At 67.8% G+C, this 44,867-nt stretch carries 38 protein-coding genes and 2 pseudogenes; 26 read left to right on the top strand and 14 right to left on the bottom strand.

Annotated features, from left to right (window positions below; genetic code table 11):
- Window positions 1-96 (bottom strand): annotated as a pseudogene (locus ABZ318_RS20140) (transcriptional regulator); the annotation flags it as partial.
- Between the two features lie 518 nt (window positions 97-614).
- On the opposite strand from ABZ318_RS20140, the gene ABZ318_RS20135 reads away from it, so the two are divergent.
- From ABZ318_RS20135 to ABZ318_RS20125, 3 genes and pseudogenes are all read left to right on the top strand, one after another.
- Window positions 615-887 carry a hypothetical protein gene (locus tag ABZ318_RS20135; protein ID WP_356903823.1) on the top strand — a complete coding sequence of 91 codons (273 nt, stop codon included), beginning with the start codon at window positions 615-617 and terminating at the stop codon, window positions 885-887.
- Window positions 888-1,099: 212 nt separating this feature from the next.
- Window positions 1,100-1,819 (top strand): annotated as a pseudogene (locus ABZ318_RS20130) (zinc-ribbon domain-containing protein); the annotation flags it as partial.
- 153 nt (window positions 1,820-1,972) lie between these two features.
- Window positions 1,973-2,968 carry a zinc-ribbon domain-containing protein gene (locus tag ABZ318_RS20125; RefSeq protein ID WP_356903826.1) on the top strand — a complete coding sequence of 332 codons (996 nt, stop codon included), beginning with the start codon at window positions 1,973-1,975 and terminating at the stop codon, window positions 2,966-2,968.
- A gap of 550 nt (window positions 2,969-3,518) precedes the next feature.
- On the opposite strand, the gene ABZ318_RS20120 is transcribed toward ABZ318_RS20125, so the two are convergent.
- Window positions 3,519-3,845 carry a hypothetical protein gene (locus tag ABZ318_RS20120; RefSeq protein ID WP_356903822.1) on the bottom strand — a complete coding sequence of 109 codons (327 nt, stop codon included), beginning with the start codon at window positions 3,843-3,845 and terminating at the stop codon, window positions 3,519-3,521.
- Window positions 3,842-4,186 carry a hypothetical protein gene (locus ABZ318_RS20115; protein WP_356903821.1) on the bottom strand — a complete coding sequence of 115 codons (345 nt, stop codon included), beginning with the start codon at window positions 4,184-4,186 and terminating at the stop codon, window positions 3,842-3,844. The genes ABZ318_RS20120 and ABZ318_RS20115 overlap by 4 nt, the downstream gene beginning before the upstream one ends.
- Before the next feature lie 539 nt (window positions 4,187-4,725).
- Between ABZ318_RS20115 and ABZ318_RS20110 the strand changes: the two genes are divergently transcribed.
- From ABZ318_RS20110 to ABZ318_RS20095, 4 genes are all read left to right on the top strand, one after another.
- Entirely contained in the window at window positions 4,726-5,028 is a 303-nt protein-coding gene (locus ABZ318_RS20110; protein ID WP_356903820.1) for a hypothetical protein, read from the top strand.
- 472 nt (window positions 5,029-5,500) lie between these two features.
- Window positions 5,501-6,487 carry a hypothetical protein gene (locus tag ABZ318_RS20105; RefSeq protein WP_356903819.1) on the top strand — a complete coding sequence of 329 codons (987 nt, stop codon included), beginning with the start codon at window positions 5,501-5,503 and terminating at the stop codon, window positions 6,485-6,487.
- A 247-nt stretch (window positions 6,488-6,734) separates the two neighbouring features.
- Window positions 6,735-7,616 (top strand): hypothetical protein, encoded by an 882-nt coding sequence (locus ABZ318_RS20100; RefSeq protein WP_356903818.1) that lies wholly within the window; start codon window positions 6,735-6,737, stop codon window positions 7,614-7,616.
- Window positions 7,617-8,063: 447 nt separating this feature from the next.
- The gene (locus ABZ318_RS20095) at window positions 8,064-8,597 is read left to right on the top strand and encodes an NUDIX hydrolase (protein ID WP_032764683.1); all 534 of its coding nucleotides are present in this window, start codon (window positions 8,064-8,066) and stop codon (window positions 8,595-8,597) included.
- Here the strand turns inward: ABZ318_RS20095 and ABZ318_RS20090 are convergent.
- Window positions 8,575-9,921 (bottom strand): hypothetical protein, encoded by a 1,347-nt coding sequence (locus ABZ318_RS20090; protein WP_356903817.1) that lies wholly within the window; start codon window positions 9,919-9,921, stop codon window positions 8,575-8,577. The two genes, ABZ318_RS20095 and ABZ318_RS20090, sit on opposite strands and share 23 nt — an antisense overlap.
- A gap of 323 nt (window positions 9,922-10,244) precedes the next feature.
- Between ABZ318_RS20090 and ABZ318_RS20085 the strand changes: the two genes are divergently transcribed.
- The 6 genes from ABZ318_RS20085 to ABZ318_RS20060 all read left to right on the top strand — a co-directional run bounded on the left by ABZ318_RS20085 (window position 10,245) and on the right by ABZ318_RS20060 (window position 14,259).
- Window positions 10,245-10,574, top strand: coding sequence for a hypothetical protein (locus ABZ318_RS20085; RefSeq protein ID WP_356903816.1), 330 nt, complete (start codon window positions 10,245-10,247; stop codon window positions 10,572-10,574).
- Window positions 10,562-10,783, top strand: a complete 222-nt coding sequence (locus tag ABZ318_RS20080; RefSeq protein WP_356903815.1) for a hypothetical protein — start codon at window positions 10,562-10,564, stop codon at window positions 10,781-10,783. Before ABZ318_RS20085 ends, ABZ318_RS20080 begins: the two co-directional genes overlap by 13 nt.
- Complete coding sequence (locus tag ABZ318_RS20075; RefSeq protein ID WP_356903814.1) at window positions 10,768-11,892, top strand: radical SAM protein; 1,125 nt, start codon at window positions 10,768-10,770, stop codon at window positions 11,890-11,892. Before ABZ318_RS20080 ends, ABZ318_RS20075 begins: the two co-directional genes overlap by 16 nt.
- A complete protein-coding gene (locus ABZ318_RS20070) occupies window positions 11,889-12,053 on the top strand; it encodes a hypothetical protein (RefSeq protein WP_162952559.1) in 165 nt (54 codons plus the stop codon). The genes ABZ318_RS20075 and ABZ318_RS20070 overlap by 4 nt, the downstream gene beginning before the upstream one ends.
- 88 nt (window positions 12,054-12,141) lie before the next feature.
- Complete coding sequence (locus ABZ318_RS20065; RefSeq protein ID WP_356903813.1) at window positions 12,142-13,008, top strand: GNAT family N-acetyltransferase; 867 nt, start codon at window positions 12,142-12,144, stop codon at window positions 13,006-13,008.
- A gap of 570 nt (window positions 13,009-13,578) precedes the next feature.
- A complete protein-coding gene (locus ABZ318_RS20060) occupies window positions 13,579-14,259 on the top strand; it encodes a histone-like nucleoid-structuring protein Lsr2 (RefSeq protein ID WP_356903812.1) in 681 nt (226 codons plus the stop codon).
- A gap of 416 nt (window positions 14,260-14,675) precedes the next feature.
- Here ABZ318_RS20060 and ABZ318_RS20055 read toward each other — a convergent pair whose 3' ends face one another.
- Together ABZ318_RS20055 and ABZ318_RS20050 are read right to left on the bottom strand one after the other, a co-directional pair.
- Window positions 14,676-15,113, bottom strand: a complete 438-nt coding sequence (locus tag ABZ318_RS20055; protein ID WP_356903811.1) for an NUDIX domain-containing protein — start codon at window positions 15,111-15,113, stop codon at window positions 14,676-14,678.
- Between the two features lie 31 nt (window positions 15,114-15,144).
- Window positions 15,145-15,498, bottom strand: coding sequence for an SDR family oxidoreductase (locus tag ABZ318_RS20050; RefSeq protein ID WP_356903810.1), 354 nt, complete (start codon window positions 15,496-15,498; stop codon window positions 15,145-15,147).
- A gap of 364 nt (window positions 15,499-15,862) precedes the next feature.
- On the opposite strand from ABZ318_RS20050, the gene ABZ318_RS20045 reads away from it, so the two are divergent.
- From ABZ318_RS20045 to ABZ318_RS20035, 3 genes are all read left to right on the top strand, one after another.
- Window positions 15,863-17,506, top strand: a complete 1,644-nt coding sequence (locus ABZ318_RS20045; protein ID WP_356903809.1) for a protein kinase — start codon at window positions 15,863-15,865, stop codon at window positions 17,504-17,506.
- A gap of 161 nt (window positions 17,507-17,667) precedes the next feature.
- A complete protein-coding gene (locus tag ABZ318_RS20040) occupies window positions 17,668-18,345 on the top strand; it encodes an HNH endonuclease family protein (protein ID WP_356903825.1) in 678 nt (225 codons plus the stop codon).
- A 37-nt stretch (window positions 18,346-18,382) separates the two neighbouring features.
- Window positions 18,383-18,733: a hypothetical protein gene (locus ABZ318_RS20035; RefSeq protein ID WP_356903808.1), complete on the top strand. Its 351-nt coding sequence runs from the start codon at window positions 18,383-18,385 to the stop codon at window positions 18,731-18,733.
- Between the two features lie 232 nt (window positions 18,734-18,965).
- On the opposite strand, the gene ABZ318_RS20030 is transcribed toward ABZ318_RS20035, so the two are convergent.
- The 5 genes from ABZ318_RS20030 to ABZ318_RS20010 are packed head-to-tail and all read right to left on the bottom strand — an operon-like array spanning window position 18,966 to window position 26,130.
- Window positions 18,966-21,275, bottom strand: coding sequence for a Helicase associated domain protein (locus ABZ318_RS20030; protein WP_356903807.1), 2,310 nt, complete (start codon window positions 21,273-21,275; stop codon window positions 18,966-18,968).
- A gap of 16 nt (window positions 21,276-21,291) precedes the next feature.
- The gene (locus tag ABZ318_RS20025) at window positions 21,292-22,620 is read right to left on the bottom strand and encodes an AAA family ATPase (RefSeq protein WP_356903806.1); all 1,329 of its coding nucleotides are present in this window, start codon (window positions 22,618-22,620) and stop codon (window positions 21,292-21,294) included.
- Entirely contained in the window at window positions 22,617-24,107 is a 1,491-nt protein-coding gene (locus ABZ318_RS20020; protein ID WP_356903805.1) for a hypothetical protein, read from the bottom strand. Before ABZ318_RS20020 ends, ABZ318_RS20025 begins: the two co-directional genes overlap by 4 nt.
- Window positions 24,104-25,237 (bottom strand): hypothetical protein, encoded by a 1,134-nt coding sequence (locus tag ABZ318_RS20015; protein WP_356903804.1) that lies wholly within the window; start codon window positions 25,235-25,237, stop codon window positions 24,104-24,106. Before ABZ318_RS20015 ends, ABZ318_RS20020 begins: the two co-directional genes overlap by 4 nt.
- A gap of 32 nt (window positions 25,238-25,269) precedes the next feature.
- Window positions 25,270-26,130 carry a hypothetical protein gene (locus ABZ318_RS20010; protein WP_356903803.1) on the bottom strand — a complete coding sequence of 287 codons (861 nt, stop codon included), beginning with the start codon at window positions 26,128-26,130 and terminating at the stop codon, window positions 25,270-25,272.
- 134 nt (window positions 26,131-26,264) lie between these two features.
- On the opposite strand from ABZ318_RS20010, the gene ABZ318_RS20005 reads away from it, so the two are divergent.
- From ABZ318_RS20005 to ABZ318_RS19965, 9 genes are all read left to right on the top strand, one after another.
- Window positions 26,265-27,548, top strand: coding sequence for an exonuclease SbcCD subunit D (locus tag ABZ318_RS20005; RefSeq protein WP_356903802.1), 1,284 nt, complete (start codon window positions 26,265-26,267; stop codon window positions 27,546-27,548).
- On the top strand, window positions 27,545-30,727 hold the full coding sequence (locus ABZ318_RS20000; RefSeq protein ID WP_356903801.1) for an SMC family ATPase: 3,183 nt from the start codon (window positions 27,545-27,547) through the stop codon (window positions 30,725-30,727). Before ABZ318_RS20005 ends, ABZ318_RS20000 begins: the two co-directional genes overlap by 4 nt.
- A gap of 218 nt (window positions 30,728-30,945) precedes the next feature.
- Complete coding sequence (locus tag ABZ318_RS19995; RefSeq protein ID WP_356903800.1) at window positions 30,946-32,118, top strand: XRE family transcriptional regulator; 1,173 nt, start codon at window positions 30,946-30,948, stop codon at window positions 32,116-32,118.
- Complete coding sequence (locus tag ABZ318_RS19990; protein ID WP_356903799.1) at window positions 32,115-32,654, top strand: hypothetical protein; 540 nt, start codon at window positions 32,115-32,117, stop codon at window positions 32,652-32,654. Before ABZ318_RS19995 ends, ABZ318_RS19990 begins: the two co-directional genes overlap by 4 nt.
- A 138-nt stretch (window positions 32,655-32,792) precedes the next feature.
- Entirely contained in the window at window positions 32,793-34,400 is a 1,608-nt protein-coding gene (locus ABZ318_RS19985; RefSeq protein WP_356903798.1) for a DUF2397 domain-containing protein, read from the top strand.
- Window positions 34,397-35,686: a TIGR02678 family protein gene (locus ABZ318_RS19980; protein ID WP_356903797.1), complete on the top strand. Its 1,290-nt coding sequence runs from the start codon at window positions 34,397-34,399 to the stop codon at window positions 35,684-35,686. Before ABZ318_RS19985 ends, ABZ318_RS19980 begins: the two co-directional genes overlap by 4 nt.
- The gene (locus tag ABZ318_RS19975) at window positions 35,683-39,876 is read left to right on the top strand and encodes a TIGR02680 family protein (RefSeq protein ID WP_356903796.1); all 4,194 of its coding nucleotides are present in this window, start codon (window positions 35,683-35,685) and stop codon (window positions 39,874-39,876) included. The genes ABZ318_RS19980 and ABZ318_RS19975 overlap by 4 nt, the downstream gene beginning before the upstream one ends.
- Window positions 39,876-41,177 (top strand): TIGR02679 family protein, encoded by a 1,302-nt coding sequence (locus ABZ318_RS19970; protein ID WP_356903795.1) that lies wholly within the window; start codon window positions 39,876-39,878, stop codon window positions 41,175-41,177. Before ABZ318_RS19975 ends, ABZ318_RS19970 begins: the two co-directional genes overlap by 1 nt.
- A gap of 416 nt (window positions 41,178-41,593) precedes the next feature.
- Window positions 41,594-42,028, top strand: coding sequence for a transposase (locus tag ABZ318_RS19965; RefSeq protein ID WP_356903794.1), 435 nt, complete (start codon window positions 41,594-41,596; stop codon window positions 42,026-42,028).
- A 142-nt stretch (window positions 42,029-42,170) separates the two neighbouring features.
- Here the strand turns inward: ABZ318_RS19965 and ABZ318_RS19960 are convergent, their stop codons facing one another.
- The gene (locus tag ABZ318_RS19960; protein WP_356903793.1) at window positions 42,171-42,842 is read right to left on the bottom strand and encodes an excalibur calcium-binding domain-containing protein; all 672 of its coding nucleotides are present in this window, start codon (window positions 42,840-42,842) and stop codon (window positions 42,171-42,173) included.
- Window positions 42,843-43,202: 360 nt separating this feature from the next.
- Here ABZ318_RS19960 and ABZ318_RS19955 point away from each other — a divergent pair, with 360 nt between their 5' ends.
- Window positions 43,203-43,616, top strand: coding sequence for a hypothetical protein (locus ABZ318_RS19955; protein ID WP_356903792.1), 414 nt, complete (start codon window positions 43,203-43,205; stop codon window positions 43,614-43,616).
- A 22-nt stretch (window positions 43,617-43,638) separates the two neighbouring features.
- Here the strand turns inward: ABZ318_RS19955 and ABZ318_RS19950 are convergent, their stop codons facing one another.
- Together ABZ318_RS19950 and ABZ318_RS19945 are read right to left on the bottom strand one after the other, a co-directional pair.
- Window positions 43,639-44,166 (bottom strand): transposase, encoded by a 528-nt coding sequence (locus ABZ318_RS19950; protein WP_356903824.1) that lies wholly within the window; start codon window positions 44,164-44,166, stop codon window positions 43,639-43,641.
- Complete coding sequence (locus ABZ318_RS19945; RefSeq protein ID WP_356903791.1) at window positions 44,163-44,702, bottom strand: winged helix-turn-helix domain-containing protein; 540 nt, start codon at window positions 44,700-44,702, stop codon at window positions 44,163-44,165. The genes ABZ318_RS19950 and ABZ318_RS19945 overlap by 4 nt, the downstream gene beginning before the upstream one ends.
- Between the last annotated feature and the right edge of the window lie 165 nt (window positions 44,703-44,867).

Genomic DNA, 44,867 nt, shown 5'->3' with positions numbered 1-44,867 from the left:
GACGCCCCAGCTGATCAGCTGCTCGGTGAGGACCGAGGGGGACTGGTCGTAGATGACGGCGAGCGTGCGCAGGTCGTCCTGACGGATCGACAGCATGTCGGCTCTTAAGTTGGGCCTGGCGGCCCAACTCCCGCCTGACGGCGGGAGACTGGCGCGGCTTCATGCCTGACGGCATGAAGGGGGTTGGGCGTGGCCTTGCTCCCTGGCGGGAGCAAGGGGTTGGTAAGGGTTGGGCCTGGCGGCCCAACATTGAGCTGGCGTCAGCTCCGGCCTGGCGGCCGGAGGGTGGTGGTGTGTCATGCCTGACGGCATGACGGGTTGGTGGGGGCTCCCCCTTCCCTATCGGGAAGGGGTGTTTCTAGGGCGCCTGTCGGCGCCTTGATGTCGTATGGGTTTGTTGGGCAGTCATTTGATTTGGTGCCCTCCCCTGGCGGGGAGGTGGACCGGGCGTCGCTGGGCGCGGGGTGGGAGCTGTGATCCTCGCTCTGTTCATGGGTGGGGCCTAAAAGTGCGCGCTGAGGTTTCCATCGGGCTTGGCTTGAGTAACGAACCCAGGGGCCCCCATTCAGATTCCGGCTTATGGCTGGTGATGCCTGTGACAAGGAGACTGATCGATGCCGACGTGGTTGATCATCGCGGAGGAGAGTGTCACTACCGATGCGGCCTCACCGCAGCGCCGCATCGAGATCATCCGGACCGTGATCGGTGGCAAGAGCCGGGAGGAAGCGCTCGCAGAGCTGTACAAGGCGGCCAAGAGTCACGTGCCTGACTCTCTAAAGGGAACGTCACGCGTGGTGGGGCGGGACGGCGACGGTTCCTTCTGGGTGCTGCCGAAGAACGGTAAGGGCCACGCGTCTTGCCATATCCGCCTCATCGAACAGGTCTAGCCCTGAGCTGGGTGATCTGGTGGCTCGACCAAACGAGGCATGCTCCTCTCCTTGTGCTGAGGTGATCAGCCACGCGGCAGCACCTGACGGTGCTGCCGTCTGCTGGCCGAGGAGCTGTAAAGACTGTCAGGGGATGGCCGGCTTCGGAGTGGGTCGAGGGTGCGTGCCGTGGGTGCCGGAAGGTTGTCAGTGGGGCGCACCATACTGCTTGGATGGTGTCCACACAGGATGTGCCCGGACGGCGTCGGGGCGGGCAGGCACGCAAGCATGTGAGGGACGGTATTGCGCGGCCGCCACGACCCGGCCAGTCCCTTGCCGAGCGGCTCCCTGTAGTGGCGCAGGACTGGGACACAGCCGGTAACGGCGGAATCGGCGCTGGCCAGGTCGCGTGGCGGAGTAGCCTGCTGGCAGCGTGGCGCTGCCATCGTTGTGGTCATCGTGGAGAGAACACGGTCGCTGGACGTGTTCAGATTTTCTTGAAACGCGGTCCCGCGTTCGGATGCCGTCGCTGCTCCATCCAGCGGCGGGATGCTCCAAGGCCTGGCGGGTCTCTGGAGGAGGCACGCCCTGGCTTGGCCGCGGAGTTTCATGCCGAACTAAATGCTCCGTTGACGGCCTCGGAGCTGACCCCTGGGTCGCAGCGCAAGGTGTACTGGCACTGTGTGTCCGATCCAGAGCACCCGCCCTACCTGCAAAGTGTGAGCAATCGCCGCAAGAGTGGCTGTCCTGCCTGCGTGAACAGGGTGGTCACTCCGGCTAACAACCTTCTGGCCGTAGCTCCGCAGATTGCGGCGCAGTGGCACCCGAGCAAGAACGGCTCGTTGACTGCGGATGCGGTCGTTGCCGGCTCCAACCGGCGGGTGTGGTGGAGGTGTGCTCGGGGCCATGAATGGCAGGCCCACATCAGCACGCGCGTGTCGCAGCGAACGAGGTGCGGTCTTTGTTCCCGCGGTCAGCAGTCCGGTGCTGAGGTCGCTCTCTTCTCCGAGCTGCACGAGTTGCTGGCTCCGCTCCTGGGTGGCCGTGCGGTACGCCGGCATGTCAGGCCGGAGGGCGTAGCCACGAGGTTCGCGCGGTGCGACATCGTGATCACCGGCCTCGAGCCGTGCGTGGTCGTGGAGTACGACGGGGCGTACTGGCATCGCGGTCGTTCAGGGCCGGATCGGAAGAAGGCCCTCGCGGTGCGGGGTGCCGGGCACCATATGGTGCGGGTGCGTGAAGCGCCGTTGAAGGCATTGCACCCGGACGATGTGGTCATCAACGGCGGGGCGGACGCTCATGCTGCTGCCGCGGCGGTCCTGGGGCGGATGGTGGAGCGGGAGTGGCTGCCTGCCCGGGTGGCATCGGCGGCGCAGGAGTACGTCGCCGCGGGGCGGCCCCTGGGCACAGAGCTGTGCGCTGTTCTGCTTGAGGACGTTGATCATCGAGATCTGGGTGCTGATTCCCTGGCGGTCACCCACCCGGGCCTGGCAGATGAATGGGACATCGAGGCCAATGGGTTGCTGACGCCCCGGCATGTCGGCGTTACCACCTCTGCTCCCTGTTGGTGGATCTGCCCTTTGGGCGACCGCTACCCTTGCGCGCCTCGTGAGCGTGTCGCGGGGCGTGGATGTTCGGTCTGCAGCGGGAAGCGAGTCAACGCCCGCACCAGCCTGGCTGCTCTCCATCCCGACCTGGCGGCGGAGTACGTGCCCCAGGCGGGGCGCAGCGCCGATGACATCGGGGCGGGGTCCCATCGGCGTGTACTTTGGCGCTGCAGCACCTGTTCCTACGAGTGGCAGGCCATCTTGCGTAGCCGAACCCGTAGCGGAGCGGGATGTCCTGCGTGCGCGGGCAAGGTCGCCACGGAACGTGCCAACCTGGCTGTGGTGTACCCGGCGGTCGCTGCGGCCTGGCACCCGGTGTTGAACGGTGAACTGCACCCCGAGGACGTGCGGCCGAAGTCGAACAAAGCCGTGTGGTGGCTGTGCCCTGACTGTGAAAAGCCTTACCAGGCAAAGATCGTGGACCGGGTGGCAGCCCGGCATTCTTGCTGTGCTGCTTGCGCGCGCCTTCGGGCCTGGAGCGCTCGCAGAGCATAGAGCTGTCTGCAGCCGCGCCTATGAACTGGCTACAGGAAAGAGTGCGGGGACTTGGCGTCCCTCAGCTGGCAAGAGTGGTCTTCACCGGCTCCGCACAGGGGTCATGGGCGTCTGCGAGGGGTTCACCGGGCCTATGTCCGGTCAGCACCAGGTGCCGCAGGAACGTGGTGCAACCGTCTCTGCCCAGGGGATAGGGCGGTAAGGGGCTTGGTGATCCAGTGTCGGCGGCCGAGGTGCAAGGCCAGGACGTAGCGGCTGCTGTGAAGCTTGAGGCTGCCGACGTCGTGCTGCAGAGACGTAAGTGTCCCGTCTCATTAGATGTTGTAGGGGCGAGGTCGTTGACCTGCGGAGTGACAGGTTCAACCGCGACTTAATGGGGGCAGCGGCGAGGCGTCGCGGAGACGCGCGGGCGGTGCGGTTGGCGCGTCTCATGGATCATGGCAAGGGTGATGCCGCCTGAGCAGTACCTTGTCAGGTTGACGAGACGCTTGACGGCCAGTTTCGCATCGAAGATGGCAGTTCCTGGTCGGGAGCCGCAGTAGTGACGTGCTCAGGAAGAGGGACGCCGCTGACGATCCTGGAGCTCACCGCGGGCGGTCGACCAAACGATCTCGAACTCCTCGGCCGACAACGTCTGCGGGTCGTGCCCTTCCCACCCGGAGATGGGTGGCTCCGCGGTCAGACCGTAGACGCTCTCGTATTCAGCGGACCTGCCGGCTCTTTGGGCTTCTTGCCACTCGGCCAGCAAGGCGGCGGTCAGAGCCTTGTTTCCGGGCTCCTGCAACTCGACTTGCCGGATCACATAGCCATCGGCGTCCAGCTCGAAGTAGAACCAGACCTCTTCCTCGTCCCAGAAGCAGCGAACCCAGGTCGTCACGGGTTCACCGCGTCGAAGGGCTCGTCGTGCCAGCGCCAGCCGGCGGTGCCGTCGTCGTGGATGTGCAGTATGAACTCGGCGACCGGGCCGCCATCGGGAAACGTCAGGGTGAGCGCATTGCGGATCTGGGTGTAGCAGGCGCCGGCCCGATCCCAGTCCTCCTCGTCGACAGCCCGCTCTTGCTCAGCGAAGAGAGGGCGGAACTCTTCAAAACCGGGAAGTGTCTCGACTTCGGCGTGCGTCCAGGGCATGTCGACGTCGGTCACGGTCAGCCGGGCAATCTCCTGGCCGCCGTGGTGGAGCCGCCAGATACTGCCGGTGGTCAGGTTCGGGTTGGTCATGTCTCCATGATGACGATCGACACTGACAGCCGGCGAGCGAGATCACCGCCCCTTCTCGATCGTGGTAACGACCATCTCATGCATCGGAAGCTGATGGGGGGCGATGTTGAGTCGCCGTGCCGCTTCGGCCGGCAGTTGGAGATGGTCTTGCCACTATGGCGAGGCCAACAGGCCGCTCTGCAGCTCCCCCTGATCACCCACACCAGGGCGATGTCCACTGCATTGAGACAAGCCACCTGTAGCGAGACAAGAGCCACCCCAAAGCGGGACACCGTCTCACTCAAACCTGTCCCGCCCCTCGTACCGCAGGCTCAACGCCCAGATCAGTGCGACAAGCCGCGGTTCGATGAGACGGGACAGTAAGAATCGGCCAAGTTTGAGTGGGTGACCGTGAGATTCAGTGAGACAGGGTCAGACATGGCGGGACACCTGTGGACAGCCACGGACACGCACGGACGGTAGGGAGGTGCGGCCGAAGTATGTGCGGCCTGAAGGCAGGCGCTGTTTCGCACGGCCCAGAGTGCGTCACACTCCCCCGTATGCCGAGCTTTCAGAGAAGGAAGGCGATCGGTGACGCCCATGAACAGCGCGTCACCCAGGAACTCAACCGACGCGGCTGGCACGTCAGCCCCTGGGGACAGGGAATCATGGGCGAGCCCGTACGGTTCGCCCTGCACCACACCACCAGCTCGCTGCGCTGGACGCCCGACCTCATCGCCGCCCAGGGCCGGCAGGTCGTCCTGATCGACTGCAAGAGCCGCATGACCAGCCAGACCAGTCGGCGGCACGCCATCGAACGGGCCGCGGTCAACGCCCATCTGCAGCTTGTCGCCTGGACTTAGCTTCCCCTCTACTACGTCTTCGACAACCTCGAGCTCCTCACCCCGTATGACGCTCTCGGCCTCGGGCAGGAAGGCCCCCGAACCACAGCTGGCTCCGGGACGCCCTACCTCCTCGTCCCCACCACGCACGCCTTGACGTTCGACCGTGTCTTCGGTCATTCCGGTGGCCTCCGGGCTGCTTGATACGGCGCAGAGGAACAAATTGGCTTTCTGGCCCTGCTTGGGGCTGGCGGCGCACTAGCGCGAGCCAAGGTAGGGGCCAGGCCGCGGGCCTCGCGCCTGCTGTTGCCTGAGATCCAGGCCGATTGCTCTGTAGCGGCATTCCGTGATGCAGCGGCCTGTGTCATGGTGCTGCACCCCTCGCTCCAGTTGGCTTGTCAGTGCCTGGTGTCATCCTGTTCTCAGGCCGCACTGGGCACTGGCGAACACGCTGTGGCGAAGGCGGCCGAGGGTGGAGGACGTTGTGAGGATCATGCTCGACAACAACATCTGGTCCTACCTGGGGGACGAACAGGCCGGCAGTCGGTTCAGGGCCCTTGTCCGTTCCCTGGGGCATCACGTGGTGACTCCGCCTGGTGTGCTGTTGGAGGTGTTGCAGCACCCCCGGTCGGACAAGCGGGAGGCCATCGTCCGGGCCATCCTTGCCGGCACGGACGAGCGGCTGCGCAGCGAGGCCGACTTGGAGGGGGCCGAAGTCATCGCAGAGGTGCGGCGTTTGCACCCCGAATGGGTTCGGCCGGCAGCGGATACCGGCCGTGAGGCGACATGGCGCACCTACTGGACGAAGACGTTCTGGCGGCAGGCGGTGGAGCTCCACGAGCTCTTCCGCGGCACCGGCTTGGCGCAGAACACGGCCCGTTCCGCGCAGTTCATGGTGGACGTCCAAAAGGAGCAGCAGCGGGTCTGGCGTAAGGGAAAGTTCGACGTCAGTGACCTCTCCCGCATCACTGCTTTCCCCTCCGATGAGACCGCACCAGGACCCCAGCTCGGATGGAAGGCCGGCGACAAGATCGCGGCGTGGCGGCCACGCACTCAGGAGGTGTGCTGGTACTCCTTCGCGGTGGGTCGCCGCTCTGTGCTGACGCATGAGGACACCACCGGCGCCGACTGGGTCGGAGCACGGGTCGACCTCGGCGCCATGTGCGCTTCCAGGGAGGAGTTCAACCGCTTCTGGCTGTACCAGGTGGAGGCTGAGAACATGCCCCGCAACTGGCTGCGGTGGGCAGCAGAAACGGTACAGGCGGACATGAAGGTCACCGGCGGCAACCCTCGCGATGTACAGCACGCCTCCCATCTGCCGGACTGCGATGTGTTCCTGACCGCCGACAAGAACTTCCTCAGAGTGCTTAACCGCATCGCAGAGCAAGCGCCCGTCCCGGTGGGCCGTGGCCTGCGCATCGCTCCGGCAGCGCACGACGACATCGTTGAAGCCATTGAGGCGACGCTCAGTACTCTCTGAGCGGTTGGCGCGTGCGCCGGAGCCGGCCTCTGGGGCGCCCTACTCGGCACCAGTTGATCGGCCTCGGTCGTCGGAACTTCTCGGAGAACCCGTTGGCGCGCAAAAACCTACGCTCACGCGATGGCGCCGGCTCACACCTGCCTCATGTGTACACGTCAGGAGACAGGGGACGATCATGGTCTGTCACTTTGCGGCAGTATCTGCCATGGCACTGGCACCTCGGGCTCGGGCCGACAGCATCGGTCCCATGGACCTGGTAGATCTCGGCACTGTCGCCACCGCGTTCCTCACCCCTCCTATCGCGTTCATTGCCGCCTTGTGGGCCAGGCGCAGCAGCAGGCAATCAGCAGACGCAACTGTCGGTTCGAGCGTCAACCAGGTCAATGGCTCCATCGCTGCGGCACGTGTCCAGACGCGTGGTGAGCTCGAGCTGCGCCGGCAGGCCGCGCTAGCCGAAACATCTGCCGCCTTCCTGAGGGCTTCTGACGCACTCGCGCGCACCGTTCAGCAGCTTCCCGATCTTGCTCCTGAGGAGCGCCAAGATCGGATCGCCACTCACGGTATGGCGGTCGAGACGGCCCTCGGTCCTCTGGAGCTCCTGGGGCCGCCGGAACTCCTGCGGCATGCGAAAGCGCTGCGGGACTTTTGTCGGACGCTGGAGAACCTTGCGCTGGACAGAGCGGTGCTCCGTTCGGCTATACGGGCTTTGGAGTCCGGCTGGTGCCCTTTCAATGCAGAAATCTGCGACAACGATCATCACGGCGCAGCGTTCGTCGCGTGGGAGTTCCTCTTGGAGTGGCCCGGACGGGAAGACGAGGAACGGTGGAGAGACCGGGGCCTCCTGGAGTACTGCCTCCATGAGAGCCAGTGCATGACCGAGAGTGATGTGGTCCGTGTTCTTGCAGTCGTCGACCGCGTGCCGGCTGCCTGGTCCCGGATGATCGGTGGCCCTGTCCGCGATCCGCTCATGGAACGGTTCGCTTTCCTGCGCGCGCCCTTCGTCGAAGCTGCCCGCTCGGCACAACCTCTGGTGCCATCGACCGAACCTGAGGGATTGAGGGCATGGGCGAGCAACGCTGTCAGTGTGGCAACCCCCTCGGCAGTTTCCGGCTCCTCCTTATCGGCCTGATCTCCCGGACCAACGTCCTGTCGTCGGGGTCCGTTGTTTCCTCAGCCCCGACTCCCCAAGATCGCCGCCACCTCCCTCAGTGGGACAGGGAGCCGGAGTCATTGCCTGAAATTCCGTAGCAGAAACCCTTTTCTGCCTTCGATTTCAAGGCGTAGGGGCGCGGTGACGGCTTCGATTAGATGAGGTGCTGTCTATGGACTCACGGGAAGCACTGGCGGTGGTCGCCTTGAGGCGTGCGGAACGCCCCGCGTCCGGCTGGCCTGCTGCTCGTCCGCCATCAGGAGATCCACCGCGAAGGCGAGGGGCACGGCGCATGGACCTGAGCGCTGGGCAATGTCATGGGGCCGCTGCCCGAATATTCGTCACTCTGACATAAATTTCTCCAGCCCCGGTGGAACTCAGGGCTCGCTCTGCGATGCTGGAGGCCGATCGAGAGGGGCCGCAGTAATGCAGTGGAAGATCCACGGGGAACGTCCGATCTACGAGAACAGCTGGGTGAACCTGTGGCTCACCGACGTCGAGACGCCGGACGGGAACCGCTGGGAGCACCACGTCGTCAAGCTCCGGCACCTGGCCGTGGCCGCCGTCGTCAACGAGCGGCGCGAGGTGCTCATGATGTGGCGGCACCGCTTCATCACGGATGCCTGGGCGTGGGAGCTGCCCATGGGGCTGGTCGAGGAGGGAGAGACGCCTGCTGATGCAGCGGCCCGTGAGGTGCTGGAGGAGACCGGCTGGCGGCCCGGCCCGATCAAGCCGCTGATCTACGCCGAGCCGGCCAACGGCATCACCGACTCCCAGCACCACGTCTTCCGGGCCGACGGGGCGACGTACGAGGGTCCGCCGACCGAGAAGAACGAGTCGGACCGGATCGAGTGGATCCCGCTGGCCGACGTCCGGGGCATGATCGACCGCCGCGAGATCGTCAGCAGCGGCTCCCTGGTCGGACTGCTCTACGTCCTCATGGACGAAGCGATCCGCTGACCTGACGGGGCAGCACTTCCCGTAGCCGGGACTCGAACGCCACCGCGGCCGGTTCCCGGCGGAAGGGCTCCAGCTGCTCGTAGAACTCCCGAAGGTGGCCGGCGACTCGTTGCGAGCTGACGGCCGCCGCCGGGGCCAGGGCGTCCATGGCGGTGTGGCATGCCTCATCGAGTTTGCCGCGCTGGAGCTGGGTGCGGGCGAGCCAGAAGGCGTGGAAGGCGCGGCCCCGGTGATTCGATGCGTGCTCGCGGCGTAGCGCGTCCGCGATGAGGGGTTCGGCGAGGGCGGCCTCGCCCAGGCGGCCGTGCGCGATGCCGGTGTCCACGATCAGCTTCGTCTCGTCGAAGTAGGCGACCCAGGCCGGGTCCGGATCACCGGTGCCGATCCGCCCGAACTGGGTGTGGGCTTCCGAGATCGCGGTGTGGGTCGCGCCGTGGTTGCCGAGGGTGGCGTGGGCGAAGGCTTCGCGCATCGCGAGCATGGCCAGCACGCGCGGTGTCGTCCCCGCCGCCGCTCGGGCCTGGTCCTGGGCGGCCGTGACGAGCGCGAGGGCGTCGCCCGGCTTGTCCTGGTAGGTGGCCTGGAGGCTCATGCAGGCGAGGACGTTGGCCATGAACTGGCGGTCGTCGATGGCCTTGGCCAGACCGAGGGACTCGGTGAAGTAGGCGCGTGCCTGGTGGTACTGGCGCGCGTCGAAATAGGTCCACCCGGTGAGCCGGGCCAACTCGGCCGCGACGCTGTGCAGGCCGTCCCGCAGAGGAGCCGGGCGCTGTTGCTTGAGGAGGTCGACGACGTAGCGGAGCTGCCCGACGACCGCCGGCCGTAAGGTCTCGCCACCGTGCTCGTCGTCCCGGCGCCAGTAGTCCGCGATCGACGAATGCAGCGCCTCCAGTGTCGAGGCGCTGAGATCCCGCTCGGCCGCCAGGGCGAGGATGCTGTCGACGTCCGCCCCCGATAGTCCGGCGACCAGCGGTTCGACGGTTGAGGCCGGTACTTCGGCCGGTTGGCGGGGCATGACCGTCAAGCTGGGCGGCGTCTCCCAGGAACGGCGGGCAAGACCGAGCATGTGCCCGGGGATGCGCAGTCCGTCCGAGATCCGTTCGATCACGTCCATGTGCAGCAGCTGCCGCCGTCCGGCGATCACCTCGCCCACGCGGCTCGGGGTCAGGTCGCAGCGGCGCGCGACCATCGACGGATAGATGCCTGCCCGTGTCTTGACCAGCTGAAAGATGCGGCCGAAGTCTCTGGCCTGGCATGCCTCGATCATCACTGGGTCCGTGAGCAGGCTGACCGGGAGTTCCTTCGAGCGAGATGGCTCGGGCATCGGGCACGCTCCGGCATGAGGACTACGGATCGCTGCACTTGGTCAACCGAGGGCGATGTTACCCAAGTTGGGTAATCCGCCTGACCTTTCTGGCCGTGCCCGCGGATCGCGATGCTCCTGGCCATGGCGAACGGACAGGACGACGTACGGATGACGTTGCGGGTCTCCCGCGACTCCGGCCAGACGTGGGGGCCTCTCACGGAGGTACGCGTGGGCGAGGACCCCGTGGTTCCGGAGAATCCGGGTCGCTACCCGCCCTGCGTCTGCCCCCGCTGCTCGCAGCAGGCCCGGAATGCCGTCGGGTCCTTCCGGATGGTGTCGTGATGCGGTGCGTGCACTGGCGTCGGGTGCCCCTCGACCTGGCACGGGAAGCACGGGAGAAGTCGGCCGCGAAGCACATCGACAGGGCGGTGCAGTGTCAGCTGTCCGCGCACGACGATGGTGAGCACTTCGGTCTCCTCACCGACGCCGGGGCGTACGGGACCGCGCTGTGGCTCCGCTGGCACGGGACGGACGAGGCGGAACTTGTCGTACTCCCTGACTGCCCGGTGGCCGCCCCGGGACCCGACGGTGAGGGCTGCTGTCTGTTCGCCGACCACGCCAAGCAGCACACCTGGGAAGACGACCTGGAGGAGGTCTCATGCACCAGCTGATCACGAGCCCGCACAAGACCCGGCGTCCTCGCTCGCCTCGCGACGAACAGTGCGGGGACTGCGGTGGCAGCGGCGCCAACTCGTCCGGCAAGACCTGCGGCACCTGCAACGGGCTGGGCGAGATTCACTGCCGCGTCGGCCGCCAGGAGTCCCGTGTGCTGTCCCGCTCCGTGATCCGGAAGGAGGGCCACCGATGGCCCACGCTCTGATCGCCTCCCCGTTCCTCGACGGACACCTTCTCCTCAAGCCGGGAGCACGGGCCGGCGCCCGAATCTCCGCCGACCACTACGAGGGCCTGCGCCAGGCAACCACGGACGGTGAGCCGCTGCCCGACTGGGCGGTGCAGACCGCCGCCGACGTGTGGGGCCTGGACCTGGGCGGCCGGCCCACGCAAGGCACGACACTGGTGCGCGAGCCGTCCCCGTATGGCTACTGCCGGGCGTCCTGGGAGATCAACCTCGGCTGCAACTTCGGCTGCAAGCACTGCTATCTCGGCGAGCGCCCCTTCTCCGGGCTCGCTTGGGAGGACAAGGTGCGGCTGCTGGACATCATGCGCGAGGCCGGTGTCCTCTGGCTCCAGATCACCGGCGGCGAACCCACCATGGATCCTCACTTCCAAGGCGCCTACAGGTACGCCTGGCAGGCCGGGATTATGCTCACCATCTCCACCAACGGCTCGCTGCTCTGGCGGCCTGACCTCCTCAAGCTTTTCCGGGACTGCCCGCCGTATCGCCTGGTGGTCAGCATGTACGGGGCAAGCGAGGAGTCCTTCGACACGCTCACCCAGCGCCGCGGGGCCTGGAAGGCGTTCCGGCGCGGCATGGACGCCGCACGCGAGGCGGGGCTTCCTCTGCGTATCAACGTCGTGGTGACCGAGGACAACGCCTCGGAGGCCGACGAGATGGCCGCCCTCGCCGAAGAGTGGAACGTCGAGAACCACGCGTACACGAACATGACGCCCACGATCTACGGCGGCGGAGAACCGCTGCTCGCCCAGTCCGCCGCCCACCTGCGGCAGCGCAAGCCGTTCGCCGGCTGCAACGCGGGACACACCTTCTTCCACGCCGACCCGCACGCCAAGGTCTCGATCTGCAAGGTCGGCCGCGACGACCAGATCGATCTCATGGCCGAAGGCATCGACGGACTTACCCGGCTCGGCGCCATCGCCGACCGCCTCATGCTTCGCACCGGAGGGTGCGAGGGCTGCGCCCTGTCCGGCACCTGCCGGGTCTGCCGCCCCCTGGCCAAGCACTACCAGGAGGCGAAGGCGCCGCTGCACAGCTACTGCCAGCACGGAGACAAGGAGAACGCCTCATGACCCCGCCCGTACCGGTGACCATCCTCCCCGGCCCGCCCGCCTCGGCCCGCCGCGCCGCCCCGCCCGTCGCGACCGCATCGATCACCGCCGTCCAGGACCTCGACGTGATCGTGGAGAGCGCGGAGTGCTCCTGCGACGCCGGGGACGACAACCCCCACTGACCGACACGAACCGGTCAACTCCGCTCAGGCCCCGGCGCGCTCGCGTCGGGGCCTGAGCCCTGACCGGCTCACCGCTAAGGTGCCGCTCATGTTCTTCCGCTGGGACTGGCTCCGGCCCCACCTGACCGCACCGATCGTGCCGACCCTCGGTCCCGTCCACCCCGATGCCTTGACCGCCGACCTCTTCGAAGACATCCTGCGAGTGGCCGTCACCGGGGACTTCCTGCCGTACGACAAGGACCGGCGCTGGGGCGGCGAGAAGGGCGAGAAAGTCCTCCGCGAGGGCGTGGTGCACCAGCTTGAGCACACCCTCATCCCCACCCTGAACCGGCGCGGACGCGGCACCGTGAAAGTCTTCGCCTACGGGCTCCACGACAGCGTCGTGGAGGAGGCCGCCGAACTGGCCGCGAAGCTCGCCGCCGGGTACGACGTGGCAGGCGCCCGGGTCGTACGCCCCCTCGGCCCCGAGAGCGCACACCCGCGCGGCACCCGCATCCAGCTCAAGGACTTCACCGGCAGCCCCTGCCCCGACCCGGGCGACCCGGTCCGTCCTGTCACCGACTGGCCGACCGCCGTGCAGGAGACCTTCGCGCCGTTCGCCAAGGCCATGCTCGCCGACGGCCTGGCCTTCCTCCACACCCAGATGCAGGCCGGCCGGTGCGGCCCGGTCCTCGCCGCCACCCTCGACGACCGCATCGTGGGGGCGATCGGCCCCATGGAAGTACGCCCCGACGCGATCGGACGCCCCCAGCTCATGCCCCAGTACTTCGCCGTCCTCCCCGAGGCCCGAGGCCAGGGCCTCGGACGCGCCCTGTGGCGGGCCGCCATGCACTGGGGACAATCCCACGGCGCCGCCTACCAACTCCTCCAGACCGAAGTCGACGGCCCCTCCGACCGGCTGTGCCAAGCCGAAGGACTCACCTCCCTCGGCTTCACTCACACCACACAGGCATAGTCATTGGTTCTCGGGCTGTTGCAAGGCCACATCCCGCCCATGCCAGCCGACCTGCCGAAGCCCCGACACTGGTGAGCCTGTCCTCGGCGCATTCCTCATGTGCGAGGCGTGCATGAAGCGGCTTCGCCCTCCGCCAGCTCTTCGAGGTGGACGGCGCCCTCCTCGTCCATGCACAGGTGGAGGGCCTGGAGGGTACGGGCATCGATGTCGGCAGGGCCTTGGGAGCCCGATCCATCGAGCACCCTGCGCACGCGCGACAGTGTGGCCGATGGGTGCCGATGGTGACGTACCGAGCTCCACAAGGCCCTACCCCCGTACCTCCTGGGGCCCGGTCGCATGTGCGATGACGTTCACGGTTTGCTGCGCAGGTCCCGCTGATTGTGTAAGCGCATGACCTGTTGCGTTCATCAGACTGCGGGTGTTTTGCGCCATCCATCCGGACACGTTGCTGCAGCGGATTAGAAGAAGGACCGCAACGGAGACCTCCTGTTCGACGAGGGGAGCTTCTTCGACAACCCCGCCCACCTTGAGCCCCGCTCCCGGCGCCGCCCTTAGCCACCGAGGAAACCGATGACCTCTCTCACCGCGCTGACCGCGCTGTGCCCGCCTCCTGCCGCCGTTCCCCCTGCTCCGGACTGGTCGCAGGTCGAAAACACGCTGGGTAAGGCCTTGCCCCAGGACTACAAGGAGCTCATCACCGCATATGGACCGGGCCAGTTCTGCGGATTCATCACCCTCTACCAGCCGCATGCCCCCAGCGAATGGGCCGATCTGACCGGCCCCGTGCCGGCGCGTCTGCGGGGGCAGATCGAGGAGGTCCGGCAGGCCGCCCGGCACCCCTGGCAGCTGCCGCACTCCCCCGAGGACCTTTTCGCCATGGGAGTCACCGGCAACGGGGACTACCTCTTCTGGGTCACCCAGCCCGCCGACACCCCGGACGAGTGGACCGTCGCCGTCAACGAGGCCCTGCGCGCGCCCTGGTTCACCTACAACGGCTCCTTGACCGAATTCCTCGTCAGCGTTCTCAGCGGAACCACAAGCGTCCCCATGTTCCCCAAAGACCTCCTCGACCACGGCGCCGCCTTCACCCCGTCGACTCTCGAAAGCAGCCCACCGGCCGCAGCCGCCAGGACGTCCGTCAGCACACGCACCATCCGTGACTGGGCCAACGCCAACGGATACGACCTGCCCGAACGCGGACGAGTCCCCATCGAAGTCGTCGAGGCATGGAAGCAGGAGCATCCAAGCTGACACACGCCAGCCCCTGCCCTTGCCGTGATGATCACTCCCTCTACCTCCCGGATCAATCGGGCAGGAACGTGACTCCGGTGGTGATCTCGTCGACATGATCATGCAGCGGGGCCGCCAGGGCGGGGTGGTCACCACAGGCGAGCTAAGTTCAACAAGGACCACGACGTCGTCAAGCTGATCTCGGCAGCCTTCGAGGCAGTGTAGGAACGCGGCGTCCCGCACAAGCAGTACACCGTCTGATCCGCAGTACCGAACAGCTCGCCCATGCCCAAGTCCCCGTCCTCCAGCGACTTGCCCGCCCACAAGGCCGTCGCCGGACGCCTCCGTGTCGGCCGCTGGATCGAGGTGGGCGTCAGATCACCAGGGCCGAATCGTCTCAGGGCCGCCCCTGGTGGTGTGTTGATGTGTTCGAAGGCTCAGAGCGACACCCAGGCTCTGAGGCTTCCGGCGCCGATGGCTCCCCGCAGGACGTGGGCGATCTCCTCGGGCTTGAGGTCGATGTCATCGAGCCCCTCTGCGGTCAGCGGGACCTCCTCCAGCGCGTATGCGCCGCGGCCCTTGGCGCTGAACTCGGGGCCGGTGCGGTCCTCGAAGGACCAGGTCGCGATGCGGGCGAGGTAGAAGAACTGGCGCTCGTCGCCGGACTCCATCGTGTGGAGAAGGCGGACGATGTCGGCCTTCCCCGCGATCTCCTCGTGGATCTCCCGGTGGAGGGCCGCCTCCCGCGACGCGTCGCCGGGCTCGACGCCGCCGCCGGGCAGGACCCAGTACTCGGGGATGCCGGGCCGGGTGCGGCGGATGACCAGCATCGTGTCGTCGGGGGTGACGAGGACGGCACGGACTCGTTCGATCATTTCGGTTCCTCTCCTTGCTTGTTGACGGTCTTCAGTGGAGCAGCCAGCCGCCGTCGACGTGGACGGACTGCCCCGTGATGAACGAGGCGGAGGGTCCCACGAGAAACGCCACCAGGGCCGCGACGTCCTCGGGTCGGCCACGGCGCGGGACGCACTGGCGCTTGATCTGGTCCTCCGGCCGCGCACGGTACTGGGCGGGAAGGGTACTCTCGGCCTCGACCTGGATGACCCCGGGCATCACCGTGTTGACGCAGATCCCGTACGGGCCCAGTTCACGGGCGAAGGAGCGGGTCAGGCCCAGCAGCCCGGCTTTCGCAGTGCTGTAGGCGACGAGGTTCGTCCGGCCGGCTTGGGCGTTGATGCTGCCTGCATTGTCCAAGGTCAAGCAGAACAATGTACTCAAAGCGATTCAGAAGCTGCTTCTGTGGACTCGGGCATCCCCCAGCAGTGCAATCGGCGTGAGGAGCAGACGGTTACCTCCGGGCGCATCGTCGGGGCAGCCGCCGCCGGCTCGCTCGCGTACAGCGCGAAGCTGAGCCGCCACCAACGAAAGGGGCCCTGGCCTGCGGAACCTCTGCAGGTCAGGGCCCTTTCGCGTTGCACCTCATGTAAGTCGAGACGTGTCGTGTCGCCCATAGATGAGGTCACGGCTTGCCTCTACGGGATGCGGCTCGTCCAGTTGGTTGTTCGCCCGTTCGAGGCGGGACATAGGATCCATCGCCAGAGGCCCGGCCTGAGAGGGAACCCACGTGACTGCCCATATCCTCCCCTCCCTTCCCGGGGACCCTGCTCGTGTCGGCCCGTACCGAATAGTGGGCCGTCTGGGAGCGGGAGGGATGGGTACCGTCCACGCCGCCCTGGACTCCAGCGGCAACCGTCTGGCGGTGAAGGTCGTCCATCCGGCTCAGGCCGAGGACGAGGAGTTCCGTGCCAGGTTCCGGCGTGAGGTAGCGCTGACAAGCAGGGTGAGCGGCCCGTGTCTCGTGCCTGTGGTCGCGGCCGACTGCGAGGCCGAGCGTCCATGGCTCGCCACACCCTACGTACCGGGCCCGACGCTGCAGCAGCACATCGCCGCGCACGGCCCTCTCCACGGTGCCGTGCTCCACGCGTTCGCCGCGGGCACCGCCACCGCGCTGGCATCGGTCCACGAGGCCGGTGTGATCCACCGTGACATCAAGCCCGGCAATGTGATCCTCTCCCCCAGCGGTCCACGCCTCCTCGACTTCGGGATCGCGCATGCCTTCGACGGGACCTCGGTCACCCGGACGGGCGTCCTGACCGGCACCCCTGGCTGGATCAGCCCCGAGCAGTACCGCACGGGCAGCATCGGTCCTGAGTCCGACGTGTTCGCCTGGGGTGCCCTCGTCTCCTACGCCGGAACCGGGCGCCACCCGTTCGGAACCGGAGCTCCGGACACGGTCGCCTTCCGTGTGATGTCGCAGGACCCCGATCTCGCCGGCCTGCCCGAGGATCTTGCCCGCCTCGTGACGGAAGCGATGTCGAAAGAGGCAGGCGACCGCCCCACGGCGCAGTCTCTGAGCGGCGCGTGCGCAAAGCTGCTCTCAAAGGAAAGCACCCAGGTTCTGCCACAGGACGCTTCGGTGCCCGTGCTGGTCGACGGACTGGTCTCCGATCACTGGAGTCCGCCGCCCGCTCATGAGACCGTCTGGCCGACCGGCCGGGCCGGCCGGGCACGCAAAGGCAGTTACATCGCTGCGACAGCGGTTGTTGTTCTCGGCGTTGCGGCCACGGCCGTGTACGCATCCACGGCCGTGGGGCGACAGACGCCCTCGGCTGCCGCTGCTCCCGCTCTTCCGGCTGCTTCCCCGTCGGTGTCCTCATCGTCCGCCGCTGCAGTCGCCACTCCTCCTACGAGTTCCGCAGCCCCGGCGCTTACCGCATCAGCGGTCACCGCGGCCGGCAGTCCCGCCCCCGCCACGCCGGAGCCCACAGCCACCGCTCCGACGGGCGAGCCTCAGCCCGTCTACACACGCAGCGACTATGCCGAGCCCACCATCGGGGAGTGGTCGGCCGCTCGCGATGCGATGACCGCCTCCGAACGCGGCATCGCCGCTTCCATCAACGAGGAACTCAAGACATTCCTCCGCGACGAGTGGGCGCTGCCCGAAGGGGTGCAGGTGACGTTCAATCCTGAGGCCCAGACCATGTTCCTCACCGCCGGCCCCTCGACAGCGGTGTGGGAGAACGGCGGCGACTACACCGACCTCGCCCGCGGCATGATGTACACCGGCTGCACCCACGGCAACGACAAACTGCGCACTGACATCACCTGGCCCTACGGGCGGGTCGTTGTCATCTACCGGGAGTCCATGGCCAATCCCGTGATCGCCAGCTTCCGCGAAGTCACCAACGGCATGAACTGCCGCGTCTGAGCAGGTCGTATCCGGCGAACACGGACCACGAAAGGCACCCGCAGGACAGCCGGCCAAGGAGCCGAGGCTGATCGTTTCCCTGGTGAACCTGTTACTCCAGGAGGCTGACTCACCCCCGGATCATCTCGGCCCTGGCGACCGTGACCGCTATCTCTGCGGTCGTGATCAAGAACATGGTGCGTGGCCTCGCCGCGCTCTCCCTCGCCCTGACTCCGCTTGCTCTTCCCCACCCCGCGGCAGCAAAGGCACCAGCTGCTGCCGAGGTGCTGTCTCTCGCCGCTGCGATCGGGCAGATCCCGGTCGTCGACGAGTCCCGCGACGGCTACGAGCGGACGAAGTTCAAGCACTGGAACTCCGGCCTTGACCCCGCCGACGGCTGTAATACGCGCGCGGAGGTCCTGCTTTCCGAAGCGGTCGAGTCTCCAGTGGTCTCGGCCGGCTGCAAGCTCGCTGGTGGTCGGTGGATCTCCTACTACGACGGCCAGGAGGTCACCGACCCCGGCAAGCTCGACATCGACCACATGGTCCCGCTCGCCGAGGCCTGGGACTCCGGCGCGAGCTCCTGGACCGCTGCCCGGCGGGAGGCTTACGCCAACGACCAGGACGCGGCCACCAGCCTGGTGGCGGTGACTGCGCGGGCCAACCGTCAAAAGGCCGACCAGGACCCGCGGGAGTGGATGCCGCCGGCCCCCGAGGCGACCTGCCGTTACGTCTCGGAGTGGGTGGGCACGAAGCTGCGCTGGGGCCTTGCCGCCGACCAGGGTGAAGCGGATGCCCTCGCCCTGTACGCCGACGGGCCGTGCGAGGACACGATCGTCCACTACACCCCCGCCCCGTAACAGTCCTCGTGCTTTTACCTGGAAAGGATCCCCGCACATGGCTTTCGGTAAGACGTTTCTCTCCGCCCTGTCCGCGGCCGTGCTCGCCACCGGTCTCGCCCTGACCGCCGCCGGCCCTGTGAGCGCGGCCACCTGCCCGTCCTCCGCCTCACCTGTGATCCCTGGCGCAAAGGCGCACTGGACGCTGAGCTGCTCCGGCAACACGCTCAAGGTCTACGGCTGGGTCGAGGACACCCGCGCCGATGGCGACTGCGCCTTCGTCCACGTGCACGCCGGCAACGGCGGGGGCGACAGCGCGGATGCATGCGGCTGGGGAACGCGCACCAACTTCGACATGTCCTTCCCCCGTACCAAGACGGCAGAAGCCCGCCTTCAGCTCGAGAACTGATCCGCGCACAGGGGCGTGCGCGATGGCCGTGCACCGGACATGCACGAACACGCTGGGTCCTTCTGACGCGTAACCTGCGCCGGGTCCTTTCCCGCAAAGGGGTTGGGGCCCGGCTCCTTGGGACGGCCTTCCTCAGGTGCTGCTCTTCCCTCCATCGGCCCCCGGTACCGCCAGCTCGACACGTTGTCATGGGGAGGATGCGGGGGAGCAGATCGAGAGGCCGATGCCTGGTTCACTGGTGCGTCCCTGGGCCGGGCGCGGACGGCTGGATGCCCAGTTCTGTGAGTGTCAGGCGGCGTTCTGGTGGGAGGCGGTCCCACCGGCGCCGGGCGTTGGTGAGCCACTGCCCAAGACGTACTGGCCCTTCGGCGAGGTGCTCGATGTGGCGCTGGGGCACGTTCAGGTGGCCTTCTCTGGCGAGGAAGACAGTTGCTGCTTCCAGTCCACGCCGGAAGGACTGTTCTCGTGCGGTGAGCGGGGGCTGTGGCGTCGAGGGCGGTGTGGTGGTGTGCAGCCCCAGGTCTTGCAGGAGGCGGAGTTGGCCAGGGTGGGTGGGTGGTGTGCTGCGCTGGGTGCGGAGCCACTCCCCTAGGCGGATGCCTTCGGGGGTGACGAAGGTCCGCGGGACATCGGTGAGGATGTGACCGGCCTTCTGATGGTGGCGGGCGGCGTGGTAGGTGCGTTGCCATGTCAGGGGCCAGGGTGGGTCCCAGTGCGGGTCGAGGCCTGTCAGGGCGTGGGTGCGGGCGGGAGTGAGCTGGGCTGCCCGTTTGCGTTGGGTGGCGAGCCAGCGGCCAAGGGCGAACCCGGTTTCGGGCTCGTGGTGGTCGACGGGGGCGGCGAGGTGGCCGTGGGCGGTGGCGTAGGCGGCGGCGTGGGCGAGGCCGCGGTCCCAGGCTTGTTGGTGGGGGTTCCAGATGATGCCGAGTTGTTCGAGGGCGTGAGTGCGTGTGGGGTCGAGGGCGTTTTGGTTGTGGAGGTGTCGTTGCCAGGTGAGCCAGCGCCCCAGGGCGTAGCCCGTCGGGTCCTCGTAGGTCTGGGGGATGTCGAGGTGGTGATGGGTGCGGTGGTAGCGGCGGGCTGCGGCCAGGCCGCGGCGCCATTCAGCGCTCTTTGGTTTCAGGACGCGCAGGGTGAGGGCGAGGGCGACTTCGTCGGCCTGGGTGGGGCGGTCGAAGTGGAGCCAGTGTCCGGGATCGTCGCCGGTGAGGGTGGGACGGTGGGTGCGGGGGTCGGCGAGGCGTGCTTCGAGGCGGCCGTCGTGGGCGCGGAGGGCTTGGATGGTGCGCCACAGCGGGGTGTAGGCGTCGGCGCCGAGGAGGTCGTCGGGGTTTTCGTCGGGGGTGAGGTAGACGGGGACGATCAGGGTGGCCTTCTTGTTCGCACCGGGTTGCTGGCGTAGTGCGCGGCCGACGGCCTGGACGGTGTCGACGGGGCTGTTCTTGGGGTCGGCAAAGACGACGGCGTCGATGGAGGGGACGTCGATGCCTTCACCGAGGACGCGGGCATTGGCCAGGACTGCAGGTTGCTCGGGGTGGGTGTGGGCGGCGAAGTCGAGGAGAATTCGGCGCCGGACGCGGGGTGGGTGGGTGCCGCTGATCCATTGCGACCACAGGCCGTCGGGCTGCAGGTCGGTGGGGAGGGCGGCCGCGGTGTCGGGGAGGGTGGTGGCGAACGCTCGGGCATCGGCGACGCGGTGGTGGAAGGTCAGGACGCGGCGCAGCTTGTGGTCGTGGATGGCTTTGAGGACGGCGACTTGGCGGCCTGCGAGGCGCAGGCCGTCGACGCCGGCGCCGGGGCTGGTGGCAAGCCAGTCGCGCAGGGTGGTGTCGTCGACAACGGGAACGAGAATCTGGTAGTCGGCGAGTAAACCGAGGTCGATGGCGTCGGACAGGGACAGCCGGTAGGCGACAGGGCCGAAGAGGGATTCGTCGTCCATGGAGGCGACGGGGTCCTCAGCTCGGTCTTGGTCTGGATCCCAGACGCGGGGCGTGGCGGTGAGATAGAGCCGGCGGGCTGCGGGGACCTGTTCGTCGTGGTGGATACCGGCCCAGGCTTTGCCGAGGCGGCCGGCGGTGCGGTGGGCCTCGTCGACGATCACCAGATCCCATGGGGGCAGGCCGTGGCTCTGATGGGCGGCGATAACCGTGGGCAGGGAGGCGTAGGTGGCGTAGACCGTGACTGGCTCGCCCGTGCTCTGACTGGTCAGGGCGGTGAGCTCGGCGGGGCTGGTGGTCATCGGCAGGTCGCCGGTCGGTGTGCGGTCGATTGCCTGCCGTGCCGAGCAGACGGCGACCGCTGTGCCTTTGCGGCCTGCTGCCTGCCAGGAGCGGGCCGTCTGGGACAGCAGGTCCAGGGTGGGGACGAGCAGCATGACGCGGCCTCGGGGGGTGAGGCGGCTTGCGGTGCGGGCAGCGATGAGGGTCTTGCCGGTGCCGCAGGCGGCGATCACGCTGGCCCTGGGGTGGGTGCGGAGTGTGTTGACGGCTGCTGTGACGGCTTCCTTCTGATGCGGTCGCAGGTCCATGGGGGTGGGCGGCATGTTCTCCTGCCGGTCGTCAGGCTCGGACGCGGTGGTGGGCCAGGTGGGCGAGGACGTGCTGGTTGGCTTCCCAGCCGTCGGGGAATTTCGCGGGGACGCCGAGGTGGACGGGGTCGTTGGAGGGGTGGCTGTCGAGGAGGTCGGCGATGCCGGAGCGGGCGACGACGATGCAGGCGTGCCGGTGGCGTGAGGCGAGCACGCACAGACGTCCGGCTTCGAGGTGGAAGGCGGAGGCGTCGCGGCGCCCGGACAGGGGGTGCAAGACGATGGTGATCGCGTACTCGCGGCCCTGGAGGCGGTTGGCGGTGTCGGCGCGTACGCCGTGGGTGCGGGGGGTGCGGTTGAGGAGTTGCTGGATGAGGCGGGCCTGTTCGCGGTGAGCTGTGCCGATGGCGATGTCCTGGGCTTCGAGCTCGCGTCCGGAGGGATGCTTCTCGCACACGGCTTGGGCGCCGCGGTCCAGCAGCCGGGCGGCCAGGGCGACGGTGGCGCGGGCGGCTTCGGGGTCGGTGCGGGCCGTGTGTCGGGGCGGCAGCTCGTGCAGGGCCCAGCCGGAGCGGGCGGCCTCCTCGATGGTGTCGTCGAGGGTGCTGCGCATGCCGCTGGTGGTGAAGTGCAGGCTGCGTGTCTGGGGGGCGGTGCCGGCTTGGAAAGGGTTGAAGGGGTAGAAGGCGCGGGCGACAAGGCTTGCCGCGGAGGTCGGAAGGCGCCAGGAGACGGGGAGCCTGTGGATGGTGGCGTCGTTGTGGTTCATCAGGACGGTGACGGCACTGTTCATGGGGTCGTGGGGCAGGCCGATCCAGCGGGGGGTGTGGATGGTGGAGAACGGGTCGAGCTGGCCGGGGTCTCCGACGAAGAGGGCTTGTTCGAAGAGCTTGGCGATCAGTAGCAGGGCGTCGGAGCGCATCTGGTAGGCCTCGTCGATGATGGCCCACCGCCAGCGGGGGCCGTCGACGTTCGCCCATTTTTTGGCGGTTGCCACGATGACGTCGCAGGCGAGGACGTCTTTGATGTCCGTGCTGATGGTTGTGCCCGTCAGGCCGTAGATACGGTCGGGGACCTGGTAGGTGTGTCCGGTCAGGCGTCCCAGGTGCAGCTGAGGGGTTTGGGGGTCGGCGAGGCGGATGAGCAGGTCGTCGACCTGGTGGTTGGTCTGGGCGATGATGATGCACCGTTCGCCTGCTGCGGCGAGGGTGCGGGCGGCTTGGGCGACCAGAGTGGATTTCCCGGCGCCGGGCGGCGAGTCGACGACGAGGGCCTGGTCGTTGCCGGCGGCGAGCGCGTCAAGGACGCCGTCGACGGCTGCGGTAGCCATCTCGGCGGGTGAGGGTGCGGGCGGGTTCATGGCTGGGTCTCCTCGGCCTCGTCCAGGGCGGTGGGGTGGTCGTGCTGGGGGCCGCCGTGGGTCCAGGGGGTGTTGTCGCGGCTGGGGAAGGGCGGCTGCCGGAAGAACTCAGGTGCGAGGGTGAGTTGGAGGTGGTCGCCGACGGCGGGTACGGACGTGCGGTTGGGTTTGGCGACGGTGCCCTTTTGTGTCGTGACCTCGAGCAGGAGGTCGGTGCCGCCGTCGCGCGGTGTGATGTCCCGGATGGCCAGGTGCACGCGGGGGTTGTGTGGGCTGGTCAGCAGGTGTCCGACGTCCAGGCGTATGGGGTCGGTGGTGTGCAGGGTGAAGCGTGGCCAGAGCTGGAGGCGTCCGGTGGGGCCGGTGATGGTGCGGTCGGGGTCGGTGTCGGTGACGGTGCCGGCGAGTGCTTCTCCGGTGGTGCGCCGCTCGGCCATGACAAAGGGGTCTTCCAGTGCGCGGCGTGCTTCGAAGGCGCCGGCGGCCTGTTCCAGGCGGGCCAGGCGGCGGGCGGCGGAGACCGCGTCGTCCTTGATGGGCTGGGGGCGGCCGTCGTCGGTGAGGTAGGTGCTGAAGGCGGTGAAGCGGTCGCGGTCGGCGTCCCAGCGCCGGTGGGCGTCTGGGGTCTGGGGCAGGCTGCGCAGCAGGGCCAGAGCGTCCCAGGCGTCGTCCCAGGTGGGGGTCAGATAGGTGTGCAGGAGGTCGTGCAGCCGTTGGGTGTGCCGGGTCATGGCGGCGGTGTTTCCTTCCTCGGCGGCGGTGTCGAATGCCTTGAGGAGGGGGTCGAGTTCGATGGTGTCGAAGGAGGGGTCGGTGGCCGGGCCGGCGGGTTGACGGTGAGGGGCTTCGGCGGCGAGGGCCGCGTGCAGGCCGGTGGTGCCGGGCGGTGGGTTGATCCAGGCCAGGAGGGTGGCGAGGTGTTCGTCCTCCAGGGGGCTTTGGCCGGTGACCCAGTGGGTGGTCAGCAGGTCGGTCAGGGCCAGCAGCAGGGCGGAACCGGGGTGTTCGGCGTGTTCGGCGAAGAAGGTCAGCCATTGGCCGAGGCGGCCGACGCTGCGGGCCGGGCCGGTCGTCTCGGGTGTGTCGGTGAAGCGCAGAGCGCGGCCCAGCCGGTCGAGGTAGCGAAGGGACTTGCGGTTGGCGACGAGGAGTTGGGGGGCGTGGGTGTGGCGCTGGCGGGCGGGTTTGGCGCCGCGGGCGGGGAGGCGTTCGGTGTCGGGGAAGCTGTCGATGTAGGTGAGGATGCCGGCGGCCAGGTCGTCCAGGAATGCGGTGGGTCTGCCGCGCGGGGGTGCGATGAGCAGGTTCGGGTGGGCCTGGTCGTCGCCGTACATGACGGCCAGCGGGGTTGCTTCGGTGCCGGAGCGGTTGAGCGGCAGGACGATCAGGGGCCGCTCGGTGAGGTGGAAGTGGCGGATGGTGCTGGCGTCCTGGGCCTGTTCGGTTTCGGCTGCTTTGAGGCGCAGCAGGCTGGTGAGCATGCTCATGCGGACTCCCGTAGTTGGGCGTGGACGGCGTGGGCGTGCTGCAGTGCGGCGGCCAGGTCGCTCTGGTCGGGGGAGGGTTCGCGGGTGCCGTCGGACAGGCGCAGAGCGGTGGTGATGTGGTCGATGCCGCCGAGGTCGTCGCGGACGGCGGTGCCCAGGACGTCGATGGAGCCTTCTTCGCGGGCCTCGCTGCGGCAGACGTAGGCAAGGTCGCAGAAGTGGCGGCAGGTGGGGGTGTAGCGGGCTGCGGTGCTCTGCAGGGCTTCCGCGAGTGCTTTGGGGTCGCGGGTGGGCCGGTTGTCCTGGTCGGGGGCGAGGTCGAACGTGATGTGGGGTGGCAGTGTGTCCAGGAGGGGTTCGATGCGGGTGAGTCGGCTCAGCTGGCGGGTGAGGGAGGCGACTTTCTTGCGGGCGTCGACCACGCTGGCGGTGGCGCGGCGGCTGAAGTTGCGGGGCATGACGAGGATGACGTCGTCGGAGACCTTGTTCTGGTCGATGCCCTCACTGTCCAGCAGTTCTCGCAGGGCGAGGATGTAGGCGGCGGCCTGGGTGACGGCTGCGGCTACTTTGGCCGGGTCGGCTTGGCCGTCGACGACGGCGAAGGACTTGATCTCGACGATGTGGAAGACGCCGTCGATCTGGAAGGCGACGACATCGGGTTCGAGGTAGACGGGGTTGCCGGCGACGGTCAGTTGCAGGATGGGGTGGTCCAGCAGCGTGCGGGCCGGGCTGGTGGAGCGGACGGCTTCCAGGATGGCGGTGCGGGTGTAGGCGTGACGGACCTGCAGGGAGGCGTCTTGGGTGCCGACGTTGGCGAGGTCGGTGTGAGCGGCCTCGGGCAGCGGCAGGCCGAGGAACTCGCGCAGCAGGCGGAGGAGTTCGGCGCCTCCGTCGGCCTTCACCTGCTGCTCGAAGACGGCCCCGCTCCTGAGGGCGAGGGAGGATTTGGCGAGTGGGCGGGGCTTTCCCAGGTGGACGGCGATGGCGTCTTTGTCGACGCCGGCGGCGTCCAGCAGGGCCCGGCGGGTGCAGCCGGGATTGGTGGTCAGGGCCGCGAGGGTGCGGGCGTCGTGTCCTTTGGCGGGGACGGGGCCGCGCAGCGCGTCGAGCCGGTCGTTGAGCAGACTCACGAAGCTTCCTTGCGGGGACGGGTCAAAGGCGGTCAGGGAACGGAACGCAGCCGGCGGGCGGACTGGAAGGAGCCGCCGAACAGCAGTCCTGCGTCGTCGAGTTGGCGTCGGGCGCGTTGGGCCGCCTCGGTGCGGGTCGTGGTGTCGGTGTCGGTGTGCAGGGTGAGTTCGTCCTGGGCGGCGCGGCGCAGCAGCGGCAGGTCGATGGGCGGGCCGACGGTGGTGCGTTGCTGCATGGGGGGCTGGGCGCCGGGGATGTTCTGGGCGTAGCGGGTGAGGAGTTGGCGGGCGGCCAGCGGCAGGGTGTCGGTGTCAAGGCGTTCGGCGGCGTCGGCGATGTTCAGGGCGCTGGTGAGGAAGTGGACGCGTGCGCTGAGGGGGCCGACGATGCGCTGCTCCAGGGGCCAGGTGCTGACGGTGAGCAGGCCGCGGGCGGGTGAGAGCAGGTCCGAGGTGAGGGCTGGGCACAGGTAGTAGGGGCGGGCGCCGGGGGCGGAGCGGTAGGAGCGTTCCTCGTCGCGGCGCAGGCTGGTCAGCCGTGAGGGGGCCAAAGCGCCGGCGAAGAAGGCTTCATGGACGGTGCTGATCAGTTTGGGAGCGGCGGGCACCGCGAGGAGGGTCAGGACCTGGTGGACCTGTTCGCGGGCGGGCAGCGGGGTTGCCGGCTCCGCCGGTGTGCTGTGCGCGGGGGTGCCGCGTGATGTTTCTTCGCGAGCGGCTGTCTCTTCGGTGTCCTCGGCCTGTTCGAACAGGGCGTCCCAGGCGCGCTGGGCGCGGCGTAGGTCGTCGCGGAGCTGTTTGACCTGGCCGTTGTCACGGGCCAGTTGGGCGCGCCGCATGGCCTGCTGCAGCTGTTGCATGCGTTGTTCGAGTGCGTCCAGATGCTCGTGCATGGCAGCACCCTACCGCATTCCAGTGTTTTCCAGTTTTCTCCTGTAATTGCTGTTGTAGAGTCGTCGGCACTTCGCCAACTGCCTCTGCTGCAGGGGGCGTCGGGCAGTCCTATCTGCGCTGAGGAGAGCCGTTCATGAAAGCCCTGCACACATCCGACTGGCATCTGGGCCGAACCCTGCAACGCCGCTCCCGCGACGAGGAGTTCGACGCCGTCCTGGCCGAGATCACCGCTATCGCCGAGGCGGCGCAGCCGGATCTCATCGTGCACAGCGGCGACCTGTTCGACTCCTACCGGCCCGCCCACAAGGACGTCCTGCGCGCCCTGCGCTGCCTGAACGCCTTCGCCCGCATCGCGCCCACCGTCGTCCTGGGCGGCAACCACGACTCCCCCGAGCTGTTCGACCTGCTCAACTACGTATGCACTCTGCGGCCGGACACCGACCAGCACCGCCTGCGTTTCGTCCACAGCCGCGGCGACACAGATCCCGGCACTGTGCTCGACTTCGACAGCCGTGACGGATGTCAGCGCATCCGCCTGGCCGCCCTGCCGTACGTGCACCCCAACCGCTACCTGCACCTCTTCCCCGGATTCGGTACCACCGCGGGCGCCTACGCGACCGGCCTGCGCGAGCTGCAGGAGGGTCTCCTGGCCCGGCTGCACGACGGCTACGACCCCGAACGGGACGTGCTGCTGTTCACCGCCCACCAGTACGTGACCAGCGCCATTCCCTCCCAGAGCGAGCGGATGTGGGAGGTGCGCGAGCCCTACGCCACCGACGCCGACGCCCTGCCGCAGGTCGCCTACTGCGCCCTGGGGCACGTCCACAAACCTCAGCCCGTCGGCACCGGGCGGCCGGCCCGCTATGCCGGAAGCCCTTTGCAGATAGACTTCGGCGAGAGCGAGGAGACCAAGAGCGTCACCGTCGTCGAGGCAGGACCGGGCCGACGCACTCTGATCACCCCGCACACGCTGCACTCGGGACGGCGTCTGGCCCGGTTCCACGGCACCTTGGAGGAACTGGGCGCCGATGCGGCCCAGTACAGCGGCGCCTACCTCAAGGCGGTCATCCGCAGCGACGAACCCATCGCCCGGCTCGGAGACAGGGTCACCGAGCTGGTGCCGCATGCCATCGTCGTGGACGTCGAGGAAGACTGCGCGGCCACCCGGGCCAACGCCCTGACCGGCATCGACGCCGCCGATGACAGCCAGCTCGACATCACCGCGGCCTTCAGTGCCTACCTCGCGGAGGCCGACACTCCCGGACAGAACGCCGACGAGGTGGTAGCCGCTTTCGCCGACCTGCTGAACGCACCTGATGCAACGCCGCCCTCCTCCCCCGCCGAGCAGCTGCTCGCCGAGGCCATCGCCACCCCCTGGACCAACGCCGCTCGCGGCCGAACGGAGACGGCATCATGAAGATCGTCCGCCTGACCTTCTCGGGAGTCCGCAGCTACCCGGACACCTGCACGATCGACTTCACCGGCAAGACGCTCATCGGCATCCTCGGCGACACCGGCGCGGGCAAGACCAGCATCCTCGAGGCCATCACCGCCGCCCTGTACGGCAGATGCTCCTGGACTGACCGCGTGGCCCAGCTCCGCTCCGACCACTGCCCGGCCATGATGGTCGAGTTGGAGTTCTCGGTGGAGAGCCAGCGCTGGACGGTGTACCGCGTCTTTCACGAATCCCGTCCCACGCAAGCACGTCTGACAGGTCCGGACGGCAAGCACACCGATGGAGTGCGCCCCGTGGATGATGCGATCAGGAATCTCATTGGGATCGATTACGTCACCTTCAAGTCCTCCGTCCTGGTCCCGCAGGGCCGCTTCGGAGACCTGCTCAACGCCGGCGACGCCGACCGCACCCGCATCCTGAAGTCCCTCTTCGGTGTCGACGAGCTGCAGCGCGTCCGTCAGCTCGCCACCGAGTCGGCCGGCCGTCTCAAGGACCTCATCAGCCAGGCCAGGCATGACGACGCCCGGCTTCACGACGATCCTCGCGCGGAAGCAGAAGCCGCACGGGAACGCCACGACGCGGCTCACGCCGGCGCTGCGGACCTCAGTGGCCGGCTGACCGAGCTGCGCCGGCTGCAGACCTCGACGGAACAGGCCCAGCAGCATGCGCGCCGAAGCGCGGATGCCGCCAAGGCGCTCATCGAGCGCCGCATCACGGACTCCGGCAGCATCACCGCCGCTGTCCGGCAGGCCCAGGGCGAGCTCCAGCAGCTGCAGCGGGTCAACAACGATGCCGAAAGCACCGCCCAAGCCGATCTCGAGGCTGTCACCGCCGAGCGGGCAGCTGCAGCCATGGCAGGTCTGGCGCCCGATGCTCTGGCTGCGGCTTCTCAGGTCCTCAAGGACGTGCCCGGCCGCATCAGCACCCTCACCGACGGGGAAACAGCGCATGCCCAGCTTCTGGCCGAGCTCGAGAGGGAAGAGGAAGACCTGGCCACACGTGCCGGCGAACTGGAGGAGGCCGGGCAGAGCATCGAGGAGACGCGTGGGCAGCTGCAGGGCGCCGAGGAAGAAGCCGCCGATGCAGCCGACGCACTGCAGGCACTGACAGCCTCCGTCCGGCGCGCCGGTGAAGCAGCGAGCACACTCGCCCAGCAGCGTGCCGCCCAGGCTCTCACGCACGGCAAACTGGCCGCCCTGCTACAGGCGCCTCCCGCCAGCGACCTGCACGCGGCCCGGGCCGCCACGCAGCACGCGCAGGACACGCTGGACGGCATCCGGCGCCAGGAAGCGGCACACACGGCGGGCGACGGCCTGGCCGCCGGCGACGGCTGCCCCGTGTGCATCAGGACCCTGCCCGACGACTACCAGCCGCCGCAGCCGCACAACGCCGAGGCCCTTGCTCTCGCCAAGGACACGGCGGACAAGGCCCTGGCCTCACTGGCCCGTGCCGAACGCGAGCACACCCTGCACGCGCACGAGGTCGAGCAGCTTCAGGCAGCCCAGGACGGACATCACCGCCAAATGCAGGAAGCCACGCGCCTGCTGGAGGACCAGACGCCCCTCGTACGGCAGCGGGCCCGGGAATTCGCCGTTCGCAGCGCCCACGCCTGCCCCGACGTCTACGCGAAAGAGTTGGAAAGCGCCGCCGCGGCCGCCCTGGCCCACATGGCCGCATCTCCGCCACCGGCCGTTGCCGAGCAGGAGGCCCTCGTCGACGAACTCCTCCGCGACGCCCGCGACCGCCTCGCGCAACTGCAGGAGGCAGTCGCCTCCGGTAGGAAAAAGCTGACTCAGGAGGAAACGGCGGCAGAGGTGGCGCGCGCTTCTCTGCAGGCGGCCTCGCTCGTCGCGATGAAGCGACGCACGCAGGCATCCCGGACCACCGAGCGGCTTCAAGACGAGCAGCGCAGCCTGCTGGCGAGCCTGTCTGCACTGCCCGAGCTCGCACGAGGACACCTGCCCCAGCAGCCTGCCCTCCCTCACCCCGACCACCTGGAAGCCGCTGCCCGGGCCGTTCGGCACGAGCAGAACCATCAGCACGAGCTCGCCCAGCGGCAGGAGCAACTGAGCGGTCTCGTGCACTCGCTGAAGATCGAGCGGGGCGAACTGGTCGAACGCCTGCAGCGGGAGGTGGCCCGGCCTCTGCACGAGCTGGGGGCTCAGCTGCAGCGATGGGCGGACAGCGCTCTCAACGCGGCCGCGCTGGTTGAGGAGGCCCGACGCCCCGTGCTGCCCTTGCCGCCCGGGACGGACGACCCCGCGGCCATGGAGGACTACGCTGCCGGCCTGGAGAGCGCCAGCACCCTCCTGCTCGCCGCCCTGGACGAGCACGGCACCGCAGCACGCGCAGCCATGGCAGAGCTGACCACGCAGCTGCACGCGCACGCCGAAGTGCTGGCCGCCGCCTACCCCGGCAGCGCCGTACTGCAGATGAACGCCGAAACAGATCCGCTGGAGCCCACCCTCCTGGACAGCCTGAGCAGCCACGCCGGCACCCTGCGCAATGAGGCCGCGCGTGCCCTGCAGGAGGAGGAGCGGGCCCTGTCACAGATTCCGCACAAGGACCGGCTGCGGGCAGCCATCAGCGCCGGGGAGCGCCAGCTGGCCGCCTGGCAAGCGGTGAGCGCGCACCTGACGGACGGGAAATTCCTCGGCCATCTCACCGACCTGCGCACCCGTGCTCTGCTCGCCCACGGCAGCGAACTGCTGCAACAGCTCTCCGGCGGACGGCTGGGCTTCGCCGCCGACTTCGACATTGTCAACCTCTCCAGCCACGCCCGCCGCAGCTCGCGCACCCTCTCCGGCGGAGAGACCTTCCAGGCCTCCCTCGCTCTGTCCCTCGCGCTGATGGAGATGCACGGCCGCAGCGGCACCCGTCTGGAGAGCCTCTTCCTCGACGAGGGCTTCGGCACCCTGGACGCCGCCCGTCTCGACGGTGCCCTGCAGGTCCTGCGCACCCATGTCGGAGCCGACAAACTGCTGGCCGTCATCAGCCATCTGCGCCCGGTCGCCGAGACCGTGAACGACGTGCTGTGGGTCGAAAAGGACCACCGCGGCTCGAGGGCCCACTGGCTGAGCGCCGCGGAACGCGACACTCTCATCCGCGAGGACCTCCACAACCTGGCGGATCTGACATGACACCAACCGTCCACCACGGCAGGTCCATCTCCCGAGGCAGAGGTGCTCGCCTCGTCTCTCGCCGCCGGAGGCGTCACGCAGGGCTGGCGCGCTCGTTACACACCGTGCACGATGCAGGTGCGTATACCGGAGGGAAGCCCTGTGACCAGGCCAGATCAAGGTTGTGCAGCCGCGATCAATTCGTTGCGATTTTCGCAACCCCTGATTACGGTGGTGTAGTGACTGAATCGTTGAATGCGCGAGTGCGCCGAGTACTCGAAAGCGTCGGCGAGAATCAGGGTGAGTTCGCGCGACGCCTCGGCATGTCCGCCGACAAACTGTCCAAATCACTCAACGGCACCCGCCGCTTCACGTCCCTGGAACTCGCGCTGATCGCCGAGCTGGGGCACACTACTGTCGACTGGCTGCTTAACGGAACCGTGCCGCACGAAGGACTGTCCTCCATGGCGGCGCGGACCAAGTCCTCCACCAGCGCGTCGTGCGAAGACGGCAGGGAGGAAGCCCTCCGCTACGCCGAGATGATCGACGCACTCGCAACCGCCGGCTACACCGTCTCCCGGCCCTCGCTGCCCAAGCCCCCGCAGAGCGGCAGTCTCCTGGAGCAGGGCACCCGCCTCGCCGAAGCAGCACAGGCGGTGATCGGCACAAGCCCGTGCGGCATGCCCGTGCGGGCACTCGCCGAACTGTGGGAGCAGAGATTCGGACTGGTCGCGGCCGCCACCACGCTGCCCGACGGGCTCGACGGTCTGGCGTGGGACAGCGGAACATTCCGGCTCATCCTCGTCGGCCGCACAGATGTGTGGACGCGCCAGCGCTTCACACTCGCCCACGAGCTCGGCCATATCCTCGCCGGCGACGCCGCCGACAAACCCCTCGCCGAGCACATCGCTCCCAGCCTCGACCGGGGTCAAGCCGAGATCCGGGCCAACGCGTTCGCCGCCGAGCTGCTCATGCCGAGCAAGGAGCTCATGGCCCGTTCAGGCGACGCAGCCGTCACCGACCGCTCGGCGTTCCTGTCCCTGGCCTGGAACTTCCAGGTCTCCCCCAGCGCCATGGCGACCCGGCTGAGAACCCTGGGCATCATTACCGACGAACAGCGCCGCCAGTGGTCCAGCGCCACCACACGCATCGCTGCAGATCACTGCGGCGATGCCGAAGGCCACATGCAGCACGCCCAGCAGGCCGGCGACGGCTGGTACTCGTCGAGTCTGGCGAAACTGGCCATCGCCGCTTACGCCAAGGGCGACATCAGCATCCGGCCCGTGGCCGCGGTGACAGGCCTGCGCCCCGAACGACTCCTGGATCTCTTCCACCCCCAAGCCGGCCCCGAGGAAGCCCCCGTCCCTCCGCCCGTCGCGACAAGCTCACCAGAACTGGCCTTCCATCCTTGACCCGATGGTGCTTTCCCGACAACACCGTGCTGTGCAACTTCGCCTCCATCGACCGCCTCGACCTGCTCAGAACCGTCCTGGACGGGCACGGAAGATGGACCGAGGCCGTCGCGTACGAGGCCCGCTCCTCCGCCCTTGCTGCTCACCCGCGGCTCGCCGATGTGCTCCTGGAAGGCTGGCTGGGCGAACCACTCGTCATCGACATGGAGGAAGAAGCCGACCAGGTGGAACGAGTACGGCGTGCTGCCTTCGGTGGCACCGCCGCCCGCCCCCTGCAACACCTTGGCGAAGCCCAGACGCTTCATGTGATCCGCAACTGGCAGGACTTCAAGGAATCGATCTGGCTCAGCGACGACCGGGCCGCCTGCGACTTCGCCGAGCGTCAGGGCATCACCACGTGGCGGACCAAGGACGTCATGGCGCACGGATGCAGCAGGGGCGACATCTCACCGCTGCAGGCGTTCGCCCTTCTGCAGCAGATGCGAAGCCAGGGCCGGTCTCTCGACGTGCCGCCCACCGCCCAGCACCTCAGATGAGGCCAGACACGGACACGGTCGGAAGCAGTCAGCTTTCGGCGACTATCAGTCATCCCGGCAGGTCACACATGCCATGTTCCTAGGCTGACCGGCAGGGCGCCTACCGCGCCCCGGTCACGGCGAAGGGGAGTCGTCGCAATGGAGGAAGGTCTCGACGCTCACGCGCCGGATCCTGAGCCGGACGAACGTCAGCTGCTCTACCGGCACGTCACGGCCGAGCACTCGACCGAGTACCTGGCCATCATGCGGCTGTTCACCGAGACACTGCTGGCCGACCTGTCCGCCGAGGACGTCAGAACCCGGCTGGCCGAACGCGGTATCCGTCTGTCCCTGGAACAGGCGGAGGACCGCTGCATCAAGCTGGTCGGCTGGAAGAACCTGATGCCGTCCATGCGTGACCCCCGCGTGCCCACCGTGGCGGCGTTCCAGCACGCCAGACGGCGGTTCCAGACCACCAGGCTGGGCAGCGCGGTCCAGCGCCAGATCGACGAAATCCTGCAGACGAGCGACGGCGCGCGGGAGGTCGCCCGCGAACTGCTGGGCAGCATGGTGACGCTGCTGGACCGCATCCTCCTCCAGGCACGCACGCCGCACACCGCTGATGCCGAGGCCCTGGCCGCTGATGTCACCACTCTCTTCAACAATCAGAAGATTTTCGTCGAGAGCGTTCGCGACTTCTACACCTACCTGTCGTCCGTCCTCTCCCGCTACGACCTCGTCGACGACGAGTACGCGTCGTTCAAGGGACTCCTTCTGGAGTACGTCGATCTGATCGACACAGACGTCAGCCGGCACGCTCCCGCCGTCCTGGACCGGCTCGAGCAGCTCGAACCGATCGTCGGCAGCGTCCTTGCCGTCCTGGACAACCTGCCCGGCCTCACCTCCGCAGACCCTGCCCAGGTTCAGCGGTTGCCTGGCCGTCAGTGCAAGGACTGGACCGAACTGCTCGCCTGGTACAGCGGGTCGGAGGGCCCCTCCGGTCCCTCACATCTGCGCTCTGCCGCGGAAGCGGCTCTCAACCAGCTGATCACCAACGCCCGGCGCCTGCTGGCGTCGGCCGGGACCACCGGCACGCGCCGGGCGGACCTGCTGCACCTAGCCGCTCTGTTCACCCAGGCAAGCGCGGAAGAAGCACACCGGGGATTCGCGGCCGCCTACGGCACCTACCCGGCACGGCATGTGGGGCTGGGCCCGGACGAGGCGGACCCTCGGGCAACACCGGCCCACTCCTGGTGGGACACCGATCCTGTCGATGTCCCCGTCTCCCTCAGAGAACGGGGCGACCGTGCGGCCCGGGGACGCACGGCACGCATCCCTGATCCAGGACTGGACCGCGAACGCCTGACCGCCCAGTTCGAGGCCGAGCAGGCCGAACGGCAGGCTGCGGCGGCCGAGCTGGCCGCCGCGGGGCAACTGAACGGCAGGACTCTGACGCCCGCAGCCCGGGACCTCCTGCTCGACCTCGTCTCCCAGGCGCTGGTCCAGCATCCCTCTCTGTCAGAACCCGTCAGCATCACCGGGGCAGACCTCGACGTTACCGTGCACGCCGCTCCCTCGGCCGCCGAGGCAACCCGCATCCTGGCCCACGACGGCGACACCACCTTCACCGGGCTCGTCCTGCATGCTTCAGCAGCCAAGTCGGCCAGCCCTCCTCTTCCCGCCGAGGAACCGGCCGCCGACGGCACACTGTCCGGCGTACCCCGACGCCACGACGCCGTTTCCTCCCCGGACGGGAGCAGCCAGTGAGCGCTCCCTTGGCATCCCGAGGCACCACCGCACAGCATGAGGCCACAGAGCGACAACTCGCCGCCCGGACTCTGCTCGCGCAGCCAATCCTGACAGCGCACCGGCAGCCTGCCGAATTGGCACTCGTACGGCGCCACTCCACCGTCCTGCGGTCCATGTTCGCGCAGATCCTGGGCTATCCCCTCATCGTCGAGCATTCCTTCGCCCGGCTCGTCAAAGCACCGCCGAGCAGTGACAGTCCGCAGCGCCACGTCCGGCGGGGTGAGAGCCCGGTCTTCACGCCACAGACGTACGCCCTGTTCACCCTCGCCTGCGCCGCTCTGCTTGCGCCTGGTACGGGAGAGCAACTCTTGATCTCCTCGCTGATCGAGCAGATCCGCGCCGATGCGGCCACCGCCCGTGTCGATCTGCAGGACACGCCTGCTGAAAACCGGCGCCTGGTACAGGCCATCGGCCTCCTCATCGACTGGGGCGTGCTGACCGAGACAGACGGCTCGCTCATGGCCTGGAGCGAAAGGAAGGAGGAAGCTCTGCTGACCATTCACCGCCCTCTGCTCGCTCACGTCCTCCCCCGCTCCCTGCGCGGCATGACCTCCCTGCGGGACGTGATCGCCCAGGCGCCCAGCGAGCTCGCCGAGCCCCGCCGCAGCCTGCGCCGCAAGCTGGTGGAAAACCCACTGGTCCGACGTGAGGACCTGCCCGCCGACGAGCGGGATGTCCTGTCGCGTGAGCGCTCAGAACTGACACGCCTGCTCGAGGAGCATTTCGGCCTGACACTCGAGGTCCGGGCTGAGGGCGCTGTGGCCTACGACGTCGAGGGAACCCTGAGCGATGTGGAGTTTCCCGGCCCGGGAACGGTGCGCCAGGCAGCCCTGCTCCTCGCCGATGCTCTGACGGACCTGGGCCGCCCCGCCTCCGGCACCAAGCCGACCGACAACACCCCTGCCGTCCAGGGCCTGCTCACACCATGGCATGTGGTGGACGAAGAGCTCGCCCACCTTGTCAGCAGGTACGCCAAGGCATGGTCGGCTGCCTACGTCACTGACCCGGCACGGCTCAGAGGTGACGTCGTGGCTCTCTTGGAGTCGGTCTCTTTGGGCCAGGCGCTCCCCGATGGGCTGGTGCTTCACCCGGCCATAGCGCGTTACCGGCCCGAACCTCGCATGTCCCTGCGTAGCAAGGCGGCTGTCCGCCCTCCGTCTTCGCGGCAGGCCTCTGCGTTCGCTGATATCGCACTGCGCACAGACATCCTGTTCGACGCGGCTACTTCCGGGGAGAGTCCATGACCACCGTTCCGCTCCCCCGGCAGCGCACGCCTGAACCGGAGCACGACCGCTGGCGGATGAACCGTGCCGGGATCGTCAACGTCTGGTTCTACTACGACCAGCGTTTCGACCTCTCAGGGGGCCGGCTCGTCCTGCGCGGATCGAACGGGTCGGGCAAGTCCAGGGCTCTTGAGATGCTGCTGCCCTTCGTGCTGGACGCCGACAGGCGGCGCATGGACGCCACCGGCTCAGGAAAAGTCCGCCTGGAAGACCTCATGCGTGCAGGCGGTGAGGGACAGCCCAACCGCCTGGGATACGTGTGGCTGGAGCTCACCAGGACCACCGCGGCAGACGTGTCCGTCGAGTACCTCACCGTGGGTGCGCTGGTGCGCTACTCCCACAGCACAGAGGAGGCCAAAGCGTGGTACTTCCTCACGCCGTTGCGAGTCGACGACGACCTCACTCTGATGGACCCTGGTCGCATTCCGCTTTCCCGGGAAGGCCTTATCGAGGCTATCGGGGCCGACCGCCTCACCGCCTCACCCGAAACCCATCGCGACCGCGTCCGAGCCGCTGTGTTCGGCCTGCACGGCGACCAGGGCCGTGAACGATTCGACGGGCTTCTGCAGCTTCTGCACACACTGCGCTCTCCCGACGTGGGCAACCGCATCGACGAAGGCCGTCTTCCTCAGATCCTTTCCGACGCACTTCCGCCCCTGTCCGAGTCCGCCATCGCACGCGCGGGTGAGGAACTCGACGGCCTGGAGGAGATGCGCGCCGCACTCGGCCGGCTCGAGACTTCCTACAACCATGTCGCCGACTTCCTGAAGGTCTACGCTCGCTATACGACCGGCGTGTTGTGCGAGGCAGCCGACGGCGCCCTCACAGCTGCCTTGGCCTCGCAGCAGGCGGACCACACGGCCGCAGAACGCGCAGCGGAGCACGAACGGCTGACCGGCGAGCACGCGGCGAAGCAGGCGCAGGCAGAGGAACTCCAGGGCCTGTGTGAGGAGCTGCGGGCCACTACCACCGGGATCCGTGAATCCACGCAGTACAAGGCAGCACGCGAGCTCGGCGAGCGCGACAAGACCGTCCAGGCCCTCGCCTCAGCCGCCAACAGCGCCCTCGAGGCGGCCGCGTTCGTGCGCCGTGAAGAAGACCGAGCCGCACGCACAAGCAATCAGGTGGCCCGGGACCTGCAGAGCCACGCCCAGGGAACCCAAGACCTCGCGCATCGTGCCACCGCCCTGCTCAAACAAGCCGGCCTGGACACGCCGGTCCCCTCGCGCCTCGCCGTCCGGCTCGGCAAGCCGCCGGCAGTGGCCGAGCCGGTACGCACCGCGCCTGAGTCCGATCCCGAGCCCCACACCCGTCCCGTGGTGCTGCGTGTGGAACCCGTAGCTGTCGAGGCGCAGGCCGCTCTGGAAGAGACGGGGCGGGCCGCGGGTGCTGCCAGGGCGGCTGCCTCGACGCGCGTCCAACAGGCTGAGGTCCGCGGCCGTGACGCCCGCCGCCTACGCTCTGAGCACGAGCAGGTCATGCGTCAGCGCGACCGGGCGGAGGACTGCGCCGCATCCGCTGCCCAGTCAGAGGAACGGGCGCTGACAGCTGCAGGCGAACGGGACGACGAAGCGGTCGCTCTGGCTCTCGCCTGGCGTGAATGGGTCGGCGCCCCTGAAACGGCGCACCTGCTGGGAGACGTCGACTGGGCCGCGACACCGGTCGGCGAAGCACTAAAAACACTCGAGGTGTGGGCGGGCGAGCCCCACGACGCCCGAGGGGCCGAGGAGCAACTGGCCCGACTCGACGCCACTGCTTCACAGGCCGCCTTCCCCGCTCGTACACGGCACGCCCGGCAGATGTCAGCCCTGCAGGCCGAGGCCGAGGCCGACGCCGACCTGCGTAGGGACCTGCTCCGGGAAGCGAGGGCACTTCAGCAGGAACACGACCCCGCTCCCCCGGGGCCGCCCTGGCTGAACCAGGTCGTGGACGGCGCCGTGCCACTGTGGCGTGTCCTGGAGTTCGTGCCCGGAACCGATGCGCAGACCCAGGCCGGTGTGGAAGCTGCCTTGCTGGCGTCGGGCCTGCTGCACGCCTCGTTCACTGCGGATGGCGACGTGGTGGCCCTGGATGGCCAGCTGCTCATCAGGGCCCAAGGGCCCGCCGTCTTGGAGTCTTTGCGACGTGTGGTGACGGTGGCAGATGACTGCGGAGTACCGCGGCAGCAGATCGAGGCTGTCCTGCATCAAATCGCCCTCTCTCCGGGGCACCCGACCTGGGTGTCGCCCGACGGATCGTGGGGAAACGGGCCTCTGACCGGCCGCTATCACCTTCCCTGTGCCCGTTTCATCGGAGCTGCGGCGCGGGCTGCCGCGAGGGCGGCACGCCTTGCTGAAATCGAGCAACACCTTGCCCAGCTCGCGCAAGCAGCTCAGCTGCGCAGCGAGAAACAGGAACGGTTGGACTCTTCTCTGAGTCGGCTGGAGGAGCATCTTCTGCTCGCGCCGCAATCCGCCCGGTTGGCGACGCTGCGGCTGCGAGCCTCGTCCGCCAGGCAGGATGCATCCGCCCTGCTGCGCGAGGCGGAGCGGATGAGAGTCAAGGCCGAGGAGGCTGAGCGGGCATGGTCGGCCCGTCAGCACAGCCATCGTGAGGTCTGTGCTGCGCTGGGACTGCCGGATGACCCGGTAGGGCTGGAGGCGGTGCAGTCCGCTGCGGGCTTTGCCGAGCAGACCTGCACGGAGCTGGAACGCTCGAGTGAGGCGCTGGGCCGGCTCTTCGAGCGCCACCACCATCTGGTGGGCGAGGGGGACGAGATGGCTGCTAACCGCAAGGAAGCGGAGGGGCGGGCCGAGTCAGCCTGCCGGGCATGGTCCAGGGAGGCCGCCGCGGTGGCGGCGCTACGAGACTCGCTGGGAGCTGACCCTCAGGAGATCCATGACCGTCTCTCGGAAGCTGAGCGAGCTCTTCTGAAGGCAGAGCAGGACCTGCGCCACATCCAGCAGACCGCCCATGAACTCAACGGCAGCAAGGCTGCTGCCGAAGCCCGCACCCGGCAAGCCGACGAGGACGCCCTCCAGGCTCGGCAAGAGCTCCTTCGGTGCACACAAGCCCTGCATGGGCGCCTGTCACAGCCGGCCACCGCCATCGCTCTCACATCCGGTCCAGAGGCGCACGACGCATTGCTGTCGGTCACGGCATCGCCCGGCGACCTCGTCTCCGCTGTACAGGCGGTGAAGGCTTCGTTGCGCGCTCCCCAGAGCACCGCAGACGCCACTGCCCTGATCAGGGCCCAGTCCATGTTGGAACGCAATACCGCCGGTGCCTTCGACGTCATCGTCACGGTCGACGAGGGATTTCATGTCGTAGAGGTGGCCGACGCCATGGGCCGCCAGCACGTCGCCCAGGCAGCCGTCTCGCTCAAAGAGCGCCGTGACCGAGGCCGTAATGCCCTCACGCAGCGCGAGCGCACCGCCTTTCACAACTTCGTTCTCGGGGGCATGGCCCAGGAGCTGAGAAGTCGCATCGGGGAAGCCCGCAAGCTGGTTTCCGGCATGGACACTTCCCTGGCCTCCATCTCCACCAGCCACGGCATCGGGGTGAACATCCGCTGGCGTCTGGCCGACGGCGCGAATGAGAGGGTCCAGCGGGTACTGGAACTCCTCAAGCGCGACGTCGTCATGCTCAAAGACCGAGAGTCCGAGGAACTTATCGACCTGCTCAAAAACCTGGTGGATGACGAATACGCCGCTTCGCCCGAAGCCGGGTACGCCGCCCATCTGCGCACGGCCTTGGACTATCGCGTCTGGCACGCCATGGACGTCATCATCACCGGTCCCAATCCAGGCCAGGAACGTAAGATCAGCCGCCGCGCCAAGCTCTCCCAGGGCGAGACCCGGTTCGTGTCTTATGTGACTCTGTTCGCCGCCGCTGATGCCTTCCTGAGCAGTTTGCCTGATGCTGGGCGGGCTCTTCGGCTCATTCTCCTCGACGACGCCTTCGCGAAAGTCGACCATGCCACCGTCGGCGAGTTGATGGCCCTCCTGGTCCGCCTGGACCTCGACTTCGTCATGACCGGGCACGCACTGTGGGGGTTCTACCCTGAAGTGCCGGCAATCGATGCCTACGAGGTACGACGTGCAGAAGGCACGGCTGCGATCACTACGCACGTGCACTGGGATGGCCGCACCCGGCACTTGCGGGCTGCGTGATGTCCTCCCCGCAGTTCTTGCTGCCGGATGCCACTCGCGCCTATCTGAGTCATCCGAGCCTGGAGGTGCTCTGGGCAGCCGCGCGTAAGCGGCTCGAAGGCAACCGGCTCTCTCCCGCAGGTACCGTCCAGGTATTACTCGACTGGGAAGGCGCGGAGCGGCTACAAGGCATCCTGGGTCGACCTGTGGAACCGGGGCTGCGCAGGGTAAGCCTGGCGGCCCTTGAGACCGCCTTGCGGTCCTCATCGGCCACATGCGGACTTGTCAGCGCTGTTGCTGACCTCACTGGTCGTCCACTTCACGACCGTGCGGCGGCCAGCGCGGCGCACAGCGCGCAGTGGACTGCGATGTGGCAGAAGGTCGATGAGCAGCTCAGCAAGGAGGGGTTGGCGGACGAGCCGTGGGTTGCTCTTTGGCTGCAGGGCATTCGCAGCGCGGGAGTTCTGACGCGGGTCGGCGCTGAGGCCGCTGCCCGCGCCATGGCGGGTTGCGTCAGGACCTTGTCTGTCTTACGGCAGAACCTCGGGCCGGCCTCTGGAGACTTCTTCAGTGGAAGACCCTGGGAGCTGGCTGAACTCGCCGCACGCGCCACGGGTGACGCTCATGGGCTCGATGAGGGCCGGCTCACCGGTGCGCTGGTCCTGCGCGCGGTTGCATCGGCGTTTTCCGAGCCACACGCCCAGTCAAGCGCGAACCGGCGATTTTTGTGGGAACGGGCGGGCGTCAGCGTCGACAGTGTCTCCGGCACGGTCCTGGTCTGGAAGCTGGAGCCGCCAGGCACTCATCCGTGGTCCGTGATGATGCGGTCCCGCAGTGCGCTGTCCTTGGTCACGCATCTCACCTTGCAGGAGTTGCGGTTCGTGTCCGACCTGCCCCTGACGGCGGCTGGGACGACCGTCTACGCGTGCGAGAACCCACAGGTTCTTCAGGCCGCGGCTCGCTACAACGTGCCGTTCCCGCTGGTGTGTGTCAGCGGGAATCCCTCGGTTGCCGGGGTCGCCCTTCTTCAGCGGCTTAGCGCCGGCGGAGCCGACATCGCCTATCACGGCGACTTCGACTGGGCAGGCGTATCCATCACGAACCGGGTGGTCGAGGCCGGCGCCCGTCCTTGGCGGATGAGCAGCGACGACTACCTGCAGGCCTGCGGCACGTTGTCGCCGGAGAACGTGACAATCCTGACGGGAACCCCCACCAGAGCAGTTTGGGATGCCGACCTCCAGCAAGTCATGCAAAGGCAAGGCATCGCGATCCACGAAGAATCCCAACTCCCGCTGCTGCTGGCAGACCTCCGGCGAGAGTAGGCGTGCGTCACATTCACATAAGGTTCCCGTTCGATGACCCGGGTCAGATGAACGTTGAACAGAGGCCGGTGAGGGTGGGAAAGCAGTAGAGGCGGTGAACCCAGGCCGGCGGTCAAACGTACAGCGTGCACCGGCCCCCGGCTCGACGAAGATGATCGCTGTGGTGGTTGCTGACCGGTCGGCTGGGATGGAGTCTGCAGCGTCCGGAACGGCGTGCGGTGGAAAGAAACGAGTCGGAGATCACCCGCTGGATCGCGCATGAGTGGCGCGGATCAAAAAGGGGCGGTGAACACACGCGCCTGGATCGTCTTCCTCGACAAATCAGGAGTGTCGCTGCTGCCGCAGGTCCGCCGCACCCACGCGTCCCGCGGTCGCCCCCGCTCCTGCGGAATCGGTTGAACTGGAAACGCGCCTCGATGGCCGCGGCGCTCGGTTACCACGCCGTTGCTCCCGAGCGGGGGCCACGATTGCGTTTCCATCTCAAGCCTGGCAACTACGACATCGCCGCACTTATCGAGATGCTTGAACAGCTTAAGACGTTCTACTGCGGGAAGCGGGTGGTGCTGATCTGGTACGGGCTGTCCGCCCATTGGAGCCGGGCGATGCGGGCCTGGGCGGCCGAGCAAAACCGGCTGACCCTGGAGCGATTACCCGCTTACGCGCCTGAGCTCAACCCAGTGGAACTGCTGTGGTCCTCACTGAAGAAACGCGATTTCGCCAACCTCACCGACGACCATCTTGTCGACGTCGCCGAGCAGGGCATTCACCGGATCAACGAAAACCCTCAACTGCCCTGGTCCTTCCTCGCCCACACCGGCCTCACTATCCACGCACCAACCCCACTGAACTAACGAAAAGATCAGTAGGAAGACTCCAGCGACGAGGGCCGCCCGGTAGGGCGGCACTTGGGAAGACGCCCTACGATTTCGCTTTGAGCGAGTGCAGGGAATCACCTTGGAAGGCGTGCCCCGCGAAATGCTGGGAACGGGGGTATCAGCCCCATTCGCAGCCGATCCCATCACTATCACGGTCAAGATGGGAGCTGTAGCCGGGCTCTCCCCTGCGTACCGGCGCGGCGCCAGCAGCCCGTGCCGCGGCGCAGTTCTCGAACGGCTCCTGACTCTGCTGCTCGTAGTATCTGCCGCCGGGGCTCAGCTCAACCGTGATCGAGTACGTAGCCTCAGCGACCCAAGGCTTCCCCTTCAACTTCAGCGAGTACCGGATCTCGTCCGTGCCCCTGAAGTCCGACCGCGGCGTGTAGGTGACCGTGTGGCCGTCCTTGTCGAATTTGGCGGTTCCATACTTCGGCTTCGAGAGGAGCTTCGCCTCTACGTCCGCCGCCGTGAGACCTTCGTCGTCATCGAGATCGTCCAGAGAAAAGCTCTCGCTGTTGATGTCCTGGGCGGAGACGCCCTCCAAGAGGTCGTACTCCACAGACTTATACATGTCGATCCACAACGTGTCGTTGTGGCCACTCACGTCCTCGTCTTGAAGTATCCAGTTCGGCTTGGCCGACTGCGTGGTCGCGCTCGCCGGACTGTCCGAGTTCGTCGACTCCGAGTCGCCGTCCATGCTGCAACCCGCGAAGACGACGATGCCGATGAGCACGAACACGACGCAGCCCTGGACGGCTTCTACGCAACCGTCCCCGGTGTTCTTGGCCATGCCTCGATCCCCCACTCTGCACGAAGTCCACCCCTGCGATTGTCGCGAAATCGTACATCGCGAACACGTTCCGGCAGCGGGCTACCCCAGCCTCTGACCTGCTCCTTAACGTCCAGGCGCGTCTATCCGAGGAAGCTGTCGTCGCCCCTGGAACCGTGGCAGGATTCGAGCTGCTACTCAACTTGATTGGGTGATGTCGGGTGGCGTGGACCATCGGTCACCGGCACCGGTGACCGCCGACCTATATGAGCTGGCCCTCGGTGTGCATACTGTGACCGGCAGAGGGGCCCGCGTCCGACCGAACGGCGATGGGTGGGGCCGATGGCCACGGGCCGGGCCGGACGATCAAGGAGACCAGCGATGGCTGTCGAGGAAAGCTGGCGCCGCTACGGGCTTCGCCCCGTCGGCGCGGACCTCGACGAGATCCGTGCACTCCTCAGAGAGCACACGGCGCGTGAGCGACACGTCCAGGGCGAGGGCGACACCGAGCTGATGAGGCTCTGCTGCTTCCAGCTGTTCAACAGCGGCGACCTCGACGACGTGCTCCTGATCTGGAGTGCGAAGCAAGCCAGCTTCGACGCAGCGTGCTCGATCGATATCGAATTCCTGCTTGGGCACGGGCTCGACGCGACGAAGGCTCATCTCTTGGCCAACCGTGCACCTTCTGCCGCGGCGGCGCTGGATCGACTGCGCAAGCTCGAGGCGGACGGTGAATTCGAGGGCTTCTCAGTGGAGGAGCGCTCCGCCTCCTACGACCGGTACTACGGCGACTGACGATTCTGCAGCGCAGCGCCGCTCAGCCGTCCGTGATGAGGCCGGTGCCCGCAAGGCAGCCATCGACGAGGTCCGCGCGGTACTGGATCTGCTTGAGCCGGCGCTTCACGGCCTTGGTGATCTGGCCCAGGTCAGCTGCGGCGAGGTTGCCGATGTCGCGTTTGACCAGCGACCAGATGCCCTCCTGCGGGTTCAGGTCCGGCGCGTAGGTGGGCAGCTGGAACACGGTGAGCCAGGCGGCGTTCGCGGCGATGAACTCCCACATCCCGGCGGTCAGGTGGAGGCGGACGTTGTCCCAGACCAGCACGATCGGTCCGCCGAGCTGGATGCGGGCACGTACCAAGAGGTCGCGAAGGTTTCGCCAGCCGAAGGCCTTCGGCTCGCCCTTGCGCCCTCGGTACTCGCGGATGGCGTAGATCAGCCGGGACCGCTCGCCCGGCTTGTAGCAGGTCATACCCGCCGTCGACACCCGTCCGGAGCCCCGGCCGCGAACCCGGACGACCGGGGTCTGGCCGATCCGTCCCCAGGTTCTGGAGCGCGGCGGCGTCATCGACTGGCCGGCCTCATCCTCGAAGAGGATCCAGCCGTTACATGCCGCCGCACAGCTCTTACCCGTGGCCAGACCTCCTTCTTCCACAGGTCAACCGCCCCATCGTCGTGCTCGATCGCCCGGCGGGTGGGCTGCTGCCACGACCAGTCGTGCCGCTTCAGCAGCCGCCACGTACCTTCCACCGTGTAGGAAACGTGGAACAGTCGACCGATCAGCGTCTTGACTCGCGCCAGCGTCCACCGCTGATCGGCCCAGCCGTGGACCAGTGGTCCACGCCCCAACTCCCGCTCCAGTCTCGCGATCTGAACGAAGCTGAGCCTGAGACGTCCGGGCGATCCCTTCGACAGGATCCCGGCCTCGCCTCGCTCGCGCCAAGCCCGGCGCCACCGCTCCACCGACCGCTCGCTCACCCGCAGCGCGGCAGCGATTTCCCGGTTCGTCTCCGCGCCCTCGAAGCGTTCCACGGCCTGTAGCCGGATCCGCTCCTGCGCGGCCCTCTCGGCGTCGGTCAGCCCGCCGCCCTGCGTGTACCTCACAGCCCCACAGCTACGCAGCCGGCAGGCCGGCGTCAGGCAGACATCCCCGACATCACCCAATCAAGTTCAGTGAGCTCTTTCAGATTGGCCACTGATCGAGTGACCCAGGCCGAGTCAGGATAAGGACCGCAACGCACAGGGCTCCCGCGCCGTTGAGGGAGGTGT

Source organism: Streptomyces sp. NPDC006197 (assembly GCF_040613865.1).
GTDB lineage: Bacteria > Actinomycetota > Actinomycetes > Streptomycetales > Streptomycetaceae > Streptomyces.
The sequence above is the reverse complement of the archived record's forward strand: the minus strand, read 5'-3'. Positions and strand labels throughout refer to the sequence as shown.

Excerpts from the sequence above, each read along its gene's own strand:
- ABZ318_RS20135 (WP_356903823.1), top strand. The coding sequence starts at position 615 with ATGCCGACGTGGTTGATCATCGCGGAGGAGAGTGTCACTACCGATGCG.
- ABZ318_RS20115 (WP_356903821.1), bottom strand. The coding sequence starts at position 4,186 with ATGACCAACCCGAACCTGACCACCGGCAGTATCTGGCGGCTCCACCAC.
- ABZ318_RS20110 (WP_356903820.1), top strand. The coding sequence starts at position 4,726 with ATGCCGAGCTTTCAGAGAAGGAAGGCGATCGGTGACGCCCATGAACAG.
- ABZ318_RS20105 (WP_356903819.1), top strand. The coding sequence starts at position 5,501 with ATGCTCGACAACAACATCTGGTCCTACCTGGGGGACGAACAGGCCGGC.
- ABZ318_RS20100 (WP_356903818.1), top strand. The coding sequence starts at position 6,735 with ATGGACCTGGTAGATCTCGGCACTGTCGCCACCGCGTTCCTCACCCCT.
- ABZ318_RS20095 (WP_032764683.1), top strand. The coding sequence starts at position 8,064 with ATGCAGTGGAAGATCCACGGGGAACGTCCGATCTACGAGAACAGCTGG.
- ABZ318_RS20090 (WP_356903817.1), bottom strand. The coding sequence starts at position 9,921 with ATGCCCGAGCCATCTCGCTCGAAGGAACTCCCGGTCAGCCTGCTCACG.
- ABZ318_RS20085 (WP_356903816.1), top strand. The coding sequence starts at position 10,245 with ATGCGGTGCGTGCACTGGCGTCGGGTGCCCCTCGACCTGGCACGGGAA.
- ABZ318_RS20080 (WP_356903815.1), top strand. The coding sequence starts at position 10,562 with ATGCACCAGCTGATCACGAGCCCGCACAAGACCCGGCGTCCTCGCTCG.
- ABZ318_RS20075 (WP_356903814.1), top strand. The coding sequence starts at position 10,768 with ATGGCCCACGCTCTGATCGCCTCCCCGTTCCTCGACGGACACCTTCTC.
- ABZ318_RS20070 (WP_162952559.1), top strand. The coding sequence starts at position 11,889 with ATGACCCCGCCCGTACCGGTGACCATCCTCCCCGGCCCGCCCGCCTCG.
- ABZ318_RS20065 (WP_356903813.1), top strand. The coding sequence starts at position 12,142 with ATGTTCTTCCGCTGGGACTGGCTCCGGCCCCACCTGACCGCACCGATC.
- ABZ318_RS20060 (WP_356903812.1), top strand. The coding sequence starts at position 13,579 with ATGACCTCTCTCACCGCGCTGACCGCGCTGTGCCCGCCTCCTGCCGCC.
- ABZ318_RS20055 (WP_356903811.1), bottom strand. The coding sequence starts at position 15,113 with ATGATCGAACGAGTCCGTGCCGTCCTCGTCACCCCCGACGACACGATG.
- ABZ318_RS20035 (WP_356903808.1), top strand. The coding sequence starts at position 18,383 with ATGGCTTTCGGTAAGACGTTTCTCTCCGCCCTGTCCGCGGCCGTGCTC.
- ABZ318_RS20030 (WP_356903807.1), bottom strand. The coding sequence starts at position 21,275 with ATGCCGCCCACCCCCATGGACCTGCGACCGCATCAGAAGGAAGCCGTC.
- ABZ318_RS20025 (WP_356903806.1), bottom strand. The coding sequence starts at position 22,620 with ATGAACCCGCCCGCACCCTCACCCGCCGAGATGGCTACCGCAGCCGTC.
- ABZ318_RS20020 (WP_356903805.1), bottom strand. The coding sequence starts at position 24,107 with ATGAGCATGCTCACCAGCCTGCTGCGCCTCAAAGCAGCCGAAACCGAA.
- ABZ318_RS20010 (WP_356903803.1), bottom strand. The coding sequence starts at position 26,130 with ATGCACGAGCATCTGGACGCACTCGAACAACGCATGCAACAGCTGCAG.
- ABZ318_RS20005 (WP_356903802.1), top strand. The coding sequence starts at position 26,265 with ATGAAAGCCCTGCACACATCCGACTGGCATCTGGGCCGAACCCTGCAA.
- ABZ318_RS20000 (WP_356903801.1), top strand. The coding sequence starts at position 27,545 with ATGAAGATCGTCCGCCTGACCTTCTCGGGAGTCCGCAGCTACCCGGAC.
- ABZ318_RS19985 (WP_356903798.1), top strand. The coding sequence starts at position 32,793 with ATGGAGGAAGGTCTCGACGCTCACGCGCCGGATCCTGAGCCGGACGAA.
- ABZ318_RS19975 (WP_356903796.1), top strand. The coding sequence starts at position 35,683 with ATGACCACCGTTCCGCTCCCCCGGCAGCGCACGCCTGAACCGGAGCAC.
- ABZ318_RS19970 (WP_356903795.1), top strand. The coding sequence starts at position 39,876 with ATGTCCTCCCCGCAGTTCTTGCTGCCGGATGCCACTCGCGCCTATCTG.
- ABZ318_RS19965 (WP_356903794.1), top strand. The coding sequence starts at position 41,594 with ATGGCCGCGGCGCTCGGTTACCACGCCGTTGCTCCCGAGCGGGGGCCA.
- ABZ318_RS19960 (WP_356903793.1), bottom strand. The coding sequence starts at position 42,842 with ATGGCCAAGAACACCGGGGACGGTTGCGTAGAAGCCGTCCAGGGCTGC.
- ABZ318_RS19955 (WP_356903792.1), top strand. The coding sequence starts at position 43,203 with ATGGCTGTCGAGGAAAGCTGGCGCCGCTACGGGCTTCGCCCCGTCGGC.
- ABZ318_RS19950 (WP_356903824.1), bottom strand. The coding sequence starts at position 44,166 with ATGACGCCGCCGCGCTCCAGAACCTGGGGACGGATCGGCCAGACCCCG.